This window comes from Pseudonocardia hispaniensis (assembly GCF_042658695.1).
Taxonomy (GTDB): domain Bacteria; phylum Actinomycetota; class Actinomycetes; order Mycobacteriales; family Pseudonocardiaceae; genus Pseudonocardia; species Pseudonocardia hispaniensis.
In genome coordinates this window covers 84,157-133,362 of sequence record NZ_JBHSQW010000035.1, presented here as the reverse complement: position 1 = coordinate 133,362, position 49,206 = coordinate 84,157, and the positions used below count along the sequence as shown (strand labels likewise).

49 protein-coding genes and 1 tRNA gene are annotated in these 49,206 nt (G+C 70.7%); 35 read left to right on the top strand and 15 right to left on the bottom strand.

Annotation, left to right across the window (positions count from 1 at the left end; translation table 11 throughout):
- From ACFQE5_RS17670 to ACFQE5_RS17650, 5 genes are all read left to right on the top strand, one after another.
- The coding region (locus ACFQE5_RS17670; protein WP_379586489.1) for an Hsp70 family protein at positions 1 to 1,545 on the top strand (1,545 nt) is incomplete at its 5' end.
- Positions 1,546 to 1,722: 177 nt separating this feature from the next.
- The gene (locus tag ACFQE5_RS17665) at positions 1,723 to 2,007 is read left to right on the top strand and encodes a hypothetical protein (protein ID WP_379586487.1); all 285 of its coding nucleotides are present in this window, start codon (positions 1,723 to 1,725) and stop codon (positions 2,005 to 2,007) included.
- 18 nt (positions 2,008 to 2,025) lie between these two features.
- Positions 2,026 to 2,472, top strand: coding sequence for a GNAT family N-acetyltransferase (locus tag ACFQE5_RS17660; RefSeq protein WP_379586485.1), 447 nt, complete (start codon positions 2,026 to 2,028; stop codon positions 2,470 to 2,472).
- Between the two features lie 111 nt (positions 2,473 to 2,583).
- A complete protein-coding gene (locus tag ACFQE5_RS17655) occupies positions 2,584 to 3,306 on the top strand; it encodes an alpha/beta fold hydrolase (RefSeq protein WP_379586483.1) in 723 nt (240 codons plus the stop codon).
- A gap of 104 nt (positions 3,307 to 3,410) precedes the next feature.
- A complete protein-coding gene (locus tag ACFQE5_RS17650) occupies positions 3,411 to 3,764 on the top strand; it encodes an MmcQ/YjbR family DNA-binding protein (RefSeq protein WP_379586481.1) in 354 nt (117 codons plus the stop codon).
- Between the two features lie 43 nt (positions 3,765 to 3,807).
- Here ACFQE5_RS17650 and ACFQE5_RS17645 read toward each other — a convergent pair whose 3' ends face one another.
- Positions 3,808 to 4,227: a VOC family protein gene (locus ACFQE5_RS17645; protein WP_379586479.1), complete on the bottom strand. Its 420-nt coding sequence runs from the start codon at positions 4,225 to 4,227 to the stop codon at positions 3,808 to 3,810.
- Between the two features lie 191 nt (positions 4,228 to 4,418).
- Between ACFQE5_RS17645 and ACFQE5_RS17640 the strand changes: the two genes are divergently transcribed.
- Together ACFQE5_RS17640 and ACFQE5_RS17635 are read left to right on the top strand one after the other, a co-directional pair.
- Complete coding sequence (locus ACFQE5_RS17640) at positions 4,419 to 5,852, top strand: protein adenylyltransferase SelO (RefSeq protein ID WP_379586477.1); 1,434 nt, start codon at positions 4,419 to 4,421, stop codon at positions 5,850 to 5,852.
- Between the two features lie 228 nt (positions 5,853 to 6,080).
- On the top strand, positions 6,081 to 8,300 hold the full coding sequence (locus ACFQE5_RS17635) for a UvrD-helicase domain-containing protein (protein ID WP_379586475.1): 2,220 nt from the start codon (positions 6,081 to 6,083) through the stop codon (positions 8,298 to 8,300).
- Between the two features lie 133 nt (positions 8,301 to 8,433).
- Here ACFQE5_RS17635 and ACFQE5_RS17630 read toward each other — a convergent pair whose 3' ends face one another.
- Positions 8,434 to 8,928: an ester cyclase gene (locus ACFQE5_RS17630; protein WP_379586473.1), complete on the bottom strand. Its 495-nt coding sequence runs from the start codon at positions 8,926 to 8,928 to the stop codon at positions 8,434 to 8,436.
- 1,011 nt (positions 8,929 to 9,939) lie between these two features.
- Here ACFQE5_RS17630 and ACFQE5_RS17625 point away from each other — a divergent pair.
- Together ACFQE5_RS17625 and ACFQE5_RS17620 are read left to right on the top strand one after the other, a co-directional pair.
- Complete coding sequence (locus ACFQE5_RS17625; protein ID WP_379586471.1) at positions 9,940 to 10,395, top strand: hypothetical protein; 456 nt, start codon at positions 9,940 to 9,942, stop codon at positions 10,393 to 10,395.
- Positions 10,396 to 10,398: 3 nt separating this feature from the next.
- On the top strand, positions 10,399 to 11,514 hold the full coding sequence (locus ACFQE5_RS17620; RefSeq protein WP_379586469.1) for a serine/threonine-protein kinase: 1,116 nt from the start codon (positions 10,399 to 10,401) through the stop codon (positions 11,512 to 11,514).
- Here ACFQE5_RS17620 and ACFQE5_RS17615 read toward each other — a convergent pair.
- From ACFQE5_RS17615 to ACFQE5_RS17605, 3 genes are all read right to left on the bottom strand, one after another.
- Positions 11,445 to 11,852, bottom strand: a complete 408-nt coding sequence (locus ACFQE5_RS17615; protein WP_379586869.1) for a hypothetical protein — start codon at positions 11,850 to 11,852, stop codon at positions 11,445 to 11,447. The genes ACFQE5_RS17620 and ACFQE5_RS17615 overlap by 70 nt on opposite strands.
- Before the next feature lie 97 nt (positions 11,853 to 11,949).
- Positions 11,950 to 12,750 (bottom strand): hypothetical protein, encoded by an 801-nt coding sequence (locus ACFQE5_RS17610; protein ID WP_379586855.1) that lies wholly within the window; start codon positions 12,748 to 12,750, stop codon positions 11,950 to 11,952.
- A 5-nt stretch (positions 12,751 to 12,755) separates the two neighbouring features.
- Entirely contained in the window at positions 12,756 to 13,583 is an 828-nt protein-coding gene (locus tag ACFQE5_RS17605) for a hypothetical protein (RefSeq protein WP_379586466.1), read from the bottom strand.
- Between the two features lie 178 nt (positions 13,584 to 13,761).
- Here ACFQE5_RS17605 and ACFQE5_RS17600 point away from each other — a divergent pair, with 178 nt between their 5' ends.
- The 7 genes from ACFQE5_RS17600 to ACFQE5_RS17570 all read left to right on the top strand — a co-directional run bounded on the left by ACFQE5_RS17600 (position 13,762) and on the right by ACFQE5_RS17570 (position 19,572).
- Positions 13,762 to 14,193: a plasmid replication, integration and excision activator gene (locus tag ACFQE5_RS17600; protein ID WP_379586463.1), complete on the top strand. Its 432-nt coding sequence runs from the start codon at positions 13,762 to 13,764 to the stop codon at positions 14,191 to 14,193.
- A gap of 110 nt (positions 14,194 to 14,303) precedes the next feature.
- A complete protein-coding gene (locus ACFQE5_RS17595) occupies positions 14,304 to 14,696 on the top strand; it encodes a hypothetical protein (RefSeq protein WP_379586461.1) in 393 nt (130 codons plus the stop codon).
- Positions 14,693 to 14,977 (top strand): WhiB family transcriptional regulator, encoded by a 285-nt coding sequence (locus tag ACFQE5_RS17590; protein WP_379586460.1) that lies wholly within the window; start codon positions 14,693 to 14,695, stop codon positions 14,975 to 14,977. The genes ACFQE5_RS17595 and ACFQE5_RS17590 overlap by 4 nt, the downstream gene beginning before the upstream one ends.
- Positions 14,977 to 16,554, top strand: coding sequence for an FtsK/SpoIIIE domain-containing protein (locus ACFQE5_RS17585; protein WP_379586458.1), 1,578 nt, complete (start codon positions 14,977 to 14,979; stop codon positions 16,552 to 16,554). The genes ACFQE5_RS17590 and ACFQE5_RS17585 overlap by 1 nt, the downstream gene beginning before the upstream one ends.
- Positions 16,555 to 16,615: 61 nt before the next feature.
- Positions 16,616 to 18,208 (top strand): replication initiator, encoded by a 1,593-nt coding sequence (locus ACFQE5_RS17580; RefSeq protein ID WP_379586456.1) that lies wholly within the window; start codon positions 16,616 to 16,618, stop codon positions 18,206 to 18,208.
- Between the two features lie 12 nt (positions 18,209 to 18,220).
- Positions 18,221 to 18,439, top strand: coding sequence for a helix-turn-helix domain-containing protein (locus ACFQE5_RS17575; protein WP_379586454.1), 219 nt, complete (start codon positions 18,221 to 18,223; stop codon positions 18,437 to 18,439).
- Positions 18,439 to 19,572, top strand: coding sequence for a site-specific integrase (locus tag ACFQE5_RS17570; protein ID WP_379586452.1), 1,134 nt, complete (start codon positions 18,439 to 18,441; stop codon positions 19,570 to 19,572). Before ACFQE5_RS17575 ends, ACFQE5_RS17570 begins: the two co-directional genes overlap by 1 nt.
- Before the next feature lie 91 nt (positions 19,573 to 19,663).
- Here the strand turns inward: ACFQE5_RS17570 and ACFQE5_RS17565 are convergent.
- Positions 19,664 to 19,737, bottom strand: a tRNA-Gly gene (locus tag ACFQE5_RS17565).
- Between the two features lie 278 nt (positions 19,738 to 20,015).
- Here ACFQE5_RS17565 and dcd point away from each other — a divergent pair.
- Positions 20,016 to 20,597, top strand: coding sequence for a dCTP deaminase (gene dcd / locus ACFQE5_RS17560; RefSeq protein ID WP_379586450.1), 582 nt, complete (start codon positions 20,016 to 20,018; stop codon positions 20,595 to 20,597).
- Positions 20,598 to 20,605: 8 nt separating this feature from the next.
- Here dcd and ACFQE5_RS17555 read toward each other — a convergent pair whose 3' ends face one another.
- Both ACFQE5_RS17555 and ACFQE5_RS17550 read right to left on the bottom strand, forming a co-directional pair.
- Positions 20,606 to 21,361 (bottom strand): ABC transporter permease, encoded by a 756-nt coding sequence (locus tag ACFQE5_RS17555; RefSeq protein WP_379586448.1) that lies wholly within the window; start codon positions 21,359 to 21,361, stop codon positions 20,606 to 20,608.
- Positions 21,361 to 22,317, bottom strand: a complete 957-nt coding sequence (locus ACFQE5_RS17550; protein WP_379586447.1) for an ABC transporter ATP-binding protein — start codon at positions 22,315 to 22,317, stop codon at positions 21,361 to 21,363. The genes ACFQE5_RS17555 and ACFQE5_RS17550 overlap by 1 nt, the downstream gene beginning before the upstream one ends.
- A 136-nt stretch (positions 22,318 to 22,453) precedes the next feature.
- Between ACFQE5_RS17550 and ACFQE5_RS17545 the strand changes: the two genes are divergently transcribed.
- Genes ACFQE5_RS17545 through ACFQE5_RS17535 form a run of 3 tightly spaced genes read left to right on the top strand, consistent with a single transcriptional unit; the run spans position 22,454 to position 25,205 of the window.
- Positions 22,454 to 23,635, top strand: a complete 1,182-nt coding sequence (locus tag ACFQE5_RS17545; RefSeq protein WP_379586445.1) for a sensor histidine kinase — start codon at positions 22,454 to 22,456, stop codon at positions 23,633 to 23,635.
- Positions 23,632 to 24,246, top strand: coding sequence for a response regulator (locus ACFQE5_RS17540; RefSeq protein WP_379586444.1), 615 nt, complete (start codon positions 23,632 to 23,634; stop codon positions 24,244 to 24,246). The genes ACFQE5_RS17545 and ACFQE5_RS17540 overlap by 4 nt, the downstream gene beginning before the upstream one ends.
- A 44-nt stretch (positions 24,247 to 24,290) precedes the next feature.
- Positions 24,291 to 25,205 (top strand): hypothetical protein, encoded by a 915-nt coding sequence (locus ACFQE5_RS17535; RefSeq protein ID WP_379586442.1) that lies wholly within the window; start codon positions 24,291 to 24,293, stop codon positions 25,203 to 25,205.
- A gap of 115 nt (positions 25,206 to 25,320) precedes the next feature.
- Here ACFQE5_RS17535 and ACFQE5_RS17530 read toward each other — a convergent pair whose 3' ends face one another.
- Positions 25,321 to 27,597, bottom strand: a complete 2,277-nt coding sequence (locus tag ACFQE5_RS17530; RefSeq protein WP_379586439.1) for a (Fe-S)-binding protein — start codon at positions 27,595 to 27,597, stop codon at positions 25,321 to 25,323.
- A gap of 536 nt (positions 27,598 to 28,133) precedes the next feature.
- On the opposite strand from ACFQE5_RS17530, the gene ACFQE5_RS17525 reads away from it, so the two are divergent.
- The 7 genes from ACFQE5_RS17525 to ACFQE5_RS17495 are packed head-to-tail and all read left to right on the top strand — an operon-like array spanning position 28,134 to position 35,781.
- Positions 28,134 to 28,397 (top strand): hypothetical protein, encoded by a 264-nt coding sequence (locus ACFQE5_RS17525; RefSeq protein ID WP_379586437.1) that lies wholly within the window; start codon positions 28,134 to 28,136, stop codon positions 28,395 to 28,397.
- Positions 28,398 to 28,401: 4 nt separating this feature from the next.
- Positions 28,402 to 28,830 (top strand): hypothetical protein, encoded by a 429-nt coding sequence (locus ACFQE5_RS17520; protein ID WP_379586436.1) that lies wholly within the window; start codon positions 28,402 to 28,404, stop codon positions 28,828 to 28,830.
- Positions 28,820 to 31,795: an ATP-binding protein gene (locus tag ACFQE5_RS17515; RefSeq protein ID WP_449301280.1), complete on the top strand. Its 2,976-nt coding sequence runs from the start codon at positions 28,820 to 28,822 to the stop codon at positions 31,793 to 31,795. The genes ACFQE5_RS17520 and ACFQE5_RS17515 overlap by 11 nt, the downstream gene beginning before the upstream one ends.
- Positions 31,792 to 33,699 (top strand): hypothetical protein, encoded by a 1,908-nt coding sequence (locus ACFQE5_RS17510; RefSeq protein ID WP_379586434.1) that lies wholly within the window; start codon positions 31,792 to 31,794, stop codon positions 33,697 to 33,699. Before ACFQE5_RS17515 ends, ACFQE5_RS17510 begins: the two co-directional genes overlap by 4 nt.
- Before the next feature lie 3 nt (positions 33,700 to 33,702).
- The gene (locus ACFQE5_RS17505) at positions 33,703 to 34,305 is read left to right on the top strand and encodes a hypothetical protein (RefSeq protein WP_379586432.1); all 603 of its coding nucleotides are present in this window, start codon (positions 33,703 to 33,705) and stop codon (positions 34,303 to 34,305) included.
- Positions 34,306 to 34,310: 5 nt separating this feature from the next.
- Positions 34,311 to 35,312 (top strand): C40 family peptidase, encoded by a 1,002-nt coding sequence (locus tag ACFQE5_RS17500; protein WP_379586430.1) that lies wholly within the window; start codon positions 34,311 to 34,313, stop codon positions 35,310 to 35,312.
- A gap of 37 nt (positions 35,313 to 35,349) precedes the next feature.
- Positions 35,350 to 35,781: a hypothetical protein gene (locus tag ACFQE5_RS17495; protein WP_379586429.1), complete on the top strand. Its 432-nt coding sequence runs from the start codon at positions 35,350 to 35,352 to the stop codon at positions 35,779 to 35,781.
- A gap of 91 nt (positions 35,782 to 35,872) precedes the next feature.
- Here the strand turns inward: ACFQE5_RS17495 and ACFQE5_RS17490 are convergent, their stop codons facing one another.
- The 5 genes from ACFQE5_RS17490 to ACFQE5_RS17470 form a co-directional block, all read right to left on the bottom strand.
- The gene (locus ACFQE5_RS17490; protein ID WP_379586427.1) at positions 35,873 to 36,166 is read right to left on the bottom strand and encodes a hypothetical protein; all 294 of its coding nucleotides are present in this window, start codon (positions 36,164 to 36,166) and stop codon (positions 35,873 to 35,875) included.
- A 180-nt stretch (positions 36,167 to 36,346) separates the two neighbouring features.
- Complete coding sequence (locus ACFQE5_RS17485) at positions 36,347 to 37,138, bottom strand: ESX secretion-associated protein EspG (RefSeq protein ID WP_379586425.1); 792 nt, start codon at positions 37,136 to 37,138, stop codon at positions 36,347 to 36,349.
- Positions 37,135 to 38,385, bottom strand: a complete 1,251-nt coding sequence (locus ACFQE5_RS17480; RefSeq protein ID WP_379586424.1) for a hypothetical protein — start codon at positions 38,383 to 38,385, stop codon at positions 37,135 to 37,137. Before ACFQE5_RS17480 ends, ACFQE5_RS17485 begins: the two co-directional genes overlap by 4 nt.
- A 4-nt stretch (positions 38,386 to 38,389) precedes the next feature.
- The gene (locus ACFQE5_RS17475) at positions 38,390 to 38,968 is read right to left on the bottom strand and encodes a DUF3558 domain-containing protein (RefSeq protein ID WP_379586422.1); all 579 of its coding nucleotides are present in this window, start codon (positions 38,966 to 38,968) and stop codon (positions 38,390 to 38,392) included.
- Complete coding sequence (locus ACFQE5_RS17470; RefSeq protein ID WP_379586421.1) at positions 38,965 to 39,333, bottom strand: hypothetical protein; 369 nt, start codon at positions 39,331 to 39,333, stop codon at positions 38,965 to 38,967. The genes ACFQE5_RS17475 and ACFQE5_RS17470 overlap by 4 nt, the downstream gene beginning before the upstream one ends.
- A gap of 236 nt (positions 39,334 to 39,569) precedes the next feature.
- Between ACFQE5_RS17470 and dnaK the strand changes: the two genes are divergently transcribed.
- The 4 genes from dnaK to ACFQE5_RS17450 are packed head-to-tail and all read left to right on the top strand — an operon-like array spanning position 39,570 to position 43,868.
- Entirely contained in the window at positions 39,570 to 41,438 is a 1,869-nt protein-coding gene (dnaK, locus tag ACFQE5_RS17465; RefSeq protein WP_379586419.1) for a molecular chaperone DnaK, read from the top strand.
- Complete coding sequence (gene grpE / locus ACFQE5_RS17460) at positions 41,435 to 42,163, top strand: nucleotide exchange factor GrpE (RefSeq protein ID WP_379586417.1); 729 nt, start codon at positions 41,435 to 41,437, stop codon at positions 42,161 to 42,163. The genes dnaK and grpE overlap by 4 nt, the downstream gene beginning before the upstream one ends.
- 23 nt (positions 42,164 to 42,186) lie before the next feature.
- Positions 42,187 to 43,392: a molecular chaperone DnaJ gene (gene dnaJ / locus ACFQE5_RS17455; protein ID WP_379586416.1), complete on the top strand. Its 1,206-nt coding sequence runs from the start codon at positions 42,187 to 42,189 to the stop codon at positions 43,390 to 43,392.
- Positions 43,393 to 43,400: 8 nt separating this feature from the next.
- On the top strand, positions 43,401 to 43,868 hold the full coding sequence (locus tag ACFQE5_RS17450; protein ID WP_379586415.1) for a heat shock protein transcriptional repressor HspR: 468 nt from the start codon (positions 43,401 to 43,403) through the stop codon (positions 43,866 to 43,868).
- Between the two features lie 6 nt (positions 43,869 to 43,874).
- Here ACFQE5_RS17450 and ACFQE5_RS17445 read toward each other — a convergent pair whose 3' ends face one another.
- Positions 43,875 to 45,047: a globin domain-containing protein gene (locus tag ACFQE5_RS17445; protein ID WP_379586414.1), complete on the bottom strand. Its 1,173-nt coding sequence runs from the start codon at positions 45,045 to 45,047 to the stop codon at positions 43,875 to 43,877.
- Positions 45,048 to 45,401: 354 nt separating this feature from the next.
- Between ACFQE5_RS17445 and clpB the strand changes: the two genes are divergently transcribed.
- The 4 genes from clpB to ACFQE5_RS17425 form a co-directional block, all read left to right on the top strand.
- Positions 45,402 to 48,017: an ATP-dependent chaperone ClpB gene (gene clpB, locus ACFQE5_RS17440; RefSeq protein WP_379586413.1), complete on the top strand. Its 2,616-nt coding sequence runs from the start codon at positions 45,402 to 45,404 to the stop codon at positions 48,015 to 48,017.
- A gap of 63 nt (positions 48,018 to 48,080) precedes the next feature.
- Positions 48,081 to 48,440, top strand: a complete 360-nt coding sequence (locus ACFQE5_RS17435) for a YbaB/EbfC family nucleoid-associated protein (protein ID WP_379586412.1) — start codon at positions 48,081 to 48,083, stop codon at positions 48,438 to 48,440.
- The gene (locus ACFQE5_RS17430) at positions 48,437 to 48,736 is read left to right on the top strand and encodes a type VII secretion target (RefSeq protein ID WP_379586411.1); all 300 of its coding nucleotides are present in this window, start codon (positions 48,437 to 48,439) and stop codon (positions 48,734 to 48,736) included. Before ACFQE5_RS17435 ends, ACFQE5_RS17430 begins: the two co-directional genes overlap by 4 nt.
- A partial coding sequence (locus ACFQE5_RS17425; RefSeq protein ID WP_379586410.1) for a PPE domain-containing protein occupies positions 48,733 to 49,206 on the top strand: 474 nt, incomplete at its 3' end. The genes ACFQE5_RS17430 and ACFQE5_RS17425, both read left to right, overlap by 4 nt.

Genomic DNA, 49,206 nt, shown 5'->3' with positions numbered 1-49,206 from the left:
TTGTTGGCCGGGGCGTTGCGTCGGGTGGGGTTGGTGGTGACGTTCGTGGCCGAGCCGCAGGCCGCGGCGGTGCATTATGCCGGGGCGGAGCGGGTCGAGGCGGGTGCGCGGATCGCGGTGTACGACCTGGGTGGGGGGACCTTCGATGCGGCGGTGGTGCGCAAGGGGGATCCGGGTGCGGGTGGGGCCGGGTTCGGGTTGCTGGGGCGGCCGGAGGGGATCGAGCGGCTGGGTGGGGTGGATTTCGACCAGGCGGTGTTCGATCATGTGTTGGCCGGGTGTCCGGAGGCGTTCGAGGGGTTGGACGAGGCGGATCCGGCGGTGCTGGGGGCGGTGGCGCGGGTGCGGCGGGAGTGCACCGAGGCCAAGGAGGCGCTCAGTGCCGATACCGAGGTGACGGTGCCGGTGGTGGTGCCCGGGGTGCAGGCCTCGGTGCGGTTGCATCGCAGCGAGTTCGAGCAGATGATCCGGCCGCGGGTGGAGGAGACGGTGGCCGCGTTGCGTCGGGCGGTGGACTCGGCCGGGTTGACCCCCGAGCAGCTGACCGCGGTGTTGCTGGTCGGCGGGTCCTCGCGGATCCCGCTGGTGGCCCAGCTGGTGTCCGAGCAGCTGGGCCGGCCGGTCGCGGTGGACGCCGACCCCAAGAACGCCATCGCCAAGGGCGCCGCTCTCGCCGTCTCGCCCAAGCCCACCGCGTCCTGGCCCGCGGTGAGTGTCCCCCCCGTACCGGGTCCGGCCGCCGCACCCGTCGCCCCGGAAGCCCCTAGGGGGTTCGCCGCGGCGGGGATGGGCGCCCCCCAGGGGGCGGGCGCCGCCATGCCGACCGCCTGGACGGCGCAGCCGCAGCCGGCTCGTCCGCCGGTGCAGCCGATCCCGCACCGGGATGCCGAGGAGCGGGCGCCGGTTCAGCGTCGCGGCCCGGTCGGCGTGCTCGTGGGCGCGGGCGGCGTGCTGGCGGCCGCGGCGGTCACGCTGGCGGTGTTGACCTGGCCGACGGCCTCGGCGACGACGTCCAAGAGCGGGGCGACCACCGGGGGTGCCGTCACCAGCGTCGTGGATGCACCCGTCGACGCCTCCGGCGTCCCCCTCGCCGTCCCGCCACCGGCGCCGGCCGGGTACGGCTCGGCCGACCCGGGCGTCACCGGTGGCGGCGGCGCAGGCACCGTCGGTGGAGTCCCGAACGCCCGGCCCGCGGCGCAGCAGGCCGGAGCCGGTGCGCCCGCGCCGGGCCAGGGCTCGTCCGCGGCCTCGGTCCAGCCGCCCGCTTCCGTTCCGCCGAACACCAATCCGCCGCCGCACAACCAGCCATCAACCCCCACGTCGGCCGGCGACACTGGGACGCCGCCGCCTCCGCCGCCGAACACCAATCCGGAGCCTCCGCCGCCGAACACCAGTCCGGAGCCTCCGCCGCCGAACACCAGTCCGGAGCCTCCGCCGCCGCCGAACACCAATCCGCAGCCGGGCGGCTCAGGCTCCACCGAGGGCGGTGTGACCACCACGGCGGCTTCGGCGCCGACGTCTCCCGCGGACGGCCCGGCCACCTGACCACCTCGCCGCAAGCGGGGGGAGGGACTGGAACCGGCGCGGCCGGGAGCCCCCGCGCCGGTTCCGGTCTCGTTCAGATATCGAATCTCATCGCCTGCTGATGTTCGCGGCCCGTCATCGATGAATGATCGTGGCCGGGTAAGCGCGGCTGGGCGGCGCGGATCGAAGGAGGGGCAGATGGTGGCGCGGATGGTGGCGGCGGTCATGGGAATGGAGATCGCGGCGCTGGTCTTCGCCTATCTTGCATTCGGTTGGCCGGTGCTGTTGATCGGTGCGCCGGTGCTGGTCGGGACCGTGCTGCTGCTGCTGGTCGTGCGAGCCAGCGAGGCACCGCGGCGCAGGCTGCAGGCGGCGCGCGCGACACGGTGGGAGACGCAGACCCCGCTGCCGGGCGGGCTGATGAGCGGATTCTTCGAGATTCCGGCGCCACGCTCGCCCGAGCCGTGGGAGGCGCGCCGCTGAGCGTGCGATCCTGGTGAGGTGCTGATCCGCCGGGCGCGGCCGGACGAGGCAGGCCTGCTCGCCGAGCTCGCCGTGCGATCGAAGGCGTACTGGCCCTATCCGCCGGAGTTCATCGCGCGTTTCGCCGAGACCCTCGGGCTCACCCCGGACGTCATCGCCACCAACGAGGCGTGGGTGGCCGAGCGCGGCGGCGCCGTACTGGCCTTCTATCTGCTGGTGCATCGCGACGAACGCACCTTCCTCGACGATCTGTGGCTCGAACCGGCCGTGATCGGCCAGGGCATCGGACGTGCGTTGTTCAGCCATGCCCGGGAGCGTGCCGCGGCCGCTGGTGCGCGGTTCCTGGAGTGGGACGCCGAGCCGTACGCCGTCGGGTTCTACCGCCGGATGGGCGGCCGGCACATCGGGTTCGTGGACTCACCGCTGGGCCGGGAGTTGCCGACGATGCGCCTCGCGCTCGGGTGATCGGTCAGCGGGCGCGAACGGGATCGGCCTTCAGGGCCGGAGGTGTCGCAGCGGTGACCTGGCCAACGGTATGGCAGCGTGGCGATGTGTGCGGGTGAAGGGGGCCCACGAATGGCGACTTTTGTGCGAGACGACGTCAGCATCCAGTACGAGGAACACGGGTCCGGGTTTCCGGTGCTGCTCATCGCCCCGGGCGGGATGCGTTCGGCGATCGAGTTCTGGGACCGCGCGCCCTGGAACCCGATCGAGCAGCTGTCCGGTGACTACCGGGTGATCGCGATGGATCAGCGCAACGCGGGGGCGTCGAGGGGGCCGATCAGCGGTTCCGACGGCTGGGACACCTACACCGCCGACCAGCTCGCCCTGCTCGACCACCTCGGCGTCGACCGCTTCCACGTGCTGGGGATGTGCATCGGCGGTGCCTACATCCTCAACCTGCTGCGCCATGTGCCCGGCCGGATCGCGTCGGCGGTGGCGTTGCAGCCGATCGGCCTGGAGGGCAATCGCGAGGCGTTCCACGAGATGTTCGCTGGGTGGGCCGCCGAGCTGCGCGACGCGCATCCGGAGGCCACGGAGGACGACTGGGCCAGCTTTCGCGAGGGCATGTACGGCGGCGACGATCTTCTCTTCAGCGTCCCCCTGTCCGAGATCGCCACCTTCGCGACGCCGATCCTGGTGCTGATGGGCGACGACCAGTTCCATCCGCGCAGCGCCTCGCGCGCGCTCGCGTCGACCGCCCCCAACGCCCAGCTCCTCGAACGCTGGAAGGACCCGGCCGACCGGCCCGGCGCTCGGTCGGCGGTCGAGGAGTTCCTGGCCAAGCACACGCCCTGATCCCGGGCCGGTTGCGGCGCGCGGCGCCTACCGCTGACGAAGCACCGGTGCGCCTGATCCGTTTCGTCCACGACACCCCGCCGCGGGGCGGCGAGGATGGGCGGATGCTGACGTGGGATGACGTGGTGGCGATCGGAACGGCACTGCCCGAGGTGGAGGTGTCGACGTCGTATCGGACGCCGGCGTTGCGGGTGCGCGGGAAGTCCTTCGCGCGGCTGCGCACCGAGGCCGAGGGCCTTCTGGTCTTGATGTGTCAGCTTGACGAGAAGGAGGCCATGTTGGCCTCGGGTGACCCGGCGTTCTCCACGACGCCGCACTACGACGGCTACGGAGCCATCCTCGTCGATCTGACGAAGATCGATGGTGGTCACCTCGCCGAGCTGGTCGAGGAGGCCTGGCGGATCAAGGCGCCGGTCCGGCTGCGCGCGGCATTCGACGCACAACGCCCCGCCACCTGAGCGGCACCGGTCGGCGACCCGTGACGCTTGTGCCGATCGGGGGTCACACCGGCGGTCGGTATCCGCGCTCCTGCAGGACCCACAGGTTGCCGTCGGGATCGGCGAAGTCGGCGAACGAGCCGTAGTCGCGGTGCTCCGGATCCGACCCCGGAACCCACCCGTCCGGGGTCATGTGCCGGATCTCGGTGACGGCCACGCCGCGCTCGATGAGTTCGGCCCGCGCGGCGTCGATGTCGGTGACGACCAGGTGCAGGCCGTGGACCGACCCGGGTTGGGCGTCGCTGATCCCCAACCCGAAGGCGATCGAGCAGGCCGAGCCCGGCGGCGTCAGCTGGACGACCCGGAAGTCGGGTCCGGCCTGGTGATCGACATCGAGGTCGAAGCCGACGTTCTCGGTGTAGAACGACTTCGCCTGATCAACATCGGTGACGGGGAGGAGGACGAGCTCCAGCAGATAGTCCATCGTCGAGCGTCCTTTCGGCTCGCCGCTCCACGTGACGGGGTGAGCCCGCATCACGGGGGCCATCGAACCCGGTCGTGCCACCGTGGTGCATCCCCCGGTAGTGCCTCCTGCCGACCGCCATTCCGGACCGCGAGTCGGGTGGACGTGCGGTCCCGATCCCGAAGTCCGCGCAGCCACGTAGCCTCGAAGCCGTGAGTGTCGCTGCTGGGGTCCTGATGGAGTTCGACGACTCCTATGCCCGTGATCTGCCCAGCCTTTCTCTGCCGTGGACGGCGGCGCCGGCGCCGGAGCCCGAACTGCTCGTGCTCAACGAGGTGCTCGCCGAGGAGTTGGGCGTCGACCCGAACGCGCTCGCCGAACCCGCCGGTATCGCGCTGCTCGTCGGCCGGGTGCCGGAGGGTGTCTCCGCGGTCGCGCAGGTCTACGCCGGTCACCAGTTCGGGACGTATGTGCCGCGGCTCGGCGACGGCCGGGCACTGCTGCTCGGCGAGGTCCTCGACCGGCGCGGACAGCGTCGAGACCTGCATCTGAAGGGCTCCGGCCGCACCCCGTTCGCCCGCGGCGGCGACGGGAAGGCGGCCGTCGGGCCGATGCTGCGCGAGTACCTGATGGGCGAGGCGATGCACGCCCTCGGCATCCCCACCACCCGCGCCCTGGCGGTCGTGGCCACCGGCGAACAGGTCGTGCGGGAGACGATGCTGCCCGGGGCGGTGCTCGCCCGCGTCGCCGCGAGCCACCTGCGCGTCGGCACGTTCCAGTACGCTGCCGCGACCGGCAACCCGGAGCTGCTGCGCGCGCTCGCTGACTACGCCATCGCGCGCCACCACCCGGCCGCGGCCGAGGCGCAGAACCGGTACCTGGAGTTCTACCGGCGGGTCATCGACGTGCAGGCCGCGCTCGTCGCACGCTGGATGCTCGTCGGGTTCGTGCACGGCGTCATGAACACCGACAACACGACGATCTCCGGCGAGACGATCGACTACGGCCCCTGCGCGTTCATGGACTCCTACGATCCCGCGACGGTCTTCAGCTCGATCGACCACGGCGGCCGCTACGCGTACGGCAACCAGCCGCCGATCACCCAGTGGAACCTGGCGCGCCTGGGTGAGACGCTGCTTCCGTTGATCGACGAGAACACCGACGCCGCGATCGAGGCCGCCACCGAGGCCGTCAACGGGTTCATCCAGCGCTACGAGGGTCACTGGATGACCGGGATGGCCGCCAAGCTCGGGCTCGCCGACCCGGACCCCCAGCTGATCACCGATCTCCTGGCGCTGCTGCACGCGCAGCGGGTCGACTTCACGCAGTTCTTCCGCGCGCTGGCGCGGGGCACCGCGCGGGACCTGTTCGTGGACCGGGAGGCCTTCGACGCGTGGGCACGGCGCCGGGAGGCCCTGCTGCCGGCGGACCGCGAGGCGGTGGCGGCGGGCATGGACCGGGTCAACCCGGTCTACGTTCCGCGTAACCACCGGGTGGAGGAGGCGCTCACCGCCGCGACCGGCGGCGATCTGACGCCGTTGCGGCGCCTCCTCGACGTCCTCGCCCACCCGTACGACGAGCGTCCGGGCCTGGAGAGCTACGCCGAACCGGGGTCCGGTCCGTACGTGACCTACTGCGGGACCTGACCCGCCCCAGCCGTCCCGCGCCGACGGACGTGTCATGTGTCGAGTCAGGCGCAGGACGCGCCAGCCGTTCTACCGCGCACACTCAAGCGATTCACCTGATGCGACTTTGCGCAACGGTATGCGGAAAAGCTATTCTCATGGGTGCGATCAGAAAATGAACTCGGCATTCCGCAACTTCAGGATAGCACGGGTGGGGAGAGCGCGGACAAGCCCCCTTTCGAGCAGGAATTGGCGGCGGAGACCGGCCGGATCCGTCGGCTGCATGCGCTGCTCGCCACCGAGCTCGCGGCCGCCACGGCCCAGGCGCGGGGCATGCTGGCCGCGCAAACGGGCGGGGAGCTCAGCGCCCGCTGGGAGCGGGACGTCTCCGTGCATCGCTGGTCGGAGCGGGTGGGCGCATTGACCGCCGCCCGCGCGGGGTTGTGCTTCGGCCGGCTCGACCACACCGACGGGTCGACGGCCTACATCGGCCGCATCGGGCTCACCGACCCCGGGACTGGAGAAAGTGCGCTCCTCGACTGGCGCGCGCCCGCCGCCCAACCGTTCTACTGCGCAACATTGGCCACGCCGCTCGGCGTGACCCGGCGTCGGCATTTCGAAATTGCCGGAACGGCGCCCGACGAACGGGTCGCCACGTTCCACGACGATGTGCTGGACCGGGCGGCCCTCGGGCACGCCGATTCCGAATCCGCGTCCGATCCGGCGCTGCTCGCCGCGCTGAAGGCGCCGCGCGGGTCGACGATGCGCGACATCGTGACGACCATCCAGGCCGAACAGGACGCGATCATCCGGCTGCCGCTGTCCGGCACCGTCGTGATCGAGGGCGGCCCGGGGACCGGGAAAACCGCGGTCGCGCTGCACCGCGTCGCCTACCTGCTCTACACCCATCGCGAGCGGCTGGCCCGCAGCGGCGTGCTGGTCGTCGGCCCCAGCGCCGGGTTCATCCGGTACGTCGCAGGGGTGCTTCCCGCGCTGGGCGAGTCGGCGGTGGTGTTCACCACCCCCGGCCGGCTGGCGCACGGCGTCGTCGCGACCGCCCTCGACTCGGACGAGGCGGCCCGCACGAAGGGCGGGCTGGCGATGCTGGACATCCTGCGCCGCGCCGTCGCCGACCGGCAGGAACTCCCCGGGTCGCCGATCCCGATCGAGCTCGACGAGGTCACGGTCGAGATCGACCGGGCGATGGCGGCAGCGGCCCGCAGGCGCGCCCGGGCCACCGGCCTGCCCCACAACGCGGCCCGAACGACGTTCCGCGACACGCTCGGCAGCCTGCTCGTCGACCAGGGCCTCGAACGGCTCGACCAGGAGCTGGAGGACCCGCCCGAGCTCGCCGACCTTCTCCGCGAACTCGGCGACCTCCCGGAGGTCGAGCCTGCGGGCGCGGCGGAGGTGACCGCGGAGCTGCGCGCCGAGCTGCGCGACGACCTGCGCTCGAACCTCGATTTCCACGCCGCCGTCGAGGAACTCTGGCCGGTGCTGACCCCGCAGCGGCTGCTCGCCGAGCTCTACGCGTCGCCGGACCGGCTGGTCTCGGCGGGCGGCCGGATCGACCTCTCCGGGCTGTACCGCGCCGAGGGATCGGAGTGGACGGTGGCGGACGCGCCCCTGCTCGACGAGCTCGCCGAGTTGCTCGGCCCCCTGCCCGAGGGGCCGGTGGAACCGGTCGAGCCGGACAGCGGCTACGCCGGGGAGGTGCTGAGCATCCTGGAGTCGGCCGACCGCAGCGTCGCCGGGGAGGATCCCGACGAGTTGCGCCCGACCGATTTCGTCACCGCGGACGTACTCGCCGCTCGGCAGGTGTCCGGGCGCCCCGTCAGCGTGGCCGAGCGGGCGGCCGCCGACCGGGACTGGCGGTACGGGCATCTCGTCGTCGACGAGGCGCAGGAGCTCTCCGCAATGGACTGGCACGTCCTGCTGCGGCGCTGCCCGTCCCGTTCGATCACCGCGGTGGGCGACCTCGCGCAGCGCAGCGCCCCCGCCGGAGCGCAGGCGTGGGCGGAGGTGCTCGCCCCGCACCTCGGTTCCCGGTGGACCTACCGGACCCTCACGGTCAACTACCGGACGCCCGCCGAGATCATGACGCCGGCCGCTGCCGTGCTGGCCGAGTTCGCACCCGACAGCCGGCCACCCGAATCGGTGCGGGCGACGGGCGAGGAGCCGTGGCAGCGCACCGTGCCCGCGACCGCCCTCGCCGCCGAGGTGCGCACGATCGTCGAGGCGGAGGTGGCGCAGCTGGGCCGCGGGACGCTGGCGGTCATCGCCGCCGACGTGGGCGCCCTCGCCGGTCTGCCCGCGCACCTGCACACCCCGGTGTCGGCGAAAGGTCTCGAGTTCGACTCCGTCGTGATCGTCGATCCGGAGCGGATCAGGGAACGCAACCCCGCCGACCTCTACGTCTCGATGACCCGCGCCACCCAGCGGCTCGGGCTGCTGCACGTCGAGCACTGAGCGGCACGACCACGCAGACCGTCTGGGGTCCTCGCAGGTGCGCATCCGTTGTGAGGACCCCACGAGGCCGGTGAACGCCGGCGCCGACGGTGGCGCAGGCGCGTGGGAACCGGCGGAACGGGGGCTCTCCGTTTCATCCGCCAGGAGCGGAGAAAGCACCGAGCTGGATCATGAGGCCGAGCAGGTCTCCCGTCGTCCAGCGCTCCACCACTCGACCGTTACCGAAGCGCATGACCGTCTGGCCGTTGAGGACGACCGCCCGCCCCGTCGGGGGGACACCCATGAACTCGCCGTGGTGCTCGCCGCTGAGATGGAATCGCACCGCCAACTGGTCGCCCTCGGCGATCGTTCCGTCAATCGTGAGCTGTGAGCCTGGAAAGGCGGCCCACATACCTTCGTAGAAGGCGCGGTTGGCTGCCTGGTCGAACGGCTCCGGTCCGAGACCGTGGTGCCGGACCGACGGGTCGTACAGCTTCAGGTACGTCTCCCCGTCACCCTTGTTCCAGCCTGCGACGGCGGCGTCGAGTGTCGCTCGGTTCTCCTCTGCCGACATGGGTCGTCTCGCCTCCTTCGGTCGATAACCGCTGAGATGAGAGCTGCCGAGCGTACTCCGCGACGCTTCGATCATGCGTTCACGCTGCCGTTCGTCACTCAGCAACCTGTCTCGAAGCTCGGTTCATCGGTCGACGAGGACGGTCCTGCCGCCGCCCTCGCCCCGGCCGGGTAGTTGCACGCCAATTGCACGCGGGTTGTCCGAGGCCACTCACGACGAAGGCCCAGCTCCGGTGTGGACACCGTCTGAGCTGGGCCTTTGGTGTTGGAGCGGATGACGGGATTCGAACCCGCGTTCTCAGCTTGGGAACCAGGGGATGCCACGTCATCAGGGCCGTGTCTTGCTGGCCAGCGCGGCCGGGGTTGACCGTGAATGGCCGCAGTGGACCACCCGTCCGGGCACGCTCGGGGCACGAAAGACCCCTGGCCGAAGCGCGAATCTGCCCCTCGACAGGGCGCCCACCGGGTCGAGCTGGACGGGCGCCACAGGAACCCGCGCCGAACCTTCGTGCGGGGCAGGCTCGCGCTCGGACCCGTTCTTCCCCCTGTCCCCCTCGTCCTGGCCGCGTTGCTCGTCGGAGCGGTGGGGGCAAGGGTGGCGCTTGCGCCATCGCGGAGCGACGCCGAAGGCGCCCTTGCGGCCACCGTGGAGACGTGGATCATTTCCGGCCGAGGGGGCAGGGCATCAGCACGCTGCCGCTCGTCTTTGCCCGTTCGCTTTTCGAGCTCTCTCGCGCCACTCGGCGGCTGAGGGGCCGGGTAGCCGGACGCGCCGGCCCGACCGGGCCGGAGGTAGAGGGAGTGGTCGGCGGGGCCGGAGTGGCCGGCCCCGCGCGCCGCCGGAGGCGGCGCCTTGATCCCATAGAGGCAGATTCGGCAGCGGTGTGAGCTGTCCCTCGACCGTGACTCTGCCAGCATGCGCCTGCTCTTACGGGTCCGTCCGCAACACGCTCCCGGCTGAGGGGGCGAGTCGCTGACGCCCCGACTGGGTGATCCGCTACGCTGTGTGCTCGCTCGAACGTACCGAGTCAGTGTTGCCACCCCCGGTCGGCCACACTGCCGCGTTTGCTCTCGAAAGGTGAAGGCGATGCGGACAGTCGGGATCAACGTCGCCGCCGACACGGCCTACTTGTCCGTTGTCGACGACGGGGAGTTGCTGGAAGCGGAGCCGTACTTGCTGCGCCTCCCACGGGGACTCGATGGAGCTCGCGCATTGCTCGGGCTCCGCGACGACGTCGCGAAGGTTCTGACGACGCACGGCGTCAATAGGCTGCGAGTGCTCGACGCGGAGGCGAATAGCAATGGATCATACGCAAGCTTGAAGGATCGTCTGTCGATTGAGACGACGTTCATGCTCGCAGCGGCTGAACACGACATCGACGCGGGGCGGTTGACCCGCGCTCAGGTCAGGAGCATCCTCTCCCTTCCCCGGGAAGGAGCACTCAAGACGCACGCGGCGGCCGTCTGCTCTCCGAGTGGGCCGTACTGGTCCGGCAAGCGAGACATTGCGGCGATGGCAGCGATAGCCGCAGGACGCGAGTAGTTCGTGGTCCTGCGTGGCGAAGTCCTTAAGAAGCCAACCTATACTGCAATTCAGACAATAGCCGATGAAGGTAATACTGCAATTTGCTATAAGTGCTACCATGAAGTTTTCCAGACGAAGTGTGTTCAGAAGACCGTTAGCATGCTTGGCGCCACTGATTCATTTGCGAGCGATGAGCCCCGCCTGCTCCGATCACTGTCGCATCCGTACCTGGTCGACGTGTGGGAGGCGCAGTGGGATCCCGAATGGGGTGATCAGGCAGTAACGTTTACAATGCCGTTCTATGAGGGCGGCAGCTTGCACGCAGCCCTCATGGCCGGCCATGTATTCAGCCTGGGCGAAGCCATCTCGCTTGCTTGCAACATCCTCGACGCGCTGCACTACTTGCACGTTCAGCGAAGCCTCGTGCATCGCGATATCAAGCCAGGTAACATTTTCCTCACGGACGATCTTGATACGGCGCTTCTGGGCGACTTCGGTTCGGCCGCCTCCATTAAAGACGGTCAGGCCAGTTGCCAAGGAGGAACACCTCTCTACAAGCCGCCTGAGTGGCACTCGGGGTCGTACACGGCACAGTCAGACCTCTACAGCTTCGGTCTAGTCCTCCGCGAGATGCTTGGCGGGCGCTTTCGCTACGAGGACGTCGACATGGACGACGTCGACCGACGACTCCTGGGTGGGAACCGCACTCTGCGAGATCGGGATCTTATGGTTCCACCATTCGTTCCGGATGGCATAAGGCGGGTCGTTAATCAGCTGCTACAGAAGGACAGATCCGCGCGACCGCGTACGGCTTTTGACGTTCAGCGGTCTCTGCAGAACGTCCCACATTTGAATTGGCGACGAGTCGATTCTGACTACCCGTTGACGTGGATCGGTGAACTTAAGACAAGCAAGCTACGCGTCCCCAGAGAGGTGGAAGCCACCGCGACCAAGATTACGAGAGGTCCTAACGCTGGCATGATCCGCCTATCGGCCCGCTGGCGTCAACGGAACGTCGATCGCTGGCGGAATTTCGGAAGGCTGGACGCTGTCCTATCAGAAGACGATCAGGCGGGTTGGCGCTCCTTCTTCAAGTCTGTCTCTACTGAAATGTTCCAATCGGCCGCTCGCCGATAAATCGCCTCGATCGCCGTCTTTGGAAGCGTCTCGCAACCCGCCGCATAGGATTCTGCGGCATCTTGGTCAACTTTAAAGTGAGCGCTACCGACCGTGGCGTCTGCCAGTAGGACCCGATCAGCGTTAAGCTTCCAAAGCGCTCTTGTGACGCCCCTGAACCGCCAACGGACCTCGGGATCGGGCACCGGGTCCTGAAGCGGGAGGAGGTCGCAGACAGCTGGATCGCTTGCGACATCGGACCAGAGTGCCATCAAAGATTCGTGCAGCCTTCGGTGGTCGCGAGCGTCGAAGTATGATGGGCCGCCGCAGGTCAGCATGGCTGCCAGCAGCTCAGGCATGACTAGACGGGTCACCCGTACAGGGTAGCGGAGACGCCCAAGAATTGGAACGTCTGTTCGATGGTCCTTCCGGGCGGTGTTCGGGCTTCAGCTACGCCTAGATCGACGCGAGGGCTGCGATGGTTTTGTCGTCGTGCCGCTTCGCGCGGGGCAGATGCCGACCATCCGGGTCAGACGTGTCCTCCCACTCGTGGATGCGCGCGAGTAGAGCGGCGAGCTGGGCGCCGTCGTGCTGGGCGATGTGGTGCCAGCGGTGACCGGCGTGCTCGATGAGGTCGGCCGCTCCATCGGTGGCGAGGACGGCCCATTCGATCATGTCCCGGTCGACGGTCGTGGTGAGCGCGTGGTGGGCTGCGGCCGGGTCGGTCTCGGCGATCCAGTAGCCGCCCTCGGCGTTGCGGGCCTGCTGTTGGGCTCGCTGGAGCTGGACGAGCGCGGCATGGTGAGCGTCGTCGTAGCCATGGCCGGCGCGGAGCTGCGCAAGGTAGTGCTCCCGTTCGGGCGTGGCGACGGTCGAAAGCCTGTCGTCCGCGAGCGAGTGCTGCCGATGGCCGATGCCGTAGTGGATCGGGCTGTCGCCGAGCACGTAAAGATCGGCGGCGCCGGGTCGGGCTCGCAGGATGGCGACGGTGCTGGATGGGGACGCCCCGGGGCGTAGGTCGAGTTTCTCCGTGGTGCGGCGGATGGCCTCGGCTACGGCGTCGGCGATCGGCCTCCCCGCCGCCTGGTGGAGCTCGGCGGCGATGTCACGGCCGAGTGTTTCGGCGTAGGTGCCGGGCTCGACGTCGACCGGCAGGAACGCACTGGCACCGTCGAGGACGATCACCGCGTCCGGAGTGACGATCACCCGGTCGGCGCTGGTCTCGGCGCCAGGTAGCTGGGCGGTGTGCACCTGCATCGTGGTCACCAGACGTGTGGGCCGGTGAGGATCTCGCTACTGGTGATCGTCAGGCCGTCCAGCTGGCAGCGGACGGCGAGGCTGAACGACTCGTCTCCCGTCGTCCGGTACAGGTCGGCGAGGTGGTGCGCGAGGTAGTGCACGACGCCCCGGGACCCTGGGCTGTGTATGCCGGCGACATGGACGATCACGCGATCACCGTCGCGGCGCCGGGACAGGTAGCCGATGTCTGCATGCTCGGGGGGTTGGTCGCCCATCGGTGATCCAAACCGCTCACCCGTCGCCTTGTCGACGATCCACCAGCGCCCGCCGTCGCGGACCATGCCGAGCTTGGGGTCTGCGTCCATCAGCTCGGCGCCGATCGGCGCGGACTTCGGCCCGCAGATGACCACGGTGTCGCCGTCGGGCGGGGTGGACATGGTCGGGGGGATGGTGAACGGCTCGGCGTTGAGCGCGAGCGTGCCAAGCAGGGTCTCTACGTCCTCTTGGGTAGCGAGGTCGGCGGCGTCCACGTAGCTGCGCATGCGGTCGTCGGTGCCCTCTCGCAGCGGCACGCCCACGTGGACGGGTCCGACACCGAAGAACGCGCGCTCCCGGCTCGGGGCTCCGCTGCGGATCTGCGTGACGCGACCCTTGGTTATCCCGAGGGCGGTAGCGATCTCGGTGTAGGTGAGGCCCTGGTTCCTGTGGGCCTCCTCGATCGCCTCGCGACGCAGCCGGGCTAGCTCGGCCGCGCGCTGCTGGTAGACGGCCATGAGGGCGGTAGCTCGGCGACCGCGCCGGACCGGGTCCGGGTCGGTTCGGACCGCGTTGAAGTCATCGGGCTCGTTCACCTGTGTCTATGCCACCCATCTGGCCTGGCCTGCCATATCCCGTGGCACGTTGCCAACCCAGGCCAGTTTAGGGGGCCTTGACAGCGACCGCGACCGGGCCTACTCTTGGTTTATCCCCCCTATACGACCTGCTTCCGCCGGGAGCGCCGGTTTAGGGGTCTATACGAGAGGTGAGCAGATGGCGATCAACGGCCGGTTCAAGGTCTCGATGGGCGACGTGTTCCCGCACGGCGCCTACGTGGTGTCCGAGGTGGAGCCGGTGCGCGACTTCGAGAAGTCGACCCGGGAGCGGGCGGTGCAGGCGACCGACAAGGAGTCCGGGCTGCTGGTGTGGTCGGTGTCGGTGCTGGACGCGGACCCTGACGCGCGCAAGGACGCCAAGACGGTGACGGTGAAGATCGCGGCGTCGCACCAGCCGATCCCGCCGGAGGCGATGGCGGGGCTGCCGTTCCGCCCGGTGGAGTTCGACGGGCTCACGGTGACCCCGTACGTGAACGACAACGGCGGCCGGGCGCGGATCGCCTACAGCCTGCGCGCCACCGGGATGCGCGCACCGCAGCTCGGCTCTGGCAAGTCGGCGCCCCGCGCGAACCCGGGGGAGGCCGCCTGAGCAGTGCCTATGCGGAGGGGAGCCACGGCGGCAACCGGGCTCCCCTCCTGATCTCCCAAGAACCCAACCCCCTGGCAGGGACACGAGCACTGGAAGGACACCGAGGGTAGATGCGAACCCACACCCACGACACCGAGCCCACCCGTACCGACTACGCCCGGCGGGTCACTGAGGCGCTCGCAGAGCTGGACCGGCAGCACAGCCAGGCCGCCGCGATGCCCCACAACAGCGACGCCGAGCATGCCGCGCGCGCTGCTCGTTTGGCCCTGATCTGCGCGCGCACCGCGGCCTGGTGGGGTGTTCTTGCGCGCGAGACCTACCGCGACTCGAACGCTTACGAGCTGCACGGGCGCGCTGCGGTGATCGCCCAGCACACCGAGAAGGACCGTGCCCGGTTCTGGCGCGACGCCGCCGCGGACTGGCAGGCCCGCGCCGAGCACCGACCGACTTCGGACGCGGCCGGTGCGCTGTCGAACTGGCATGAGCTGGGGGTGACGGCATGAGCACCCGCAAGCCGCTGTGGCACCTGGAGGCCGCCTGCGCCGGCACGGACCCGGAGGTGTTCTACCCGCTCGACCTCGGCCCGGACAGCGCTGGCGTCGCGGCCGCCAAGCGGGTCTGCGCGGTCTGCCCGGTGCGCGCGGAGTGCCTGGCCGACGTGATGGCCGCCGAGGACCCCGCCCGTCGGTGGGGCATCAGCGGCGGCACCACCCCCGTCGAGCGGGCCGCCCTGTTGGGCGCCCGGCGCACCGCGCTGCCGGTGGTTGTAGGGGAGGCGGCGTGATGACCACCGCACAGACGGTGCTCGTGCTCGCGGGCCTGGGTGTCGGGCTGTGGGCGATGCACAAGGTCGGGCAGGCGCTGACCAAGGTTCTGGAGGCGCTTGCTGCTGTCGCGGCGGTGTTCGTGACGGTGTGGCTGCTGGTCAAGGGCGTCTGGTGGGTCGGCCGTCAGGTGGTGCGGCGCTGGCGCACGAGCCTCACCGCCGCTGCCGTCCTGGCCTGGCTGCACTGGTGGGGCTCGCTGTCCCTGGTGATCACCCTGACCGTGGTCACCGCCGGCCTGCTGGCGTGGCGCCTGCTGCACCGCGAGTCGTTCGAGCCGTGGGCCGGCCGCTACCTGCGGGCGTGGTGGCAGCGGTGGATGGTCTATGCCCGGCGGATGCCGGGCTGGCTGCGTGCCTGCGGGCTCGCCGTGGCCGACCAGGGCCAGCCGGTCACCGTGCAGATCACCCCGTTCCGCCGCACCGGTGTGCAACCCCGGGTCAAGCCCCGCCGCGACCAGCTTCCCCGCGTCGTGGGGGTGCGCTCCGGCCCATCGTGGGACGAGGTGCGGGTCCGTCTGGTTCCTGGGCAGACCCCGGAGGACTTCGACGAGGCCGCCCGCGCCCTCGCGGTCGCCCGTGGGGTGGCCCGGTGCCAGGTGCGTGAGCTGGCCCCGGACGTGGTGTCGATCGACTTCCAGCGCCGCGACCTGCTCGCCGACCCCGTGCCGTGCCCGGACCTGGTCGGGCTGGGGACGCTGACCGGGGAGGACATCGACCTGCGCAAGGTGTGGTCCGGGCGCACCGAGTACGGCACCGACTGGCACCAGTCCCTGCGCGGCGGACACACCCTCCACGCCGGTGCCACCGGGGCGGGGAAGAACTCCTTCACCTGGCAGCCGATCGTGTCCATCGCCCCGGCGATCCGGGACGGGCTAGTGCGGGTGTCCGGGATCGACCCGAAGGGGATGGAGCTGGCCTACGGGCGGCTGATCTTCCATCGCTACGCGGTCACTTCGAAGGACGCGCTCGGGCTGCTGGATGACTTGATCGGCGAGTTGGAGCGGCGCAAGTGCGAGTTCGCCGGCCGGCTCCGCGACATGCCGATCAGCCGCGAGTACCCGCTGGAGCTGCTGGAGTTCGACGAGATCGGCGCGCTCATGCGCTACATCGGCGACCGCAAGACCCGCGAAGCGATGATCGACCGGGTCGCGGTGCTCAACACCCAGGGCCGCGCCCTTGGGTTCACCGTGCGCGGCTACGTGCAGGAACCCACCAAGGACACCGTCCCCGTACGTGATCTGTTCCCACGCCGCATCTGCCTGCGGGTCGCGACCAAGTCGCACGTGGGCATGGTGCTCGGGGATCACGCCTACGACCGCGGCGCCTGGGCCAACCGGATCGGCGAGTCCGAGCAGGGCGTGGCGTTCCTGTTCGGTGAAGGCATCCGCGAACCCCTGCGGGTGCGCGCCGGGTGGGTGCCTGACGAGACGATCAAGGACCTGGAGGTGTTCGTCACCGGCGCCGCAGACGGCGCGGGGGCCTCCGTGGTCGCGCTGCCTACGCCCGTCGCTGCTTCGGCTGGGGGTGTCGCATGACCACGGCTCCGGAGACCACGCCGCAGGTGGTGGATCAGGACCAGCTCACCCGTGCGCAGAGGTGCTCCTCGCGCTTACCGGCGATGTCGCGAAGCAGTTGGCCGAGGATCACGGGGTCTGTGTGCGCCCGTTGGCGATGCGCAGGATCGACTTGACCACGGGTCGGGTGGACGTGGTGCCGGTGCCGTGCGGGTCGACTCGGGAGGACGTGTGTCGGCCGTGCTCGGACAAGGCGCGGCGGCTGCGGATGGCTCAGTGCCGGGAGGGATGGCACCTCGAGGACGAACCCATCCCGGCCCCGGCCGCTCCGACCGACGAGCAGAAGCAGCTCATGGCCACCCGCGCCGACCTGCACGCCGCCTACACCCGCGCCCGGGCCGACGGGGACGAGCAGACCTGCGAGGAGATCCGCGACGCCGTCGAAGAACTGGACGCAGACCTGCGCGCGCTCGGGGTCCGGGGGCGCCTCGCTCCGCTCGACCCACCCGACCGACCGGTGAAGCGCTCGACGCGGCGGCGGCAGGACGCGCCGAACCTGCCCCGCCGCCCGGTGGAGAACCGCACCGTGGGCCGGGTCTACGGCGGGAGGTATCGGCCCTCGACGTTCCTTACGCTCACCCTCGACTCGTACGGGCGGGTGGACGGCGACGGCGCAGCGGTCGACCCCGAGCGCTACGACTACCGGCGGGCGGCCCGGGACGCGATCCACTTCCCCAAGCTGGTGGACCGGTTCTGGCAGAATACGCGGCGCTGCGTGGGCTGGGACGTGCAGTACTTCGGCACCGTCGAACCGCAGAAACGCGGGGCACCGCACTTCCACGCCGCGATCCGGGGCACCATCCCCCGCGCGGAGCTGCGGGCGATCGCGGCCGCCACCTATCACCAGGTGTGGTGGCCGGCCCACGACACGATCCTCTACAGCGGTGACCGGCTGCCGCGCTGGGACGACCGCAGCAGGGGGTTCGTCGACCCGGACACGCGCGAGCCGTTGCCCACCTTCGACGAGGCCTGCGAAGACCTGACCCGGCCGGCGCACGTGGTCCGGTTCGGGGCGCAGGTGCACGTCAAGGGCATCCTCGGCGGCACCGAGGAAGCCGGCCGCCACATCGGCTACCTGACCAAGTACCTCACCAAGTCGGTAGGTCAGGCCGCCGGACTCGACGAGGAAGCCAGCGAGCGGCAGCGCGAGCACGCCCGCCGCCTCGTCGCCGAACTCCGGATTACCCCGTGCTCGCCCCGGTGTGGGGTGTGGCTGCTCTACGGCATCCAACCCAAGGGCGCCCGGCTGTCCACCACGCCCGGCCAGTGCAAGGGCAAGGCCCACAAGCCCGAACACCTCGGCATCGCCGGCCGCCGCGTCCTCGTATCGCGCAAGTGGTCGAACAAGACCCTCGACGACCACCGCGCCGAACGCGCCGCGTTCGTTCGGCAACTCCTCGACCGGGCTGGCGTCCGCCCCGGCTATGCCGTCGATGACGGGCCGTTCGAGTGGGAGCGCACGCGCCCTGGGGATGAGGACGTGCCCACCCGACCTGCGCTGCTGCTGCACGCGATCTCCGAGAGACAGCGGTGGAAGGCCGACTACGAAGCCGCCCAGCTCGTGACCGGCGTGCTACCCGACAACCGTTCGGCAACTGATGATCAAGCGGCCTGAGGAGGGGTCTCGATGACGAAGAAGTACCTGACGGCCGTCGAGGCGGCCGAGTACCTGAACACGTCGGTGCGGTTTGTTCGGCGGCTCGTCAGCGAGCGACGAATCCCCTTCCACCACATCGGCCGCCACGTGCGGATCGCGACTGCCGACCTCGATGCGTTCGTGCAGGCGGGCCGAGTAGAGGCGATCCGGGTGCACCGCGTCACGCAAGACTTCCGGGCGGTGTCCTGATGGCCCGGGAGTTCGGCAACGTCCGGAAGTTGCCTTCGGGCAAGTGGCAGGCGCGCTACCACGGCCCGGATGGCCAGCGCCGCTCTGCGCCGTACACGTTCGATACGAAGACCGCCGCAATGCGCTGGCTGCGGCTCACCGAATCGGAGGTGATGCGGGGCGAGTGGACCGACCCGGACCGGGCACGTGTCCTCCTGCGCGACTACGCCGAGCAGTGGATCAGAGAGCGGCCGGGCCTGCGTCCGCGAACCGTTGAGCTGTACCGGTGGCTCCTCGCGAAGCACATCGCCCCGTACCTCGGCGGGGTCGAGCTGGGCAGGTTGTCGACGGCTCTCGTCCGGCGGTGGCGCGCTGACCTGCTGGCGGCTGGCGCCTCGGAGTCGATCGCGGCGAAGTGCTACCGACTCTTGCGAGCTGTGCTCAACACCGCTGCGAACGAGGACCGGATCATCCGCGCGAACCCGTGCCGGGTGCGGGGCGCCGACCGGGAGAACCCCGCTGAGCGGCCCGCACTGACGGTTGCCCAGGTCTTCGCGCTCGCCGACCTAATGCCACACCCGCGATACCGGCTGCTCGTGTTGCTCACGGCCTTCTGCTCTCTGCGGTGGGGAGAGGTGTCCGCGCTGCGCCGTTGCGACGTCGCCGACGATGGGAGCTGGGTTCGGGTCACGGTGGCGCATACCGAGGTGGCCGGCCGGGGGATCGTCGTTGGCCCGCCGAAGTCCCGCGCCGGCATCCGCACCATCGTCGTGCCGGAGGCCATCCGTGCTGATCTCGTAGAGCATCTGCGGGAGCGTGTTGGGCGGGAGCCATCAGCCCTCGTGTTCACCGGTGATCAGGGGCGCGCGATCCGGCGGACCAACTTCAGCCAACGCGTGAAGTGGACCGGCGTAGCGAGGAAGATCGGAGTGCCTGGACTCCACTTCCACGACCTGCGGCACGCCGGCAACGTGTGGTCGGCGCAGACCAAAGTCAGCACGCGTGACCTCATGGCGCGGATGGGGCACGACGACATGCGGGCCGCGCTGATCTACCAGAGGGCCACCCAGGAGGCAGCCGAGCGGATCGCCCGTGGTCTGTCCGACCTCGCCGACCGCCACCGGGCACAGGGCTCGGACGAATCGACGGGCTGAGGGCACGCAGAGGGCACGGCGGACAAGTAGATCGAGAAACGACGAAGGCCCAGGTCGGGGTTGGACACCCGGTGACCTGGGCCTTTGGTGTTGGAGCGGATGACGGGAATCGAACCCGCGTTCTCAGCTTGGGAAGCTGATGTTCTACCATTGAACTACATCCGCCTGGTACGACACGCACTCTAGCATCCCGCTCACATGCACCAACGGAGTCGGTCGGCCGGACCCATCAGGGTGGTTCTGCCTGGTCCGAATGCTCATCGTCGCGGTTGGTCGGCCCCAGGTAGCGCGGCCTGCCCCGGTGGCCGCCGCCATCGCCTGGAGGTTCGAGATGTGTGCATCCCCGCAGCGTCCGTCGCCCAAGGCGACCGACGCATGACCCCGGCTCCCGATTAGGGTGACGCTCGACCCATACCGTCACGGCGGGAAGGAGTGCGTCGCCGGTGCTGCTGTCCGACGGTGACCTGCGCAAGGAGCTCGACGCCGGACGTCTCGTGCTCGACCCGTGGGACCCCGCGATGCTCCAGCCGTCCAGCGTCGACGTCCGGCTGGACCGGTTCTTCCGCGTCTTCCAGAACTCCCGCTACACCCACATCGACCCGAGCCAGCAGCAGGACGAGCTGACGACGCCGGTCGAGCCCGCGGGTGACGAGCCGTTCGTGCTGCACCCTGGCGAGTTCGTGCTCGGCTCGACGTTCGAATGCGTCACCCTCCCCGACGACCTGGCCGGGCGACTGGAGGGCAAATCGAGTCTGGGGCGGCTCGGGCTGCTCACGCATTCGACGGCGGGCTTCATCGACCCCGGTTTCACCGGCCACATCACGCTCGAACTGTCCAACGTGGCCAACCTGCCGATCACGCTGTGGCCCGGTATGAAGATCGGCCAGCTGTGCCTGTTCCGGCTGTCGAGCCCCGCCGAACGGCCCTACGGCAGTTCGGGCGTCGGCTCCCGCTACCAGGGGCAACGGGGGCCGACGCCCTCGCGGGCGCACCTGAACTTCCACCGGGTCGACACCCGGCGCTGAGCCCCGTCTCAGCCGGTGCGCGGGTCCCAGCGGAACCGGCGGTGAGCGAACCACCCGAACAGCACGGTCCAGGCCAGCAGGGTGAGCGCCGCCAGGAGCATCGCCGGCAGCCCGCCCGTCGCGGCGTCGGCGTCGAAGGCGAGCCGCACGAGCTGCCCGATCCCGGCGCCGGGCAGCGCGACCAGCGCCCGCCACCAGCCCTCGACCGGCAGCATCAGCAGCGCGACAGCCGCGCCGAGCACCACGAAGACCAGCGGCAGCGTGGTGATCTGGGCGCGTTCCGGCGACGGGGTGACCACGGTCGTCGCCAGGGCGGCGGCGACCATCAGCGCCAGACCCGCGAGCACGGCCAGGACCAGCGGGACGGGTGCGCCGGGCGCAGGTGCCCCGAACATCGCGTTGATCACGGCGAAGATCACCAGTTGCCCGATCCCGAGCAGCACGCTCGGCGCGACAGTCGCGACCAGCAGCCCGGCGTCGGAGATCCCGCTCGTGCGCATCCGCTTGAGCACCAGGTTGTGCCTGCGGGCGACCACGATCTGCGTGGCGGTCACATAGATGCCCATGCCGAGGGTGACGGCCAGCTGCAGTGCGATCACCAGGCTCCATGCCTGGGGACCGCCGTCGCCGAGGGTCAACGCCCAGAACAACCCGAGCGCGATCGGCACCAGCACCGACGACACCGCGACCGTTCGGTTGCGGAACAGCAGCTTCAGCTCGGTACCGGCCAAGGACAGGATCTTGTCGATCGTTCCGCCCGCCATCAGTCGTCCCCCAGCTCACCGGTGCGCACCGCGTGGTAGATCTCCGCCAGCGAGGCGGGCGCGGCCCGCAGATCCGACAACCGCAGCCCGTGCTCGTCGGCCCACCCGAGGAATACGGTCAGGTCGCGCTGCAGCTCGGCGGTGCGGACCCGCACTCGCAGTCCGTCGTCGTTCTCGGTGCAGGTGAGGGTCCCGCTCATCGGCGGCAGCGTCGCCACCCGGCCGGGCAGGGTCGCCGAGAAGCTGGCCGGTCGGCTGGCGAGAATCTCCGTCAGCGTCCCCTGCACGACGACCCTGCCCTCGTGCATGATCGCCACCCGGTCGGCGAGCGCCTCGGCCTCCTCCAGGTAGTGCGTGGTCAGCACGACGGTCCGGCCGGCCTCCTGCAGCTCGTGGATCGCGTCCCAGAGGCGGCGCCGCGACTCGGGGTCGAGCCCGGTCGTCGGTTCGTCGAGGATGACGAGCTCGGGTGACCCCCACACCGCAAGCGCCAGATCGAGCCTGCGCTTCTCGCCGCCCGACAGCTTCCCGACGGCGACGTCGCGCCGGTCGGCGAGCTCGAACCGGTCCAACAGCCGCTGGATCCGGTCGTCGCGGTCGACCATGCGCTGCCAGAGGGCGAGGGTCTCCGCGACGGTCAGCTCGTCGATGAACCCTGCGGTCTGCAGCTGCACGCCCATCCGATCCCGGAGCGCGCCGTGCTCGGTCGCCGGATCGAGGCCGAGCACGCGGACGGTCCCGCCGCTTCGGTTGCCGAAACCCTCGAGCACCTCGAGAGTGCTGGTCTTGCCCGCCCCGTTCGTCCCGAGCAGGGCGAAGATCTCCCCGCGCCGCACGTCGAGGTCGATGCCCCGCACGGCCTCGAAGTCCCCGTAGCGCACGCGCAGCCCGCGCACCTCGATCGCCTGCACCGAGACGGTGGCGGGTCCCACCGGCTGGGTGGTTGTCGAACTCATGGCTCCACCCTCGCCGCGGCGGCAGGCCTTCCGGTAGTCGCGGTGGTCACCTCCTACCGCTGACAGCCGCCACCACTCTGGGTGACAGGTGTCATCGGTTCGGGTTGCCTTGGTGCGCACCGGATACGGTCGGGGCGTGGATCTGGCGGTGCCGCTCGGGGCGGAGGAGCGCAAGGTGCGAGCGGCACGCCGGTTCGGCCGTATCGGCCTGGTCATCACCGTCGCGTGGCTGCTGGCGGTGCCCGCCTTCGTGGTGTGGACCGGCCTGCCCGCACCCGGCTTCACCTGGTCGCTCGCTGCCCTCTACGTGGTCGGGCTGGCACTGCACCTGTGGCGGATCCGCGAGCATGTCACCTCGCTGGGCCGGCCCGCCTCGGTGCCGTTCGTGGTGGTGACCTCCGCGGTGGCGCTGGCGCTCACATTGGTCGGGCTCGCCTCGACGTGGTCGGGGTGGATCTGGGGACTGGTCGGCGGCGTGCTGCTGGGGGACGTCGTGTCCGGGATGCGGGCCCGCTGGATCGCGCTGTGGGTCATCGTCGCGACCGGGACCGTGCTCAGCCTCGGGCTGCTCATCACCCACCAGCGCGACTACGGGATTCCGCTGCCGCTCTGGCTCGGGCCCGCGGTCGCGGCGTTCTACGTGTGCACGATGTGGCTGGTGGACGTCGAACGGCTGTGGTGGCTCAAGGCCGTCACCGATCTCGACTACTCCCGCCGCGTCGCCGCCGAGCTCGCCACGGCCCGGGAGCGGCTCCGGCTCGCCGACGACCTGCACGACATCCTCGGGCACGCCCTCGAGGTCGTCGCGTTCAAGAGCGAGCTGGCCAGCCGGCTGCTCGACGTCGATGCCGACAGAGCCAAAGCCGAGATGGAGGAGGTGCAGCGGGTCGCGCGGTCGTCACTGACGGAGGTGCGCGCGCTGGTCCGCGACGCCCGGGTCGTCGACCTGAGCACCGAGCTCGCCGGGGCGCGGGCGGTACTCGACTCGGCCGGTATCCAGCTCGTCGTCCGGGGCGACCCGGCGGTGGTCACCGGACGGGCCCGCAGCGTGCTCGGCCGGGTGCTGCGCGAGGCCATGACCAATGTGCTGCGCCACGCCGACCCACGGCGCTGCACGATCGAGATCGAGGTCGCCGACGGTACGGCGCGGTTGCGCGTCGTCAACGACGGGGTCGGGCCCGGTACCGCCGGCGTCGGCGGTACCGGGCTGGTCGCCCTGGGCCGCTACCTCGACGAACACTCCGGACGGCTGGATGCCGGGCCCGGACCGGACGGGATGTTCCACGTCGACGCGATGCTGCCCGAGGCCGTCCGATGATCGACTCGATCCGGCTCGTCCTGGCCGACGACGAGTCGCTGACCCGCGGTGCGGTGGGTGCGCTGCTGGGTCTGGAACCCGACCTGCGGGTCGTCGCGGAGGCCGCGACCGGACAGGAGGCGATCGCCGCGATCCGCGAGCATCGGCCCGACATCGCCGTCCTGGATGTCGAGATGCCCGGATGCGACGGGGCCGAGGTCGCGCAGTGGGTGGCGGTGCACGAGCCGGGGACCCGCTGCATCATCCTCACCCGGCACGCCAGGCCGGGTGTGCTGCGCCGGGCGCTCGCGGCCGGCGCCGCCGGATTCGTCACGAAGAGCGCTCCCGCCTCGGTACTGGCCGAGGTCGTCCGCCGGATCCACCGTGGCGGCCGCTATGTCGACCCCGAACTCGCCCTGACCGCCCTGACCGCCGAGGACTGCCCGCTCACCGACCGTGAGCTGGAGATACTGCGCAACGTCGACGACGCCACGACCGCGGCCGACATCGCCCACCGGCTGCACCTCTCGCCGGGAACGGTGCGCAACTACCTGTCCTCGGCCATCCAGAAGCTCGGCGCCGGCAACCGCTCCGACGCCGCCCGCCGGGCCCGCGACCGCGGCTGGCTGTAGCGGCGCGCCCGCGACCCGTGACGAAGCCAGTACTGTGCTGCGCGATGGAGCCTCCCCGGACGCCGGGACCGTCCGACGGTCCGGCCGCGCACCCAGAACCCCCCGCTGAGCGGCTCCCGTCCCGCTTCGAGCCGCCGTTGCGGCCACCACCCCCGAGCCGGTCGTCCCACCCTCGGGCCCGGCTGTGGCCGCGCAGCCTGCGCGGGGCCGTGGGGGCGGGCATCGTCGGCGCCGCCCTGCTGCTGTTCCCCTTCCAGAGCGACCTGGGGCGCTGGTGGGTCCCGGTCGGGTTGGGCGTCGGCACCCTGGCGCTGCTCACGCTGGTCCGGCTCGACCGGTTGCTGGGCCGCTGGACCTGGCACATCGCCGGACTGGTGCTGGTCGCCGGGTTGATGTACTCGACCGGGCCGTGGGCCTGGGCGATGGCGGCCAGTATCGCGGTGCTGATCGCGGGTCTGCTCCGGCTTCCCGCGTGGAAGGTCGCCGCCGTCGGCGTCGCGCTCTGCGTCGGATCGGGCTTGGGCTACGGGATCTCCACGATGCGGACGGCCGAACAGATCGCGGCTCAGCACGCCCAAACTCAGCTGCAGAACCGGGGTCAGCTGGGGGCGCCGCGGCCGGCTGGGGTGCTACCGGTGCTGCTCAACAGCATCGCGCGCGGCGAGTCCGCGGTGGTCTGCAACCTGCTCACCGAGCCCGCACGTGCCCCGTTCGCCGCCTCGGTGGGGCAGCCCGACTGCGTCTCCGCGGTGCACGCACTCGCCGCACAGATCACCGCTCCCGGCGACTACGCCGAGGCGCAGGCGCCGAGCGTGCCCAGCGACGATGGCGTCACGACGGTGGACGCCTGCCGGATGACGTGGCGCACCGCCGCGCCCGCGGGGCCGCAGCTCGGTCGGCTCCTCATCGGGCGCACCACGGGGCCGACCTATTTCGTGCTCGCCTTCGCCCCCTGCTGACCCGCCCAGCGCGTTATGGAGCCATAACGTTGTCGGGGCCGGGCCGCCCAGCGCGTTATGGAGCCACAACGCGGCTGGGGCGGGTATGCGACGGGCGGAGGTCAGCGCGCCGCCCTCAGCCGGTGGCCTCCGGCTCGGTGGCCTTCTCCTTCGCCGGCTTGAGGCCGTTCACCGAGCCGTTGCTGCCCCGCTTGACGGCGGCCAGCAGCAGCTGCGCCACATCCTGGACCTCGACGTTCTCGCCGACGCCGCCCGCCTGCTTCTCGGTGAGGCCGTCGGAGATCATCGTCTTGCAGAACGGGCAACCCACCGCGATGGTCCCGCCGGATCCGCCGGTCCCGGCCAGTGTGTCGATGGCCTCGGTCGTGCGGGTGACGTTGACCCGCTGCCCGATCCGCTCCTCCATCCACATCCGCGCGCCGCCGGCGCCGCAGCACATCGAGCGGTCGGCGTGCCGGGGCATCTCGGTGAGCGTCGCGCCCGCAGCGGAGACCAGCTCCCGCGGCTCGGCGTAGATCTCGTTGTGTCGGCCCAGGTAGCACGGGTCGTGGTAGGTGACCGGGGCGCCGGAGTCCGCGGCGGGCCCGGCGACCGGGACGAGCTTGCCTTCCCGCACCAGCTTGTTGAGCAGCTGGGTGTGGTGCACGACCTCGTAGTGCCCGTCGAGCTGCGGGTACTCCCGGCCCAGGGTGTTGAGGCAGTGCGGGCAGGTGGTCACGATCTTGCGGGTGCCGGGTGCCCGGCCCTCGAACACCGCGTTGAGGACCTCGACGTTCTGCTGAGCCAGCATCTGGAACAGGAACTCGTTGCCGGAGCGGCGGGCAGGGTCGCCCGTGCAGGTCTCCTCGGGGCCGAGCACGACGTAGCCGACCCCGGCCCGGTGCAGCAGCTCCGCGGTCGCCCGGATCGTCTTCTTCTGGTTGTCGTCGAACGCGCCGGCACAGCCGACCCAGAACAGGTACTCGGTGTCGGCGGAGAGCTCGCCGTCGAAGACCGGGACCTCGAAGTCCAGGCCCTTGGTCCACTCCAGTCGGTCGCGGGCGTTCTGCCCCCAGGGGTTGCCCTTGTTCTCCAGGTTGCGGAACAGCACGCCGAGCTCGGACGGGAACTCCGACTCGATCATGACCTGGTTGCGCCGCATGTCGATGATGTGGTCGACGTGCTCGATATCGACCGGGCACTGCTCGACGCAGGCGCCGCAGGTGGTGCAGGACCACAACACGTCGGGGTCGATGACCCCGCCCTGTTCGGCGGTCCCGACGAGCGGCCGGGCGGCCTGCTCGGGGCCGGACCCGTGGATCCGTTCGAAGCCGGACTCGGGCACGCCGTGATGCCCGTCGTGATCGGCGGTCGCGACGGGGAACTCGACCGAGCCCTCCGCGGGCAGCTCCTTGCCGCCGATGATGTAGGGAGCCTTCGCGAACAGGTGATCGCGCAGATCCATGATCACCAGCTTGGGCGAGAGCGGCTTACCGGTGTTCCACGCCGGGCACTGGCTCTGGCAGCGGCCGCATTCGGTGCAGGTCGCGAAGTCCAGAAAGCCCTTCCAGGTGAAGTCCTCGATCTTGCCCCGGCCGAACGTGTCGTCCTCGTCGGGGTCCTCGAAGTCGATCGGCTTGCCCTTCGACTCCATCGGCAGCAGCGGGCCGAGTGCCTTGGGGAACCGCTTGGCCGCGACGTTGAGCGGTGCGACGAAGATGTGCAGGTGCTTGGAGTGCAGCACGATGAGCAGGAACACCAGCATGACGGCGATGTGCAGCCAGAGGCCGACCGTGTCCAGCCAGCCGAGCGTCTCCGGGCTGAGCCCGGTGAACAGCTTGCCGATCCCGATCGAGGCGAACGCACCCGACTCGTACGGCAGCGTCCCGGCCGCCGAGGCCACGCCGCGGTAGAAGAACAGCGTCCAGACGACGTGGAAGATCATGAACAGGATCAGCCACGCGCCGCCGGTGTGCGAGCCGTAGAACCGGGACGCGCGCTGCTGGCGCTCCGGCGCCTGCCGGATCCGGATCACCGTGAACACGATGAGCGAGACCAGCACGGCGAGCGCGATGAAGTCCTGGAGGAACCCCAGGATCGGGGAACGACCGATCAGCGGGATCGCGAAATGCTCGCTGAACAGCGCTCCATAGGCCTCGATGTAGACCGTCAGCAGGATGATGAAGCCCCACATCGTGAACAGGTGGGCCAGCCCCGGGATGGACCATTTCAGCAGCTTGCGCTGACCGAGTACCTCCACGAACTGGGTCATGACCCGCTGGCCCAAGCCGTGGCTGCGGTCGTTCGCGGGCTGACCCGATGCGATCAGCTTGTAGAGCCAGTGCACTCGTCGGCCTGCGAGTACGACCACGACGGCCGTCATGGCGAGTCCGACGACCAGCCTCACTACCACGGGTTCCTCCCTGAACTACCGGCGTACGCGCATGGTGCGACGCGAACGCGCTCGGGCAGCAGGGTAAACCGCCCACCCTGGCCGCCCCGGGGCGCACACTGGTGGCCATCCAATAAGTTACCGGAGAGTAACCAGCCAGTCGATGAGTGACGATAACCCGTCTGCGGCTGGTGAGGGCATTTTGGCGGCGCAGTGTGGGCGATGCTACGTCCGGCCCGTTCGGAGCGGCCCCTTGACGCGCCGTTGCTCGGGTGAGGAACACCGGCGCGGGCGCCCGACCGACCCCGTTCGGTGGTGACTCTGAGTCGTCGGTGGTGAAGTCGAACCGTCCGCCGGGCGCAACCGGGCGAGCGGTGGTCACCTGTTCGGTCGAGAACGATGGCTGCCTGTCGGCGTGTCGTTCGACATCGGGTCAGAAGCTGGCCGAACGCCTGGAGATCCCCAGGGCGACATGCTCTACTCGGGGGCCGAAGGGCCGCCGTCCACCTGTAGGTTCGGCTGATGGCACGGCCGGGGCATCGCGAGGAGGAGTCGTCATGACCGCACCGGAGGCGATAGCACTCTGGTACGCGCAGAACCTGACGACCAACCCCCTGCAGGGCTGGATCCAGAACAACATCGTCCCGCTGATCCTGCTCGGCATCGCGATCATCCTGCTGTGGATAGGCGGGCGCGGTGACAACGCCGGTGTCGCCCGGCGCAGCGTCGGGCTGCTGGTCGGCCTGGTCGCACTGGGTATCGCGGTCTCCGGAACCGGCCCGCAGGTGGGCCAGTTCCTCGCGAGCCTCATCACCGGGTGATCGTGTGCTCGTCCGCACCGACGACGAGGTCTACCGGGTCGACGCCGTCTGGCTCGGGCCGCCGCGGGCCACGTTCCCCTGGCGCGCTCGGTACGTCAGCTACGGGCTGGGCCTGTTCGTCATGGTGTTCGTGATGTTCGTGCAGCGGCGAGTCGGGATCGGCCTCGACTTCTTCTCCGTGGCCTGGGCGCTGATCGCGACGATCGTCATCACCCGGTTCCTCGGCAAGCGCATCAACTACGAACGCCCGCTCGGCCAGATCATCACGCTGTTCCGGCACGAGATCACCGCGCCGCGCCTGCGCACGGCCACCCGCGGCGGCCCGGTCCGGTCCGGCCACGTGAAGATCCGGCACGCCGGCGACCGCGGCCGGACCGGCTCGAGCCGGGTCCCCGCGCCCGCCGGCTGGAAGGGGTCCCGGCGTGCCTCGTGAGCGCCGCCCGCGGGGATCGGGCAGCGAGCCGCGGCCGAAGCGCCGCCGTTGGGGTCGGCGTGCCCGTGCGGGCGAGCCGGGACTTCCCCGCTACGTCCCGGAAATCTCGCTGCGCTCGATCGACGGGCACCTCACCCGGACCGGCAGCCAGGTCATGGCCTGGTACCGACTCGCCGCGCAGGCCTGGAGCTTCCGCAGCGACGCGCAACGGGAGATCCTCATCCGCCAGATCGCCGCCCAGCTCGGCGAGCTGCAGGGCCGCTGGCTGCATCTGCGGGTGACCACCCGCCCGTATCCGGTGCACATGTGGGCCGAGTCGTTCGACCACAACGCCCTGGACCGGATGCCGGACGTTGCGGGTGCCCTGGGGTGGGACGGGTTCCTGGAGGGCGAGCAGCGTCACCTCATGGGTCTGTCGATGTCGGACAAGGAGGTGTTCCTGGGCATCGAGGTCTCCGGGCGCAGCATGTTCGACCGCTGGGCGGACATCGCCGCCCCGGTGCTCGGCAAGATCGCCCCGGCGGCCGTACGGGCCGAGCTGGCCGCCCTGGAATCCGAGGTCAACCACCTCGACGTGCTGGTTGCCGGCAGCGGGCTCGACGCCGTCCCGGCCACCGCGGAGGACATCGCCTGGCTGATGCACCGCTCGTGCGCGCTGGGCCTGCCCGCGCCGCGCACCCTCGCCGCGGTGCCCGGCGGCACGGGCCGATGGGAGACCGAGGACCTGGCCGCGTTCACCGACGGTGTCGAGATGTACCAGGAGCCCTACGCGCCCACGGTCCGCGTGGTGGGCAGGTTGCGCGCACAGACCGTGCAGCGCGATGTTGCGGTGCTGTCGGTCGGGCTGATGGAGGGGCTGCGGATCCCCGAGGTCGACGACCCGTGGATGCAGCGCTCCGACAGGCTGCCGTTCCCCGTCGAGTGGTCGGCGCGGATCTATGTGCGGCGCCCCGAGGACGTCACCGGTGAGCTGCAGCGCCAGATGGGCAAGGTGCGCAGCCAGATCCGGCACTACACCCACGACCACGACCTCGACCCGCCGATGTCGCTGGCCCGCCAGGCCGACCGGGTCCTGGAGATCGAGGACGAGGTCACCAGCGGGCTCACCCAGCTCAACACCCGACTGTACGGCTGGTGGCGGATCGCGGTGTCGGGTCGCGACGAGGCCGAGGCCGTGTCCCGTGCCCAGCAGGTGCTCGACATCTACCGGCCCAAGGTGCAGATCGAGCATCCGGAGGCGCAGTACCGCTACGCGCGCGAGTTCATCCCCGGTGAGCCACTGGCGTCCACCGCCTATCGCCGCCGCGGCTCGGTGACCTGGGCGGCGTCCGCGGTGCCGACAGCCACCGCGAGCGTCGGGGACCGCCGCGGCATCATGCTCGGCGAGACCTGCACCGCGACCCGGCGGCCGGTGGCCTGGGACCCATGGCTGGCCCAGGAGGTCCGCCGGGCCTCGGGGCTCACCGCGATCGTGGGCGGCCTGGGCAGCGGCAAATCGTTCCTGACCGGCCTGATCACCTACAAGACGCTGCGCGCCGGGGCCCGCTGGACCGTGCTCGACCCGTCCGGTCCGCTGGCCGAGCTCACCCGGCTCCCGGAACTGGCTCCGTTCGCGCGGCACATCAACCTGCTGCGTGCCGACCCGGGCATCCTCAACCCGTACCGAGTGGTCGCCGAGCCGCGCCCCGAGCATTTCGCCGACGACGAGGACCCGGAGCGGTCCTGGCGCCGCGAGCGCTCGCTGGCCGCGGCCACCCGGCGCAGGCTCGTGCTCGACGTCCTGACCGGGCTGCTGCCCTACGACGTCGCACGGCTGCCGCACACCCGGATCGTGCTGCTGCGGGCCGTTCGGGAGGTCGGCGGGGCGGCCGACCGCCACCCCGGGCAGGTGATCGAGGCGCTGCGCCGGCACGCGCGGGATGGGGAGGAGCACGCCGGCGTCGTCGCCGACTTCCTGTCCGAACGCCGCGAACTGCCCCAGGCCGCGCTGCTGTTCCCCGACACCTCCCGCGACGACCCCTGGTCCGCCGACCGCGACTACCGGCTGACCGTGCTGACCATGCAGGGCATGACGCTGCCGCGGCCGGGCAGCCCGCGGGAGGAATGGACCGACGCCGAGTCGCTCGCCGTCGAGCTGCTCAACCTCGCGTCCTGGCTGACCCAGCGCACGATCTACGACGCCGACCGGAACCTGCGCAAGGGCGTCGCCCTCGATGAGACACATTTCCTCTCCCAGGTGCCCACGGGCAAGGTCCTCATCGACCGGCTCGCCCGAGACTCCCGCAAGTTCAACGTCCGCGCGCTGTTCGCCTCCCAGCTCGCAGGCGACCTGCTGCGCGTCTCCGGGTTCGCGTCGCTGGTCAACGCCGTGTTCGTCGGGCGGACCGACGACGAGGAGGCTCAGGCCGAGGCGCTGCGGCTGTTGAAGGTGCCCACCGGTGTCGGCTACGAGCAGCTGCTCGGGACGTTGTCCCCGCGGCCCCGGCACGACGACCGACCAGACGACACCCCGCGCCAGTTCGTGTTCGCCGACGGTCACGGTGGCGTCGAGAAGATCCGGATCGATCTCGAGGCGCCGCACCTCGAACATGTCCGAGAGGCCCTGGACACCAATCCCGATGCCCGTCGGCTGTCCGCGCACGGCCTGCCCGGCACGGCCGCGGGCGCCGCCGAGGTGCGAGCCCCGGACGAGCCCGCCGCGCTCGGCCCCGGTGACGTCGAGCTGGATGGGGACGTCGACCCCGCCGTGGCCAACGGCTACCGCACGGGGTATCCGCGGCCGATCATCGGCCCGCGCACCGATGAGCTCCTCACCGCACGCGGTGCGGTGGTGCCGATGGACGCCGAGCTGCTCGACGACGAGGCGCTCGACCTGCTCGACGATCTCGAGGAGCCCTGGCACGAGGAGCCGGAGCCCGTGCGCCCGGCCTCCGAGGTGGGTGCGACCGGCGAGGGCGGGCGGTGACCGGGGACGATCCGGTCGCCCTCCTGGTGGGGGCCGGCCTCGGGATGGTGCTGGTCCTGTTTGCGCTCCGGCGCCGTCGTCGCGGCCGCGCCGCCCCGGTGCGGCCGCGTTCACGGTGGGTGACGGCGCTCCTCGTGGTGCTCGGCCTGCTCGGTGGCTCGATGCTGCTCGGTACGCCGGCGCTGGCCCAACCCTTCGACTGCAAGGAGTCCCCGGAGCCCGACCGTCCCGGGACGGGGCTGGTCGGCTCCCTGGACCCGCCCACCTACGGCGCCGGCGAGCCCGGCAGCGTCTACCACGAGGTCGGCTACGCCGGGCTGGTCTGGCACAACTATGACCTCGGCTGCGCAGGCACGGCCGTGCTCAACCCAGCGAGCACCACCGACACCTGGCTGGGCAACCAGACGTTCAACGTCGCGAAGTTCATCGTCGCCGGGGTCAACTGGGCGCATTACCTGATCGCCGATGGCGGCGAGCTGCTCTCCCCACTCGACCGGTTGATCAGCGATGCCACCAAGGCCATGTACGACACCGTGTTCACCACCTGGATCGGGCTTGCGCTGCTCATCCTCGCGGTGTTCCTGATCCTCCTCGCGGTCCGCGGTGATCTCGCGAAACAGGCCCAGCGCACCGGGTTCGCCGCGTTCGCGCTGTTGATCGGGTCGGCGGCCTATCTCGCCCCGGTCGACTGGGCGAAGTCCGCCGACGGGTTGCTGCTCGACGGCGTCACGCAGATGCAGGAGGGCTTCCTCGGCCAGGTCGGGCTGGGCACCCGGGACACCCTGCCCACCGTGCTGGTCGACCAAGTGATCTATCGCAACTGGGAGCGCGGCGAGTTCGGTTCGCCGGATGTGCCACAGGCCGAGCAGTTCGGCCGGGACCTGCTGCGAGCCCAGACCTTCACCAAGCAGGAGGTCGCCGAGGGGCGCGACACCGCGGAGCTCGCGCAGCAGAAGAAGACCGAGTTCGCGACGATCGCGAGCCAGCTCGGCGACCGGTACGCCTACTTCCAGGGCAAGGCGGGCAGCCGGATCGGCGTCGGGGTGCTCGCCGTCGTGCAAGCCGCGTGTATCGCGCTGTTCCAGCTGCTGTCCAAGATCCTCGTGCTGGTCGCGATGCTGCTGCTGCGCCTGATGGTGATGACCGCCCCCGCACTCGCCGTGCTCGCCATCCTGAAACCCGAGGTGCTGCCCGCGCTGCTGCGGGTGGCCGGAGCGGCGATCGTCAACACACTCGTGGTCGGGGCGCTGGCCGGGCTGCACGCATTGCTCGTCGTGTCGCTGTTCCGGCCGGACGCCGGCATCGACCTGTGGCTCGCGCTGCTCGTCACCGGGGTGGTGACGGTCGTGATGTGGGCGGTGGCACGTCCGTTCCGCAGACTCGTGTCGATGGTGTCCCTGACCCGTGACCAGTTCGGCGGGATCGTCCCCGGGGTGGGCAGCGGCCCGATGTCGCGGTACTGGCAGCGGCTCCGTGGCGGTGCGGATGCCGACCGACAGTCCCGCTGGTGGGACGAGCGACGCAGGGACGCAGGTGCCGCCGGGGATGCGCCCGGCGCCCGGCCGGAGTCCGTGCTGGCAACGGCGACGGTCGTGGGTGGCCCCGGTGCGCGTACCGCGCCGCGGCGCAGCGAGGTGCAGGTCGCGGTGGGATCCGCCCGCCGCCCGGCGCTCCCATCGGGCCCCTCCGGTGGCGCGGGCGGGACGACGTATCCCGGCCGCGTCGAGCCGGGCGAGATCGACGAGCGGGTGATATACCGCAGGCCCGATGCGGTGCCGCTGCGCCCGAACGCCCGCCCGGTGCACCCCGAACTCGTCGAGGGCGTGCCTGTTTACCGCATCTACCGACCGAGAGCCACGCAACGTACCTACGCCGGGCCGACCACCCGGTACCTGGATGGCTGAGCCATGCCGATCAGAACCGCCCGCGGCCGTTCGGCTGCCTACCGCTCGATCTGGCAATGGCCGCTGCGCTCGCCGTTGCGGCTGGCCATCACCGCCGCCGCGGTGCTGGCGCTGGCCGTCGGGATCAGCGTCACCTCGGCGGTACTTCGTCCGGCGGCCGACCACGGGACGACTCCGTCGGGCACGGCGTCGGCGACCCCGGGAACGGTGAGCCGGGCGCCGAATACGGGGAGCGGGGCAGCCCCGACGGTGCTGCCCCCGGTCGCCCCGCTGACCCCCAGCGCCCTTCCGCTGGACCAAGCGCCCGCGGCGGCGCTGCGGACCGCGGCGGCCTGGGCGGCGGCCTGGGCCGACCACCCCGAGGGGATCACCTCGCAGCAGTGGTTGAGCAGGCTGCGCCCCTACACGACCGATGAGTACCTCGGCGTGCTGTCCAGCGTCGACCCGGCCAACGTGCCGGCCACCCGGGTGACCGGGGCGCCGACACCGGTACGGGTGGCGCCGAGCTCTGTGCAGGTGACCGTGCCGACCGACGCGTTGACCCTGGTCGTCCTCGTCGTCGACACCGAGAGCGGCTGGCGGGTCGCCGGCTACGACCAGGCCTGACCGCCATGCGTTCGCTTCGGCTGCTGCTCCCGGTCGTCGCGCTCGTCTCGGCATTGGGACTGTTTCTCGGGCTCGGCTTCCTCGCGTTCCAGCTCGGCGGTGGTGGCTCCGCGAGCCGTTACGGAGTGTGCGACACCGACATCGGTTTCGAGCTCGGCCGCGGGGGCCGGGCCGGCACCACCTTCGCCGACCTTTCCGACGAGCAGCGCGCCAACGCCGCGACGATCATCGGCGTCGCCCGTGACATGGGCGCGCCACCGCGGGCCTGGCTGATCGCACTGGCCACCGCCATGCAGGAGTCCACCCTGCGCAACATCCACTACGGCGATCGGGACTCGCTCGGGCTGTTCCAGCAGCGACCCTCGCAGGGCTGGGGAACACCCGCCCAGGTCACCGATCCCAGCTACAGCACCCGGATCTTCATCGACCGGCTGCTCGACGTGCCCGGCTGGCAGACCCTGCCGGTGACCGTCGCCGCACAGACCGTGCAGCGCTCCGCCTTCCCCAACGCCTACGCGAAATGGGAGGGCCTTGCCGCGCAGCTGGTGCAGCACTTGGCCGACGTGGCGGCCGTCCCGGCCCGTTGCGGCGCGCCGACGGCCACGCTGCCGCCCGGCGCCGCCGGCGCGGCGATCGGGTTCGCTCTCGGCGAGCTCGGCAAGCCGTACGTCTGGGGTGCGACCGGGCCGAACACCTACGACTGCTCCGGGCTGATGCTGCGTGCGTTCCAGGCCGCGGGCATCGAGCTGCCACGAGTCGCCCGGGACCAGTTCTTCTCGGGCGGGCACGTCCCCGTCGCGCAGGCCCAGCCCGGTGACCTGTTGTTCTACGCAACCGATCCGTCCGATCCGGCGACGATCCATCACGTGACGCTCTACCTGGGTGATGGGCAGATGGTGGAGGCGCCCTACAGCGGGCAGTCGGTCCGGGTGCGTCCGGTCCCGTGGGAGTATCACGAGCTCGTGCCGCTGGCGACCCGACCCGGGACCACACCCAACACCGCCTGATGTGAGCGTCCACCGGAGCGAGCGGGAGTATCGCCCCATGGCACGTGACGACATTCTCGCTCCGGCGTCCACCACGCCGTTGCAGGACTACCTCGACCGCCCGGCCCGAGGGGCCACCGAGAACTACCTCGTGGTGCCGAGGTCACTCGCGCAGTCGATGCCGCTGCGCTGGCAACAGGTTTTCACCGGGCTGCTCGCCGACCTGCACGATGCTTACGCCCACCTGTCCTGGCCGGAGTACCAAGTGGTGCCCAGCCGCTCGGAGGCGCTGGCCGACCTCGACGAGGAGCAGCTCGCGGCCGTCGGATTCGTCGCCGACCTCGGCCCGGACGGTGAGCTGGTCTTCCGCGACGCCGCCGACAACCCCGTCGTCGATCCCGAGCAGCACCGGGTGCTCGCCCCTGTCGAGGATCCGCTGCCACCCGCCTCCGCCGGTCGGATCGAACCCCGCCCGGCCTCCCCCCTTTAAGGCCCACCCCCGCGAGTCGGGGTTTTTCCGTGCGCGAGTCGGGGTTTTTCCGTGCGTGAGTCGGGGTGGTCGCGCCACCGTGTCGTGGTCCTTATCGGGTTGTCGGTTCGCGCAGGGTGTGGATCGCGGTGTAGGGGCGGCAGTGCTCCAGCAGCGCCCCGATGCGTTCGTTGAACGCCTGCGCGGCGACCGGCGAGATCGGATCACCCCCGCAGAGCCCGACTCGGACGTCCTTGTCGTGTACATCGAGCTTCCTCCGCAGCCGGTGGGCCTCCGCCAGCAACGCGGCGCGCGCTTGCAGGACGGTGTCCCGGTCGACCTGCATCCGCAGACTGTCCACGGCGGACTGGAACTGAGCTCGGCTGGACGTCAGGGACGCGTTCATGGGCGGCAGCGTAGAGCGGCGCCCGCGCACCGTGGGGCGGTTTGGCGCAAGCCGCTCGCGACTCGTTCGCGGAAATACCCCGACTCGCGGGGCATCGCGGAACGACTGCGTCGTCCCGCGAGCCAGGGTGTCCCGCGATCCGGGTGGCCCGCTCGGCGTGCCTGAGGTGACCAGTGCCGGTCACAGGGATGTGGGATCGACCGTGGCGGCGAGCTCATCAAGATCGCGAATCAGGCCGGCCCGGTCCAGCGGGCCGATCGTGACGATGTCACGTCCACCCGGCCCCGGGCGGCGCAGCTGGCGGTAATGACCTGACGGAGTGTGGTGCACCCCGATGACGTACGCCGCCCGGCGGCCCCGGCGACCGGGCGTCCGGGCGGACGCGCCGAGTTGCCCGCGGCCGTCCGCCGCCCGGCACATGTGTACCAGCGCCTGGGCGTCCCGGGCAGTGGTGCCACGGCGGACCAGCTCGTCGGCGAACCGGACGGGATCGGTGCGGGACGCCGCCCTGGCCCCGTCGAGGATGTCGGCCAGCAGGTTAACCACGCGGCCGGGGCCTGGGGTGATCGGCCCGAGCAGGTCGGCGAGCGCAGCCGCTGCGCCCTCGCGGGGGATCCGCAGCACACCGATCCGGTCCTGATGCCGGACCGCAAGCACCCCCCGGCCGGGCCGGCAGGTGGCGACACCGGTGACGAGCGAGCCCGTTCGGAGCCGGATGTCGAGGGTGAGCCGTGCGGCGGCCAGCCGGCGAAGCTCCCCTGCGATGTCGGGGCGCGGACCGTCGTGATCGGCCAGCCCTCGGCGGCGCAGGTCTTCCAGCACGGCCGCGACGATCGACTGGCGCTCCTGCGCGGTCCGGCCCGGACTGGGCAGGTCCAGCGGCGACGGCGTCTCGCCCAGTGTCAGCAGGTCCCAGCAGACGTCGAACTCGACGAGCGAGAGCACCGTCGCGATCGACCAGTCCAGCTTCACTCTTCTTCCCCCGCGGCACCGATGACGGGTGGGACGTGCGGCACGGCGACCTCGAACGCTTCACTGGACGGGACGAAATAACGCACCTTGTGCTGGTGCGGCCCGGATCCAGCGGCACCGCCCATCCCGCCGGTGAAGGGAACGTGACCTGCCGATCCCGGTGCCGCCCGGCCCGACGCCCGCGTGCCCGGCTCGGCGGTCGCCGTCGAGCCGCCGAGACTTGCGGAGCTGCGCGGGCTGAGTGCGCTCCCCCGAAGCCGGTCACCAAAGGCGCGGCCAGTGGTCGGTCGGCCCGGGGTCACCCCCGAGCCGGTTTGCGCATTCGGGTTGCGCCAGCTCGTCGAGCCGGGTGCGAGGCCCGGTTTGTGAGCAGACGGGGACGGCGAGTGCGGGGCCATCGGGATGCCGGTGCTGCGGGCCGTCGGCGTTCCGAGCACCGCGCCTGCCAGGCCCCCGGCGCCCTTCGACTCGGTCGCGCCCGACGGCCCGCCGGTCGGACCGATTCCTCCGGCAACCGACGAACCGGACCCGGTATGAGTCGGGGACGCGGTCGCGCCCGGCCAGCCACCGTCGGCCGGTCCGCCCATGCCCGCCGCCGGGGGTGTCGGCGCGCCGGTCCCGGACTGGGAAGTCGGTCCGCCGAGACCCGCGGCACCACCGGGCGAGACGGATCCCTCGGCGCCGGCTCCGGACGCCGCGGCGGGCTCGATCGCGGGGAACCGGGCCAGTGCTTCCCGGCTCGCCGCCTCGTGGGCGTAGAGAGCGGCGTTGGCCTGTGCGTCGAGGGTGCGATTCTCCTCGACGATGGCGCTGTAGTCGGATTGCAGGTCGAAGATGTCGCCGAAGGCCTGGTTCAACGTGGAGCCGGTGACGTCGACGAACGCGTCGAACAACGAGTAGGTGCCCGGATCGGTCCAGGCGATCTTCGGTCGCATCGCCTCGAAGGACTGCCCGTAGCTGTCCACCGAGCCGCTGCTGGCGACACCTGCTTCGCCGGTGCGGCTGCCCATGTCGGCGACGCCGCGCAGGGCGTCGCCCGCGACCGAGGCCGCCTGGCCCTGCCAATCGACCCCGAGCGGACGGAGCACGTCGCGGATGGTGTCGTCGGAACCGGCGAACGCGTTGCCGAGGTTGCCGAGGCCGATCCGCGTCGGTTCGGTGGCCTGGATGCCGGGGGCACCGTTGAGCCAGCCGAACTTGGTCCTCAGGTCGAACGCCTCGTACCGCAGGTAGGGGATCTCGGTCATGTCCTCACCGTCCCGTCCGCTCGCGCAGCGTCTGGACCGCCATCTCGGCGGCGGTGTGGGCCTTCTGGCAGGCGAGTTGTTTGGTTATGGGGACGGTCTTGCCCGTGTAGTCGTACTGGACCCAGAGGTTCTGACCGGCGGCGACGTCGACGAGCAGAACGCAGTGTCGGTCCTCGGGGGAGCTGCCGACCCGTGTTTCCACCGCGGCGTATCCAGCAACGTCGACGATGCGCCCACCTGTGACGCTGCCGAGGGCATACGCCGCTCCGCGGCCGGTATCGACTGTCATGAGGTAGAAGTCCTGTGGCTCATCGGGGAAGCGGCCCCACTGGCAGACGGATCTGCTGGGGTTAACGTGCGAGTTCGTGGGGGCACCGTGGCTGACCTCGAGTTGCATGAGTTGGTCCGCTGTGAGCAGGTCGCATGGCTCGATCTCATCGACCGGGATATCGCGGGGTCGGGTCGGGAGCCGTGAGGTCTCGGGATCGTCGGGGGTGGTAGGTGCGGGGTTGCCGGGGAGGGCGGTGCAGCCGGTGGTGAGGGCGAGCAGCACCAGCAGGTGTGCGACGAGCCGGGTGGTCACCGTGGGGAGATGGTGTCGATGGTGAAGGAGCGTGCGATGTCGTCCTCGGTGTGGCCGTAGCGGCGGGCGATCTCGCCCAGGGTGTGGCCGGCGGTCTCGAGGTCGTCGGTGTAGCGGCGGCAGTGCTCCAGCAGCGCGCCGATGCGTTCGTTGAACGCCTGCGCGGCGACCGGCGAGATCGGGTCGCCACCACAGAGTCCGATGCCTTCATCAGACGCGTGGACAAGGAGCGCCCTCCGCAACCGGAGCGTCTCTTCGAGCAACGCGGCGCGCGCCTGCAGGACGGTGTCCCGGTCGACCTGCATCCGCAGACTGTCCACGGCGGACTGGAACTGAGCTCGGCTCGACGCCAGGGACGCGTTCATGGGGCGCAGCGTAGAGCGGCGCCCGCGCACCGTGGGGCGGTTTGGCATAAGCCGCTCACAACTCGTTCGCGGAAATACCCCGACTCGCGGGTGGGAACAAGGTCGGGGTGGGGTGCGTTGGCGTGGTACGTAGAAGTTGAGCGAGATCGGCTCAAGGTCGGTTTGACGACCAGGGCGGGTCTTGTGGAGACTTGAGTCAGATCGGCTCAAGTACGCATACCACGGAGGCAACCACCATGGCTCGTGCGGTCGGTATCGACCTCGGGACCACCAACTCCGTCGTCGCCGTCCTGGAGGGTGGCGAGCCGACGGTTATTGCCAACTCGGAGGGCTCGCGCACCACCCCGTCGGTGGTGGCGTTCGCGCGCAACGGCGAGGTCCTCGTCGGGCAGTCGGCCAAGAACCAGGCCGTGACCAACGTCGACCGGACGATTCGGTCGGTCAAGCGGCACATGGGCAGCAACTGGACCACGTCCGACATCGACGGCAAGAAGTACGCCGCCCAGGAGATCAGCGCCCGGGTGCTGCAGAAGCTCAAGCGCGACGCCGAGGCCTACCTCGGCGAGGAGATCACCGATGCGGTGATCACCGTCCCGGCCTACTTCGAGGACGCGCAGCGCCAGGCCACCAAGGAGGCCGGCCAGATCGCGGGCCTCAACGTGCTGCGGATCGTCAACGAGCCGACCGCTGCCGCGCTGGCCTACGGGCTGGACAAGGGCGAGAAGGAGCAGACCATCCTGGTCTTCGACCTCGGTGGCGGCACGTTCGACGTCTCGTTGCTGGAGATCGGCGAGGGCGTCGTCGAGGTCAAGGCGACCAACGGCGACAACCACCTCGGCGGTGACGACTGGGACGAGCGGGTCATCAGCTGGCTCGTCGACAAGTTCAAGAGCGCCCAGGGCATCGACCTGACCAAGGACAAGATGGCGATGCAGCGGCTGCGCGAGGCCGCGGAGAAGGCCAAGATCGAGCTGTCGAGCCAGTCGACCGCCACGATCAACCTGCCCTACATCACGGTCGACGCGGACAAGAACCCGCTCTTCCTCGACGAGACGCTCTCGCGTGCCGAGTTCCAGCGGATCACCTCCGACCTGCTCGACCGCACCCGCGCCCCGTTCAACCAGGTGATCAAGGACGCCGGGATCTCCGTCCGCGACATCGACCACGTCGTGCTCGTCGGCGGCTCCACCCGGATGCCGGCCGTCACCGAGCTGGTGCGGGAGCTGACCGGCGGCAAGGAGCCGAACAAGGGCGTGAACCCGGACGAGGTGGTCGCCGTTGGCGCCGCCTTGCAGGCCGGCGTGCTGAAGGGTGAGGTCAAGGACGTCCTGCTGCTCGACGTCACTCCACTGTCCCTGGGCATCGAGACCAAGGGCGGCGTGATGACCAAGCTGATCGAGCGCAACACCACGATCCCGACCAAGCGGTCGGAGATCTTCACCACGGCCGACGACAACCAGCCGTCGGTGCAGATTCAGGTGTTCCAGGGCGAGCGTGAGATCGCGGCGTACAACAAGAAGCTGGGCATGTTCGAGCTGACCGGGTTGCCGCCTGCCCCGCGGGGTGTGCCGCAGATCGAAGTCTCCTTCGACATCGACGCCAACGGCATCGTCAATGTCTCCGCGAAGGACCTCGGCACCGGCAAGAGCCAGGCCATGACCATCACCGGCGGCTCGGCCCTGGGCAAGGACGAGATCGACCGAATGATGCGCGAGGCCGAGCAGCACGCCGAGGAGGACCGCAAGCGTCGCGAGGAGGCCGAGGTCCGCAACCAGGCCGAGACCCTCGTCTACCAGACCGAGAAGTTCGTCAAGGAGAACGACGAGAAGCTCCCGGCCGACGTCAAGGACAGCGTGAACGCCGCGCTGGCGCAGGCCCAGGAGGCGTTGAAGGGCACGGACTCCGAGGCGATCAAGTCCGCGATGGAGAAGCTCGCCACCGAGTCGCAGAAGCTCGGTGCCGCGCTCTACCAGCAGCCGGGCGGCGACGGTGCCGCGGCCGGGGCCGCTCCCGGTGGCCCGGGCGGCCAGCAGGCCGGTGCCGACTCAGGTGCCGACGATGTCGTCGATGCCGAGATCGTGGACGAGGGCAAGGACAGCAAGTGAGCACCCACGACGGTCCCCGCGCCCACGCGGACCGCAACGGTGAGCACGAGGCCGAGCGGGTTGTGGTGCGCGATCGACGCCGCGTCGACCCGGTGACGGGCGAGGTTCGGGCCCCGGCCGGCGAGCAGCCGGCGGGGGCGCCGGGCCCGGCATCCGAGGCAGGCGCACCGGCGGAGGTGGATGCCCGCGTGGCCGAACTGGAGAGCCAGGTGGCCGAACGTACCGCCGATCTGCAGCGGGTCACGGCCGAGTACGCCAACTACCGGCGGCGCGTCGATCGCGACCGCGAGGGGGTGTTGGCCGGGGCGAAGGCGCAGGTCCTGTTCGAGCTGCTCGGGGTGCTCGACGACCTCGATCGGGCCGACGAGCACGGCGACCTGTACGGACCGTTCAAGGCGGTGGCGGACAAGTTCGTCGACGTCGTGACCAGGCTGGGTCTCGAACCCTTTGGTGCCGAGGGCGAGGTGTTCGACCCGACGCAGCACGAGGCGGTCCAGCACGAATCGACCGACGTGCTCGCCCCGACGGTCACGGTGATCTCCGCCGTGCTCCGGCGGGGCTATCGGATGGGCGATCGGCTGCTGCGGCCGGCCATGGTCATCGTCGTCGACAAGGCCGACGAGAGCGTCGCGGGCGCCGAGGGTCCGGCTGGTCCGGCGGCGGACGCCGGGAATGCCGGGGATACCGGGGACGCCGCTGGCGGGGCCGACGCGGCGTCGCACTGAGGTACGGCAGGAAAGGAGGCGGAGTGACCCAGCGGGACTGGATCGAAAAGGACTTCTACCGCGAACTGGGCGTCGCCTCCGACGCGTCCGCGGACGAGATCAAGAAGGCCTACCGGAAGCTGGCCCGTGAGCTGCACCCCGACGCGAACCCGGGTGACACCAAGACCGAGGCGCGGTTCAAGGCCGTGTCCGAGGCCTACGGTGTGCTCTCGGACGAGAAGAAGCGTCGCGAGTACGACGAGACGCGCGCACTGTTCGCGGGCGGGGCCTTCTCCGGCGGCTATGGCGCCGGCAGCGGGGGATTCCCCGGTGGGTTCGGTACCGGCGCGGGCGGGCAGAACTTCGACCTCGGAGATCTGTTCGCCCGCGCCGGAAGTCCCGGCGCGTCGGGAGCCGCAGGGCTCGGCGACCTGCTCGGTGGGCTGTTCGGAGGCCGGGCAGGCGCCACCCGGGCCGGGGCGGCACGCGCGCAGCGGGGCGCCGATGTGGAGAGCGAGCTGCGGATCTCGTTCGAGGACGCGGTCCGCGGCGCCGAGGTGCAGATCCGGCTGACCTCGCCCGGACGATGTGAGCGGTGCGGTGGCACCGGCGCACGGCCGGGAAGCACGCCGCGGGCCTGTCCGACCTGCAACGGGGTCGGGCTGGTGAGTCGCAGTCAGGGCGCGTTCGCGTTCTCCGAGCCGTGCCAGGACTGCCGCGGCACCGGACGGCTGATCGACGATCCGTGCCCCGAATGCGGTGGGGCCGGCGTCAGCACCCGTACTCGCACGTTGACCGTGCGCGTTCCGGCCGGCGTCGATGACGGGCAGAAGGTGCGGCTGGCGGGGCAGGGTGAACCGGGACGCGGCGGGGCACCGGCCGGTGACCTGTACGTCACGGTGCATGTCACCCCGCACCGGCTGTTCGGCCGTTCGGCGCGAAACGCCGACGACCTGACGATCAAGGTGCCCGTGACGTTCCCCGAGCTGGTGATGGGCACGACGGTGACGGTGCCCACGCTGGACGGGACCGTCTCGCTGAAGGTGCCGCCGGGCTCGGCGAGCGGCCGCACGCTTCGGGTGCGCGGCCGTGGGGTGCACCGCCGCTCCGGGAAGACCGGTGACCTGCTGGTCACCCTCGAGGTCGCGGTGCCGACGAAGCTCGACCGGGCCGCCAGCGACGCGCTGCAGGCCTACGCTGACGCGACCAAGGGCTTCGATCCGCGCGCGGACCTGTTCGGCGGGAGGTGACCGATGAGATGAGCACGCGACCCAGCGACACCGGCGGTGCCGAGGAGCCGCTGCTGCCACCGGGCGCCAACCCGGACAGCCCGGTGTTCGTGATCTCCGTGGCCGCCGAGCTGGCCGGGCTGCACGCCCAGACACTGCGCAGCTATGACCGGCTGGGGCTGGTCAGCCCCGGTCGGACACCGGGCGGAGGCCGCCGATACTCGGTCCGCGAGATCGCGCTGCTTCGGGAGGTGCAGCGGCTCTCCCAGGTCGACGGCGTGAACCTCGCCGGCGTGAAGCGGATCATCGAGCTCGAGCGGCTGGTCGACGAGCTGCGGGGCCGGATCGCCGAGCTCACCGAGGAGCTGGCCGCCGCGGAGGCGGCAGCCCAGCAGGCCGCGGCGATGGTGCATCAGTCCTACCGTCGCGACCTCGTCCCGGTCGACCGGAGGCAGGCGCTCGTGGTCTGGCGGCCGAAGCCGCGGCGCGACACCTGACGGTTGCTACTCCATCGTGAAGGGGTCGTAGGTGATCCGGTCGAGTGGCGTGCCGGCGACCAGCATGCGCGACACCGTGGCCCGGATCATCGCGGGCGACCCGGACACCAGCACGTCGTGGTCGGCCCACGCCCCGTAGCGGGTGACGATGTCGGCGAGGGTGCCGCGTTCGGCACCCGACGCGCGGTCGTCCTGCTCGACGACCGGTACGACGTCGAGCCAGGCGCCCGCGTACGACAGCCTGCGCAGGGCGTCGAAGTCGTAGAGGTCCTCCCAGGTTCGGCCGCCCACGAACACCTGCGTGCGCGGTGGTCGCTGCCGCTGGCTGAGGTCGTCGAGCAGCGCCTTGATCGGAGCCACTCCGGTTCCGCCCGCGACCATCAGCACCTCGCGCTCGCTGTTGGGCTCGACGCCCATCCGGCCCATCGGCGAGCCGAGCCGCCAGGTGTCGCCCACATTGGCGTGCGCCACGATGGCCCGACTGACCCAGCCGCCAGGGACCGCCCGGACGTGGAACTCGATGGTGCCGTCCTGGCGGGGAGCGTTGGCGGGCGAGAGGTAGCGCCACAGCCGCGGGCGTTGCGGCGTCTCCACGCTCAGGTACTGACCGGCTCGGTAGGCGATGGGTTCGCTGGTCTGCACGGTGATGGTGGCGATGTCCCAGCCGTGCCGGGTGTGTTCGACGACCTGACCCTGCCACGACGCCGGTCCGCGTTCGGCATCGGCCGCGGACCGCATCGCCTGTGCGGCCAGGGCGAGCGTCTCCCGCCAGGCATCCTCGATCTCCGGGCTCCACTCCTTGCCGCTGACCTTGCGGATCGCGCCGATCAGCGCCGCGGTGACGGCGTCGAAGTGCTCCGCCCGAACGCCGAACTTCCGGTGGTCACGGCCGAGCTGATGAAGGAACGGGAGCAGCTCCTCCATGTTGTCGGTCCGGTGCGCGACATGGACCACCGCCCGGATCAGCCGGCTGCGATGCATCTCCAGGTTGACCGGGAACAGGTCCCGCACCTCGGGGGCGAGGTGGAACAGCATGGCGTAGAACTGGCTACCGACCTCGTCGGCGCGGGACTCGACGACGGCCCAGCTGCGCCGGGTGAGTTCGGTCATGCCGTTGGCGGCCGAGGTCTTCGCACGGTCCGCGGGGAGGTCGGTCGTGAACAGCGATTCGGCAGTCATCTGAGGCCGACACTCTCCTCGATTGTGGTCCGTCGGGGCGGCGCCGGCACCCGCGTGGGGCTCGGGATCACGACGATAGACGCGTTAGCGACCAAACCAGTCATCGTTCATCCGTTCGGGGACGGCGATCACGCGGGGTGGTGTCGGTGGAGCACCGGACGTGATCATAGCCCCTGCGGTCCACCTGGGTGATCTCTTGTGCGCGCCGTGACGTCCGCGATCTATGACTCTGCGTTCCGAATCTCCACGTACAAACCTGAGTGGAACAGACTCAACTTTTCTGACGTTGAACACGGCGAAGGGCGCAGTGGTCCACTGGAGCCCAGCGACATCACGACGCAGGAGGACGCGGGGATGGACTCCTTCAACCCCACCACGAAGACCCAACAGGCGATCTCGGCCGCCGTTCAGGCCGCCACCCTCGCCGGCAACCCCGACGTCGGTCCGACGCATCTGCTCGGCGCGCTGCTGGCGCAGGCGGACGGCATCGCCGCGCCACTGCTGGCCGCCGTCGGCGCCGACGCGGCCGCCGTGCGTGCCGAACTCACCCGGCTGGGCAACCGGCTGCCCTCGGCGGCCGGTTCCACGGTCAGTGCGCCGCAGCTGTCCCGCGAGGCAGTCGCCGCGATCACCGCCGCCCAACAGCTCGCCACCGAGATGGGCGACGAGTACGTCTCCACCGAGCATCTGCTGGTCGGGCTCGCCGCGAAGGGCGGCGCGGTCGCCGATCTGCTGCGGCAGCACGGTGCCACCCCGGATGCGCTGCGCGAGGCGTTCACCAAGGTCCGTGGCTCGAGCCGGGTCGTCAGCCCCGACCCGGAAGGCACCTACCAGGCTCTGGAGAAGTACGGCGTCGACCTCACCGAGCGGGCCCGCAAGGGTGAGCTCGATCCGGTGATCGGCCGCGACACCGAGATCCGCCGGGTCGTGCAGGTGCTGTCCCGGCGCACCAAGAACAACCCGGTGCTCATCGGCGAGCCCGGCGTCGGCAAGACCGCGATCGTCGAGGGGCTGGCCCAGCGGATCGTGGCCGGTGACGTCCCGGAGTCGCTGCGCGGAAAGCGGGTGGTCGCCCTCGACCTGGGCTCGATGGTGGCCGGCGCCAAGTACCGCGGCGAGTTCGAGGAGCGGCTCAAGGCGGTCCTCAAGGAGATCACCGACTCGGCGGGCCAGATCATCACGTTCATCGACGAGCTGCACACGATCGTCGGGGCCGGCGCGACCGGCGAGGGCGCGATGGACGCCGGAAACATGATCAAGCCGATGCTCGCCCGCGGTGAGCTGCGGATGGTCGGCGCCACCACGCTGGACGAGTACCGCCAGCACATCGAGAAGGACGCCGCGCTGGAGCGCCGCTTCCAGCAGGTGCTGGTCGGTGAGCCGAGCGTCGAGGACACGATCGGCATCCTGCGTGGGCTCAAGGAGCGCTACGAGGTCCACCACGGCGTCCGGATCACCGACGCCGCGCTGGTTGCCGCCGCGACGCTCTCCGACCGCTACATCACCGCGCGGTTCCTGCCGGACAAGGCGATCGACCTCGTCGACGAGGCCGCCTCCCGGCTGCGCATGGAGATCGACTCTCGGCCCGTCGAGATCGACACCGTGGAGCGGGCCGTCCGGCGGCTGGAGATCGAAGAGATGGCGCTGGCCAAGGAGGACGACGAGGCTTCCCGCGAGCGGCTGGCCGTCCTGCGTGCCGAGCTGGCCGAGAAGCGGGAGGAGCTGTCGGCGTTGACCGCGCGCTGGCAGAACGAGAAGGGAGCCATCGAGAGCGTGCGCGAGCTCAAGGAGCAGCTCGAGGCACTGCGCGGGGAGTCCGAGCGGGCCGAGCGGGACGGTGATCTCGGCCGCGCCGCCGAGCTGCGCTACGGCAAGATCCCGGCGCTGGAGAAGAAGCTCGCCGAGCAGACGGCCGCGACCGCGCCGGACGCCGACCTGATGCTCAAGGAAGAGGTCGGGCCCGACGACGTCGCCGGCGTCGTCTCGGCGTGGACCGGAATTCCGGCCGGCCGCCTGCTGGAGGGCGAGACCGCAAAGCTGCTGCGCATGGAGGAGGAGCTCGGCAGGCGCGTGATCGGCCAGGCCGAGGCGGTGCGTGCGGTGTCCGATGCCGTGCGCCGGGCCAGGGCCGGGATCGCCGACGAGAACCGGCCGACCGGGTCGTTCCTGTTCCTGGGCCCGACCGGGGTCGGTAAGACCGAGCTGGCCAAGGCGCTCGCGGAGTTCCTGTTCGACGACGAACGGGCGATGGTCCGCATCGACATGAGCGAGTACAGCGAGAAGCACAGCGTCGCGCGCCTGGTGGGCGCCCCGCCCGGCTACGTCGGCTACGACCAGGGTGGCCAGCTCACCGAAGCGGTGCGGCGGCGCCCCTACACGGTGGTGCTGTTCGACGAGGTCGAGAAGGCCCACCAGGACGTGTTCGACACCCTGCTGCAGGTGCTCGACGACGGGCGGCTGACCGATGGGCAGGGCCGCACGGTCGACTTCCGCAACACGATCCTGGTGCTGACCTCGAACCTCGGGTCGCAGGCGATCGCCGATCCGGCGCTGGACGACGAGGGCCGCCGCGACGCCGTGATGGCGGTCGTGCGCGCCCACTTCAAGCCGGAGTTCCTCAACCGGCTCGACGACGTCGTGGTGTTCCATGCGCTGTCGACCGAGGAGCTGACGCAGATCGTCGACATTCAGCTGCGGCTGCTCGGCGAGCGGCTGGCCCGGCGCAGGCTGAGCCTGGACGTGTCCGACGCGGCCCGCGAATGGCTGGCGATGAACGGGTTCGACCCGGTGTACGGGGCCCGTCCGCTGCGGCGGCTGGTGCAGGCCTCGATCGGTGACCAGCTGGCCAAGGAGCTGCTCGCCGGCGACATCCGCGAGGGTGACACCGTGCGCGTCGACCTCGACCCGCGCGCGGGCGGGGGTACCGGTGAGCTGGTCGTCGGCAGGGGGCTGCCGGTCGCTGCCGCCTGAGCGGCCGGACGAGTCTGCCCAAAACGCCACGGGGAACGCCGCCCGTGCCTACCGTTGTCCGCCATGGACGCACACGAGTGGCTCTCCGGCTACCGCCGGCGGACCGACGATATCGCCCGCCGTGCCGTGCAGGCGCAAGCCGATCTGGCCGCCGTCCGAGGCAGCGCACGCAGCCCGGACGGGGCGGTGACGGTCACCGTGAACTCGGCAGGTGCGCTGCAGGGACTGACCCTCGGTCGAGCGGCCGAGGGACAGTCCCGGGTCCAGCTCGCCGAGGCGGTGCTGGCCACGGCACGGCGGGCACATGCCGAGGCCACGCAGCAGGCGATCGCCGTGATCACCCCACTGATCGGGGAGAGCAGCGAGGCGATGCGCGTGGTGCGCTCGGCGCTGACCGAGTCCTCGCCGGGGGACGCCCGGTGAGCGGCGGGTTCACCGTCGACCTGGCGGAACTCGGTACGCATGCGGGACAGGTCGATGCGGTGGCCAACCGGCTGGCCACCGCCGCCGACGCCGGCAGGCCGCTGTCCCGGGACGCCTATGGCCTGATCGGCCAGATCTTCGCGGACGCTGCGGCCGAGACGGCGGCGCGGTCCTCGGTCCTGGTCCGCGTGATGGCGCGGGCCGCCACGTTGATCGCGGATGGCGTGCGGTGCTCGGGGACGAGCTACGCCGCGACGGAGCGGAGCAACGTCGCCCGATTCCGGGAGATCCGATGACCAACCCGCTCATCGTCGCGCCCGAGAACGAGAACGCCGAGCCCGCCAACTGGGAGGGAGCCGGTCTGTTCTCCAGCGTCGCCGATCTGTCCGCGGGCCTCACCGGCGGTGATGCGCAGCTGGCGGGGTTCTCCGCGGTCGGGGCCGGGCTGGATGCGCTGGGCATGGTCATGAACCCGCTGGGCTCGTTGCTGGAGGCCGGGGTCGGCTGGCTCATCGAACACGTCGGGTTCCTGCACGAGCCGCTCGATGCGCTCGCCGGGGACCCCACCCAGATCAAGGCTCAGGCCCGGACCTGGCACACCGTGGCCGGTGAGCTGCGCGCCGTCGGCATGCGGTACCGCGACGACGTCGGTGAGCTGCGGGAGTGGGAGGGCGCGGCCGCCGACGCGTACCGCGCCGCGGCCCGCAGCTACTCGACCGCGCTACGGAACATCGGGACCCAGGCCGACCGGCTCGCGGAGCAGATC

Excerpts from the sequence above, each read along its gene's own strand:
- ACFQE5_RS17610 (WP_379586855.1), bottom strand. The coding sequence starts at position 12,750 with ATGCAGGTGCACACCGCCCAGCTACCTGGCGCCGAGACCAGCGCCGAC.
- ACFQE5_RS17480 (WP_379586424.1), bottom strand. The coding sequence starts at position 38,385 with ATGACCGAGATCCCCTACCTGCGGTACGAGGCGTTCGACCTGAGGACC.
- ACFQE5_RS17615 (WP_379586869.1), bottom strand. The coding sequence starts at position 11,852 with ATGCCTGAGCTGCTGGCAGCCATGCTGACCTGCGGCGGCCCATCATAC.
- ACFQE5_RS17625 (WP_379586471.1), top strand. The coding sequence starts at position 9,940 with ATGCGGACAGTCGGGATCAACGTCGCCGCCGACACGGCCTACTTGTCC.
- ACFQE5_RS17550 (WP_379586447.1), bottom strand. The coding sequence starts at position 22,317 with ATGAGTTCGACAACCACCCAGCCGGTGGGACCCGCCACCGTCTCGGTG.
- ACFQE5_RS17590 (WP_379586460.1), top strand. The coding sequence starts at position 14,693 with ATGAGCACCCGCAAGCCGCTGTGGCACCTGGAGGCCGCCTGCGCCGGC.
- ACFQE5_RS17535 (WP_379586442.1), top strand. The coding sequence starts at position 24,291 with ATGGAGCCTCCCCGGACGCCGGGACCGTCCGACGGTCCGGCCGCGCAC.
- ACFQE5_RS17585 (WP_379586458.1), top strand. The coding sequence starts at position 14,977 with ATGACCACCGCACAGACGGTGCTCGTGCTCGCGGGCCTGGGTGTCGGG.
- ACFQE5_RS17595 (WP_379586461.1), top strand. The coding sequence starts at position 14,304 with ATGCGAACCCACACCCACGACACCGAGCCCACCCGTACCGACTACGCC.
- ACFQE5_RS17435 (WP_379586412.1), top strand. The coding sequence starts at position 48,081 with ATGGACGCACACGAGTGGCTCTCCGGCTACCGCCGGCGGACCGACGAT.
- ACFQE5_RS17600 (WP_379586463.1), top strand. The coding sequence starts at position 13,762 with ATGGCGATCAACGGCCGGTTCAAGGTCTCGATGGGCGACGTGTTCCCG.
- ACFQE5_RS17540 (WP_379586444.1), top strand. The coding sequence starts at position 23,632 with ATGATCGACTCGATCCGGCTCGTCCTGGCCGACGACGAGTCGCTGACC.
- ACFQE5_RS17490 (WP_379586427.1), bottom strand. The coding sequence starts at position 36,166 with ATGAACGCGTCCCTGACGTCCAGCCGAGCTCAGTTCCAGTCCGCCGTG.
- ACFQE5_RS17450 (WP_379586415.1), top strand. The coding sequence starts at position 43,401 with ATGAGCACGCGACCCAGCGACACCGGCGGTGCCGAGGAGCCGCTGCTG.
- ACFQE5_RS17655 (WP_379586483.1), top strand. The coding sequence starts at position 2,584 with ATGGCGACTTTTGTGCGAGACGACGTCAGCATCCAGTACGAGGAACAC.
- dnaK (WP_379586419.1), top strand. The coding sequence starts at position 39,570 with ATGGCTCGTGCGGTCGGTATCGACCTCGGGACCACCAACTCCGTCGTC.
- ACFQE5_RS17445 (WP_379586414.1), bottom strand. The coding sequence starts at position 45,047 with ATGACTGCCGAATCGCTGTTCACGACCGACCTCCCCGCGGACCGTGCG.
- ACFQE5_RS17495 (WP_379586429.1), top strand. The coding sequence starts at position 35,350 with ATGGCACGTGACGACATTCTCGCTCCGGCGTCCACCACGCCGTTGCAG.
- ACFQE5_RS17555 (WP_379586448.1), bottom strand. The coding sequence starts at position 21,361 with ATGGCGGGCGGAACGATCGACAAGATCCTGTCCTTGGCCGGTACCGAG.
- ACFQE5_RS17630 (WP_379586473.1), bottom strand. The coding sequence starts at position 8,928 with ATGATCGAAGCGTCGCGGAGTACGCTCGGCAGCTCTCATCTCAGCGGT.
- ACFQE5_RS17665 (WP_379586487.1), top strand. The coding sequence starts at position 1,723 with ATGGTGGCGCGGATGGTGGCGGCGGTCATGGGAATGGAGATCGCGGCG.
- ACFQE5_RS17575 (WP_379586454.1), top strand. The coding sequence starts at position 18,221 with ATGACGAAGAAGTACCTGACGGCCGTCGAGGCGGCCGAGTACCTGAAC.
- ACFQE5_RS17500 (WP_379586430.1), top strand. The coding sequence starts at position 34,311 with ATGCGTTCGCTTCGGCTGCTGCTCCCGGTCGTCGCGCTCGTCTCGGCA.
- ACFQE5_RS17650 (WP_379586481.1), top strand. The coding sequence starts at position 3,411 with ATGCTGACGTGGGATGACGTGGTGGCGATCGGAACGGCACTGCCCGAG.
- ACFQE5_RS17470 (WP_379586421.1), bottom strand. The coding sequence starts at position 39,333 with ATGAACGCGTCCCTGGCGTCGAGCCGAGCTCAGTTCCAGTCCGCCGTG.
- ACFQE5_RS17505 (WP_379586432.1), top strand. The coding sequence starts at position 33,703 with ATGCCGATCAGAACCGCCCGCGGCCGTTCGGCTGCCTACCGCTCGATC.
- clpB (WP_379586413.1), top strand. The coding sequence starts at position 45,402 with ATGGACTCCTTCAACCCCACCACGAAGACCCAACAGGCGATCTCGGCC.
- ACFQE5_RS17525 (WP_379586437.1), top strand. The coding sequence starts at position 28,134 with ATGACCGCACCGGAGGCGATAGCACTCTGGTACGCGCAGAACCTGACG.
- ACFQE5_RS17570 (WP_379586452.1), top strand. The coding sequence starts at position 18,439 with ATGGCCCGGGAGTTCGGCAACGTCCGGAAGTTGCCTTCGGGCAAGTGG.
- ACFQE5_RS17645 (WP_379586479.1), bottom strand. The coding sequence starts at position 4,227 with ATGGACTATCTGCTGGAGCTCGTCCTCCTCCCCGTCACCGATGTTGAT.